Source organism: Janthinobacterium sp. FW305-128 (assembly GCF_020858135.1).
GTDB lineage: Bacteria > Pseudomonadota > Gammaproteobacteria > Burkholderiales > Burkholderiaceae_D > Janthinobacterium.
Window position 1 is genome coordinate 171,826 of record NZ_JACYMK010000010.1, and the last position, 57,671, is coordinate 229,496.

Annotated in this window: 40 protein-coding genes (1 of these 40 running past the window's edge); 19 read left to right on the plus strand and 21 right to left on the minus strand. The window is 67.4% G+C overall.

Going from position 1 to position 57,671, the window contains the following annotated elements:
* On the plus strand, positions 1–1,247 hold the 3' portion of the coding sequence (locus tag IGS60_RS20890; RefSeq protein WP_230506061.1) for a DUF445 domain-containing protein. It extends 40 nt beyond the left edge of the window; the window shows 1,247 of its 1,287 coding nt (coding positions 41–1,287); the start codon falls outside the window, past its left edge; its stop codon occupies positions 1,245–1,247.
* Positions 1,248–1,287: 40 nt separating this feature from the next.
* On the opposite strand, the gene IGS60_RS20895 is transcribed toward IGS60_RS20890, so the two are convergent.
* The gene (locus IGS60_RS20895; protein WP_230506062.1) at positions 1,288–2,946 is read right to left on the minus strand and encodes a PAS domain-containing methyl-accepting chemotaxis protein; all 1,659 of its coding nucleotides are present in this window, start codon (positions 2,944–2,946) and stop codon (positions 1,288–1,290) included.
* A gap of 472 nt (positions 2,947–3,418) precedes the next feature.
* Between IGS60_RS20895 and IGS60_RS20900 the strand changes: the two genes are divergently transcribed.
* From IGS60_RS20900 to IGS60_RS20935, 8 genes are all read left to right on the plus strand, one after another.
* Entirely contained in the window at positions 3,419–4,321 is a 903-nt protein-coding gene (locus IGS60_RS20900) for a sensor domain-containing diguanylate cyclase (protein WP_070288158.1), read from the plus strand.
* Positions 4,322–4,381: 60 nt separating this feature from the next.
* Complete coding sequence (locus tag IGS60_RS20905; RefSeq protein WP_070217875.1) at positions 4,382–4,885, plus strand: chemotaxis protein CheW; 504 nt, start codon at positions 4,382–4,384, stop codon at positions 4,883–4,885.
* A 49-nt stretch (positions 4,886–4,934) separates the two neighbouring features.
* Positions 4,935–5,993: an HD domain-containing phosphohydrolase gene (locus IGS60_RS20910; protein WP_230506063.1), complete on the plus strand. Its 1,059-nt coding sequence runs from the start codon at positions 4,935–4,937 to the stop codon at positions 5,991–5,993.
* 14 nt (positions 5,994–6,007) lie between these two features.
* Positions 6,008–7,150, plus strand: a complete 1,143-nt coding sequence (locus tag IGS60_RS20915) for an FIST signal transduction protein (RefSeq protein ID WP_230506064.1) — start codon at positions 6,008–6,010, stop codon at positions 7,148–7,150.
* A complete protein-coding gene (locus tag IGS60_RS20920; protein ID WP_230506065.1) occupies positions 7,147–10,641 on the plus strand; it encodes a PAS domain S-box protein in 3,495 nt (1,164 codons plus the stop codon). The genes IGS60_RS20915 and IGS60_RS20920 overlap by 4 nt, the downstream gene beginning before the upstream one ends.
* A 62-nt stretch (positions 10,642–10,703) precedes the next feature.
* Positions 10,704–12,509 (plus strand): alpha/beta hydrolase, encoded by a 1,806-nt coding sequence (locus IGS60_RS20925; RefSeq protein WP_230506066.1) that lies wholly within the window; start codon positions 10,704–10,706, stop codon positions 12,507–12,509.
* Between the two features lie 24 nt (positions 12,510–12,533).
* Positions 12,534–13,379, plus strand: a complete 846-nt coding sequence (locus tag IGS60_RS20930) for a universal stress protein (RefSeq protein WP_230506067.1) — start codon at positions 12,534–12,536, stop codon at positions 13,377–13,379.
* 71 nt (positions 13,380–13,450) lie between these two features.
* Positions 13,451–13,621, plus strand: coding sequence for a hypothetical protein (locus IGS60_RS20935; RefSeq protein WP_230506068.1), 171 nt, complete (start codon positions 13,451–13,453; stop codon positions 13,619–13,621).
* 214 nt (positions 13,622–13,835) lie between these two features.
* Here the strand turns inward: IGS60_RS20935 and corA are convergent, their stop codons facing one another.
* The 4 genes from corA to IGS60_RS20955 all read right to left on the minus strand — a co-directional run bounded on the left by corA (position 13,836) and on the right by IGS60_RS20955 (position 18,924).
* A complete protein-coding gene (gene corA, locus IGS60_RS20940) occupies positions 13,836–14,822 on the minus strand; it encodes a magnesium/cobalt transporter CorA (RefSeq protein ID WP_070313610.1) in 987 nt (328 codons plus the stop codon).
* A gap of 111 nt (positions 14,823–14,933) precedes the next feature.
* Complete coding sequence (locus IGS60_RS20945; protein ID WP_230506069.1) at positions 14,934–17,339, minus strand: TonB-dependent receptor; 2,406 nt, start codon at positions 17,337–17,339, stop codon at positions 14,934–14,936.
* 95 nt (positions 17,340–17,434) lie between these two features.
* Positions 17,435–18,409 (minus strand): DUF4880 domain-containing protein, encoded by a 975-nt coding sequence (locus IGS60_RS20950; protein WP_230506070.1) that lies wholly within the window; start codon positions 18,407–18,409, stop codon positions 17,435–17,437.
* On the minus strand, positions 18,406–18,924 hold the full coding sequence (locus tag IGS60_RS20955) for a sigma-70 family RNA polymerase sigma factor (RefSeq protein ID WP_070313604.1): 519 nt from the start codon (positions 18,922–18,924) through the stop codon (positions 18,406–18,408). The genes IGS60_RS20950 and IGS60_RS20955 overlap by 4 nt, the downstream gene beginning before the upstream one ends.
* Positions 18,925–19,090: 166 nt before the next feature.
* On the opposite strand from IGS60_RS20955, the gene IGS60_RS20960 reads away from it, so the two are divergent.
* Positions 19,091–19,705: a methyltransferase domain-containing protein gene (locus IGS60_RS20960; protein WP_230506071.1), complete on the plus strand. Its 615-nt coding sequence runs from the start codon at positions 19,091–19,093 to the stop codon at positions 19,703–19,705.
* 177 nt (positions 19,706–19,882) lie between these two features.
* Here IGS60_RS20960 and IGS60_RS20965 read toward each other — a convergent pair whose 3' ends face one another.
* From IGS60_RS20965 to IGS60_RS21015, 11 genes are all read right to left on the minus strand, one after another.
* Positions 19,883–22,399, minus strand: coding sequence for an ATP-binding protein (locus tag IGS60_RS20965; protein WP_230506072.1), 2,517 nt, complete (start codon positions 22,397–22,399; stop codon positions 19,883–19,885).
* A 10-nt stretch (positions 22,400–22,409) separates the two neighbouring features.
* Entirely contained in the window at positions 22,410–23,438 is a 1,029-nt protein-coding gene (locus tag IGS60_RS20970) for an ABC transporter substrate-binding protein (protein WP_230506144.1), read from the minus strand.
* Positions 23,435–25,072 carry a response regulator gene (locus IGS60_RS20975; RefSeq protein WP_230506073.1) on the minus strand — a complete coding sequence of 546 codons (1,638 nt, stop codon included), beginning with the start codon at positions 25,070–25,072 and terminating at the stop codon, positions 23,435–23,437. The genes IGS60_RS20970 and IGS60_RS20975 overlap by 4 nt, the downstream gene beginning before the upstream one ends.
* A gap of 125 nt (positions 25,073–25,197) precedes the next feature.
* On the minus strand, positions 25,198–27,396 hold the full coding sequence (paoC, locus tag IGS60_RS20980; RefSeq protein WP_230506074.1) for an aldehyde oxidoreductase molybdenum-binding subunit PaoC: 2,199 nt from the start codon (positions 27,394–27,396) through the stop codon (positions 25,198–25,200).
* Between the two features lie 4 nt (positions 27,397–27,400).
* The gene (locus IGS60_RS20985; RefSeq protein ID WP_230506075.1) at positions 27,401–28,360 is read right to left on the minus strand and encodes a xanthine dehydrogenase family protein subunit M; all 960 of its coding nucleotides are present in this window, start codon (positions 28,358–28,360) and stop codon (positions 27,401–27,403) included.
* Positions 28,357–29,013, minus strand: a complete 657-nt coding sequence (gene paoA / locus IGS60_RS20990; protein ID WP_230506076.1) for an aldehyde dehydrogenase iron-sulfur subunit PaoA — start codon at positions 29,011–29,013, stop codon at positions 28,357–28,359. Before paoA ends, IGS60_RS20985 begins: the two co-directional genes overlap by 4 nt.
* A gap of 76 nt (positions 29,014–29,089) precedes the next feature.
* On the minus strand, positions 29,090–29,815 hold the full coding sequence (locus IGS60_RS20995) for an RNA polymerase sigma factor (RefSeq protein WP_070224337.1): 726 nt from the start codon (positions 29,813–29,815) through the stop codon (positions 29,090–29,092).
* Positions 29,812–42,435, minus strand: a complete 12,624-nt coding sequence (locus tag IGS60_RS21000) for a filamentous haemagglutinin family protein (protein WP_230506077.1) — start codon at positions 42,433–42,435, stop codon at positions 29,812–29,814. Before IGS60_RS21000 ends, IGS60_RS20995 begins: the two co-directional genes overlap by 4 nt.
* Positions 42,436–42,588: 153 nt before the next feature.
* Entirely contained in the window at positions 42,589–43,563 is a 975-nt protein-coding gene (locus tag IGS60_RS21005; protein WP_230506078.1) for a FecR domain-containing protein, read from the minus strand.
* An 8-nt stretch (positions 43,564–43,571) separates the two neighbouring features.
* A complete protein-coding gene (locus tag IGS60_RS21010) occupies positions 43,572–44,147 on the minus strand; it encodes an RNA polymerase sigma factor (protein WP_230506079.1) in 576 nt (191 codons plus the stop codon).
* Positions 44,144–44,887: a hypothetical protein gene (locus tag IGS60_RS21015; RefSeq protein ID WP_230506080.1), complete on the minus strand. Its 744-nt coding sequence runs from the start codon at positions 44,885–44,887 to the stop codon at positions 44,144–44,146. The genes IGS60_RS21010 and IGS60_RS21015 overlap by 4 nt, the downstream gene beginning before the upstream one ends.
* Before the next feature lie 207 nt (positions 44,888–45,094).
* Here IGS60_RS21015 and IGS60_RS21020 point away from each other — a divergent pair, with 207 nt between their 5' ends.
* Genes IGS60_RS21020 through IGS60_RS21030 form a run of 3 tightly spaced genes read left to right on the plus strand, consistent with a single transcriptional unit; the run spans position 45,095 to position 47,945 of the window.
* Positions 45,095–46,111: a M14 family zinc carboxypeptidase gene (locus IGS60_RS21020; protein WP_230506081.1), complete on the plus strand. Its 1,017-nt coding sequence runs from the start codon at positions 45,095–45,097 to the stop codon at positions 46,109–46,111.
* Positions 46,108–46,908, plus strand: coding sequence for an alpha/beta fold hydrolase (locus tag IGS60_RS21025; protein WP_230506082.1), 801 nt, complete (start codon positions 46,108–46,110; stop codon positions 46,906–46,908). The genes IGS60_RS21020 and IGS60_RS21025 overlap by 4 nt, the downstream gene beginning before the upstream one ends.
* Positions 46,899–47,945 (plus strand): serine hydrolase, encoded by a 1,047-nt coding sequence (locus IGS60_RS21030; protein ID WP_230506083.1) that lies wholly within the window; start codon positions 46,899–46,901, stop codon positions 47,943–47,945. Before IGS60_RS21025 ends, IGS60_RS21030 begins: the two co-directional genes overlap by 10 nt.
* 3 nt (positions 47,946–47,948) lie before the next feature.
* Here IGS60_RS21030 and IGS60_RS21035 read toward each other — a convergent pair whose 3' ends face one another.
* A complete protein-coding gene (locus tag IGS60_RS21035) occupies positions 47,949–49,079 on the minus strand; it encodes a YbfB/YjiJ family MFS transporter (RefSeq protein ID WP_230506084.1) in 1,131 nt (376 codons plus the stop codon).
* Entirely contained in the window at positions 49,076–49,954 is an 879-nt protein-coding gene (locus tag IGS60_RS21040) for a LysR substrate-binding domain-containing protein (RefSeq protein ID WP_306798510.1), read from the minus strand. Before IGS60_RS21040 ends, IGS60_RS21035 begins: the two co-directional genes overlap by 4 nt.
* 84 nt (positions 49,955–50,038) lie before the next feature.
* Between IGS60_RS21040 and IGS60_RS21045 the strand changes: the two genes are divergently transcribed.
* Positions 50,039–51,100, plus strand: coding sequence for a nitronate monooxygenase family protein (locus tag IGS60_RS21045; RefSeq protein ID WP_230506085.1), 1,062 nt, complete (start codon positions 50,039–50,041; stop codon positions 51,098–51,100).
* Between the two features lie 42 nt (positions 51,101–51,142).
* Here the strand turns inward: IGS60_RS21045 and IGS60_RS21050 are convergent, their stop codons facing one another.
* Positions 51,143–52,543: a PLP-dependent aminotransferase family protein gene (locus IGS60_RS21050; protein WP_230506086.1), complete on the minus strand. Its 1,401-nt coding sequence runs from the start codon at positions 52,541–52,543 to the stop codon at positions 51,143–51,145.
* 68 nt (positions 52,544–52,611) lie between these two features.
* Between IGS60_RS21050 and IGS60_RS21055 the strand changes: the two genes are divergently transcribed.
* Positions 52,612–52,776 carry a hypothetical protein gene (locus tag IGS60_RS21055; protein ID WP_230506087.1) on the plus strand — a complete coding sequence of 55 codons (165 nt, stop codon included), beginning with the start codon at positions 52,612–52,614 and terminating at the stop codon, positions 52,774–52,776.
* 61 nt (positions 52,777–52,837) lie between these two features.
* On the plus strand, positions 52,838–53,083 hold the full coding sequence (locus IGS60_RS21060; RefSeq protein WP_070224327.1) for a hypothetical protein: 246 nt from the start codon (positions 52,838–52,840) through the stop codon (positions 53,081–53,083).
* Positions 53,084–53,210: 127 nt separating this feature from the next.
* Here IGS60_RS21060 and IGS60_RS21065 read toward each other — a convergent pair whose 3' ends face one another.
* Positions 53,211–53,669 carry a VOC family protein gene (locus IGS60_RS21065; protein ID WP_230506088.1) on the minus strand — a complete coding sequence of 153 codons (459 nt, stop codon included), beginning with the start codon at positions 53,667–53,669 and terminating at the stop codon, positions 53,211–53,213.
* Positions 53,670–53,717: 48 nt separating this feature from the next.
* Entirely contained in the window at positions 53,718–54,518 is an 801-nt protein-coding gene (locus IGS60_RS21070; RefSeq protein WP_230506089.1) for a hypothetical protein, read from the minus strand.
* Positions 54,519–54,836: 318 nt separating this feature from the next.
* Between IGS60_RS21070 and IGS60_RS21075 the strand changes: the two genes are divergently transcribed.
* The 3 genes from IGS60_RS21075 (at position 54,837) to IGS60_RS21085 (ending at position 57,531) form a co-directional block, all read left to right on the plus strand.
* A complete protein-coding gene (locus IGS60_RS21075) occupies positions 54,837–55,556 on the plus strand; it encodes an SDR family oxidoreductase (protein ID WP_230506090.1) in 720 nt (239 codons plus the stop codon).
* Positions 55,557–55,741: 185 nt separating this feature from the next.
* Positions 55,742–56,356 carry a glutathione transferase GstA gene (gene gstA, locus IGS60_RS21080; protein ID WP_070224322.1) on the plus strand — a complete coding sequence of 205 codons (615 nt, stop codon included), beginning with the start codon at positions 55,742–55,744 and terminating at the stop codon, positions 56,354–56,356.
* A 68-nt stretch (positions 56,357–56,424) separates the two neighbouring features.
* Positions 56,425–57,531, plus strand: coding sequence for an acyl-CoA dehydrogenase (locus IGS60_RS21085; protein ID WP_230506091.1), 1,107 nt, complete (start codon positions 56,425–56,427; stop codon positions 57,529–57,531).
* The last annotated feature ends 140 nt before the right edge of the window (positions 57,532–57,671 follow it).

Sequence of the window (57,671 nt, forward strand, 5' to 3'; positions counted from 1 at the left end):
GCACGGACCAGCTCAAGCGCGCGCGCCTGCGCAACATGCAGTGGCTGGCCGCCGGCCTGCTGCTGCTCGCCGCGCTGGTCTTCGCCGTGGCCCGCTCGCAACGGGGCGGCCATCCCGCATGGGGCTATGTGGAGGCATTCGCCGAAGCATCGATGGTGGGCGCGATCGCCGACTGGTTCGCCGTCGTCGCCCTGTTCCGCCACCCGCTGGGCATCCCCCTGTGGCATACGGCCATCATCCCCAACAGCAAGGCGGATATCGGGCGCAGCCTGGGCGCTTTCGTGGAAAACCATTTCATTACCGAGCAAGGCATCGCCGAGCGCATCGTGCAAGCCGATCCCGCTGCCCGCCTGGGCGCCTGGCTCAGTGACGAGGTCCATGCGCGGCAGCTGGGCATGGCCAGCGCCGGCGTGGTGAAACAGCTGCTGGCGATGGCCGACCACGACACGCTGGGCCGCCTGCTGCGCGAGCAGGCCAGCGCCTACCTCGGTCAATTGAATGTATCGGACGTGGCGGCCGACTGCATCGACGCGCTGATCGCCGACGGCAAGCCGCAGCAATTGCTGGACTTCCTGCTCGACCGGGGCGCTGCCTACCTGGACGACGAGGCGCACCACGCCGCCATCGGCGACTTCGTGCTGGGCGCCTTCCAGATCGAAAACACGCTGGTGAAAAAGGCCGTGAAGGCGTACGAGCCGCGCATGATCGCCTCGCTGCAAAAATTCGCGCTCGCCGTGCGCATCGACCCGGCCCACCCGCTGCGCCAGCGCATCGGCGGCTGGATCGCCGACAGCGCGCTGCACCTGAAGGCCGATCCGCAGTGGCAGGACACGGTGCGCCGCTACCAGCTGCAGCTGATCGCCAGCGATACGGTGCAAGCGATGCTAGGCGAGCTGTGGGACGCCATCCGCGCGCGCCTGCTGGCCGACCTGCACGCCGACGCGCCCGTGCTGGCGCAAGCCGTCGCCAGCCTGGCGCGCAACACGGGCCAGGTACTGGGCAAGGACGAGCATGCCCGGGCATGGCTGAATGGCGCCATCGTCGCCGGCAGCGGCGCGCTGGTACGGCGCTACCGGGGCGAGGTGGGCGCCTTCATCGCCGCCCGCCTGGACTTGTGGAGCAAGGAAGAAATGAGCGAGCGCATCGAACTGGCCATCGGGCGCGACCTGCAGTTCATCCGCATCAACGGCACCATCGTGGGCGGCCTGGCCGGCCTGCTGATCTACGCCGCCAGCCAGGCGGTGTAAGCGGGCTTTTCCAGCGCCAGCGCCAGCGCCTGGCGCGGCATCACGCCAGCTGCGGTTTCAGCAGGCTCGTCACTGATAACTGCTTGCGCGGCGCGGCAGCCCGGGCTGCCGGCCGGGCTGCCGCGCCGGCCGCCACACTGCGCACCAGCTGGAAGGAATCGACCAGCGTCGCCAGTTGCACGGCCTGCTGCTGCATGCCGGCCGCGGCGGCGGCGGCCTGCTCGACCAGGGCCGCATTTTGCTGCGTCACGTCGTCCATCTGCGTGATGGCCTGGTTGATTTGTTCGATACCCTCGCTCTGCTCCTGGCTGGCCGCCGTAATGTCCGCCATGTAGCCGGCCACCTGGCGCACCGACTGCTCGATATCGCCCATCGTCTTGCCGGCGTCCTGCACCAGCCGGCTGCCCGCCCCCACCTTGTCCACCGAATCGCCGATCAGCACCTTGATTTCCTTGGCCGCCTGCGCCGAGCGGTGCGCCAGGCTGCGCACCTCGGACGCCACCACGGCAAAGCCGCGCCCCTGTTCCCCGGCCCGCGCCGCCTCGACGGCCGCATTCAGCGCCAGGATATTCGTCTGGAAGGCGATGCCGTCGATCACGCCGATGATGTCGACGATCTTGCGCGAGCTGTCCTGGATCGAGCCCATGGTGGCAATCACCTGCGACATGGCTTGTTCGCCCTTGTGCGCGGTCTCGGAGGCGGTATTGACGAGGCGGTTCGCCTCGCGCGCATTGTCGGCATTCTGCCTGACCGTGCCGGTCAGTTCTTCCATGGACGACGCCGTCTCTTCCAGTGCGCTGGCCTGCGACTCCGTGCGCCGCGACAGGTTCGCATTGCCTGCGGCGATTTCCTCCGCGCCGCGGCCCACCACGCCCGTCGATTCCTTGATTTGCCCGACCAGCAGCTTGACGTTCGTCTGCAGGACGCGCAGCGCCTGCGCCACCGCCGTCAGTTCGTCGTTGCCGCTGGCGCTGATGTTGCCCGACAGGTCGCCCGCGCTCATGCGCTCGATATCGCCGCGCATGCGCTCCAGCGGCACCACGGCCGCGCGCTGCACGGTGTAGCCGCCGGCCGCGCACGACACCACGCCGCAGAGAGTGCTGAACAGCATCGGCATGCCGGCGTGTCCCGACGCCACATAGGAGATGGCCGGCGCGGCAACGAACAGCAGCGCCAGCGAGCCGAACACGAGGGACATCCGGGCGCGCAGCGTCAATTGCGCCAGCGGATTCAGGCGCCGCACGAGCGAGCGGTGCATGGCCACGCCTTCGCGCACTTCCAGCGTCGTGCTGCCTTGCTTGATGGCCTGGTATGCCTGCTCGGCGGCGGCCACCTGTTCCCGGCTGGGCTTGACGCGGATCGAGGTGTAGCCCACCATCTGGCCATTTTCCAGCATCGGCGCGGCATTCGCTTCCACCCAGTAGTAATCGCCATTCTTGCAGCGGTTCTTGACCATGCCCGTCCACGCCTTGCCGCTCTTGATGGTGCGCCAGAAGTCGGCGAAGGCCTCGGCCGGCATATCCGGATGGCGCACGATGTTTTGCGGCGCGCCGATCAGCTCCTCGGCCGAAAAGCCGCTGATATCGATGAAATCCTGGTTGACATAGGTGATGTTGCCCTTCAGGTCAGTCTTCGATACCACCGTCTGACCGTCATGAAGCACATATTCCTTGTTCGTTACCGGCATATTTGTACGCATTTCTGTCTCCCCTGTCCTACACAAGCGAATGGCGGCGCCACCCGAAAAGAAGCGGGCTCGCGCCCTGGCCTGAACAACACTGCTCTTTCCTGCACAGATCCTGACAAGTGACGAGAGGCGCCTTGCCAACAACTTGCCTCTATTTGCCATCTTTTTGACTTAGATCAAATTCATTTTGCTCCATGATTTAACCAATTACAACATTTAAATGAAAAATTTAAACGAATTTATCACTTTTGAAATGATGACAAATGGATAGATTTTCGCCTCAACAGAGGAAAAACACAGGGTCTCGAGGCAATATTGCAAACAAGACGGCAGTTGCACGGCAAACACAAATCATTAAAATCATGAAATTCATTGCATTCTATTTTATTTGAGGTATGATGATTGACATGGGGAAACGAAAACGATGCGATGACATCGTGCCTTTCGCCACTCGGGAAATCCGCACCAATGTAGGGAGATACGCATGAACAAAGTCCTGGCCTTGCGCTTGCTCGACGCCGCAGAAGACGCTGCCGTCATCATCGACACCGCTTCACGCATCCAGTATGCGAACGACGCCATGTATGCGCTGAGCGGCTATGCGCAGGGCAGCCTGGCGGGCCAGCAGATCGAGGCGCTGCTGCCGGATGCCGTGCGCGAGCAGCATGGCGCGCAGATCGGCGCCTATCTGGCCGGCGAAAAGAAGTCCAGGGTACTCGGGCACAAACGCCATTTCGCCATTCGCCACCACGACGGCTCCATGCTGCCCATCGTGCTCAAGGCCATGGACCTGGGCAAGCTCGGCGACGAAAACTACATGGGCGCCTTTTTCATCGACCAGCGCCGCGAACGCGCGCTCGAACAGCAGAATGCGGCCCGTTGGCAGCAGTTGCAGCGCATCGCCCTGAGCGACCCGCTGACCCATCTGCCCAACCGCCGCGCCTTCGAGGTCGAAGCCGTGCGCGCGGCCGCGCGTGCCAGACGCGCCCACACCCCACTGGCCATCGGCATCGCCGACATCGACTTCTTCAAACACGTCAACGATCAGCATGGCCATGCCGCCGGCGATGCCGTCCTGCAAACCATCGCCGCCGTGTTCCAGTTCCAGGCGCGGGCCTCGGACGTCGTCGCCCGCGTGGGAGGCGAGGAATTCGGTTTCCTGTTCCCGCATACGAACATGAGCATGGCCTGCCAGGTGGCCGAGCGCATACGCCGCGCCGTGGAAGAGACGCGTTTCGAGTTCGGCAAGCTGTCCATTCCGGTGACGATCAGCATCGGAATGGCGCCGCTGCCCGACAACGGCGACTGGAAGGCGGCCTTCATGCAAGCCGATGCCGCGCTGTACCAGGCCAAGAACAATGGCCGCAACCGCGTCGAGCAGGCTTGAATCCCGCCCGACACCCTTCGCAGTTTCATGCATCACGCAGCACCTGACAGGAGCAAGCACATGGAAACCATCACGACACATGCCGCAGCAGCGAGCCAGCTGGCGCAAGCGGATGCCCGGGAATTGCTGGTCTTCGGACTCGGCAAGGAGGAATATGCGATCGACATTGGCCTGGTGCAGGAAATCCGCGGCTACGGCGCCGTCACCCGCATCGCCAACGCACCCGCCTTCCTCAAGGGGTTCATCCACCTGCGCGGCAGCATCGTGCCGCTGGTCGACCTGCGCATCGCGCTGGGCCAGGCCGAACCCGCGTACGACGCCTCGACCGTGGTGATCATCCTGATCTTCGCGCATGGCGCCACCGGCATCGTGGTCGACCGCGTGGCCGACGTGGTGCCGCTGGCGCCGGCGCAGATCAAGCCGCCGCCGCAGCTGCACGGTTCAGCCATGGCCGGCCACGTGACGGCCATCGGCGCCCTCGACGAGCGCATGCTGATCGTGCTCGACATCGACAGCCTGCTGGCGGGCATGGGCATGCACGCCGGCGGAAAACTGGCGGCCTGAGCCAGCCACCAGCCACGCCACCACCCGAACCCGCCCCGCCGGAGACACCATGAGCATCCTGATCGTCGATGACAACGACACCAACCTGAGCCTGCTGGCGACCCTGGCGGGCAAGGCCAGCAGCATCGAACCCGTCTGCATGAACGATCCCGTCGATGCGCTGTACTGGTGCGAGTCGCATGTGCCGGACCTGGTCTTGCTCGACTACCGGATGCCCAGCCTGTCGGGCAACGAGTTCCTCAGCATTTTCCGCAAGATGCCGGGCATGGCCGACATCCCCATCATCATGGTGACCACCGAAAACGACCACGCCGTGCGCAAGCAGGCTTTTTCGCTGGGCGTGACGGAGTTTCTCACCAAGCCCGTCGACACCATCGAGTTCAGCCTGCGCGTGCGCAACCTGCTGGCCCTGCGCACGGCGCAAACCATGCTGGCCGACCGCGCCAAGCTGCTCGAACACGAAGTGGAACAGGCGATCGCCAACGTCACGGCCAGGGAGATGGAACTGGTCACGCGCCTGGCGCGGGCGGCCGAATTCCGCGACCCCGAAACGGGCGCCCACATCATGCGCATGGCGCGCTACTCGGCGCTGATCGCCAGGGAGCTGGGCCTCGACGCACAATGGCAGGACCTGCTGCTCAAGGCGGCGCCCATGCACGACGTGGGCAAGCTGGCCACGCCCGACCATATCCTGCTCAAGCCGGGGCGGCTGGACCCCGATGAGATGGCCATCATGCGCCAGCACGCGAAAATCGGCGGCCATATCCTTGCCGGCAGCGACTCGCCGCTGATCCGCCTGGCCGAGGAAATCGCCTGCGGCCACCACGAAAAATACGACGGCAGCGGCTATCCGGACGGCCTGACGGAGGAGCAGATACCGCTGTCGGCGCGCATCGTCGCCGTGGCCGACGTCTTCGACGCGCTGAGTTCGGAGCGCCCGTACAAGCCGGCCTGGCCGTTGGCTCAGGCGCGCCAGTACCTGGAGCAAAACAGGGGCAGCCATTTCTGCCCGCGTTGCCTCGACGCCTTCCTGGGCGCCTGGGACGAGGTGCTGGCCATCCGCGACAGCCTGCCCGACCCCGTCCCGCAACACGCCCACCCACTGTAAGCGAGGAGCCCGCCATGCGCGTGCAACAACTGATCCTGAAAAACCATGCGGACTTCGATGCCTCCCTGGCACCCCTGGCCGCCATGGCGCCCGACCTGGTGCTGGTGTTCGGCGCCTGCCCCTACTTTGCCACGCCCGGCCTGAACGCGGCGCTGCGCCGCCAGCTGCCCGGCGCCGTCATCGCCGGCTGCTCCACGGCCGGCGAGATCGCCGGCAAGCGCGTCTACGACGACAGCTGCGTCATCACCGCCATCCGCTTCGCCCGCACGACGGTGGCGATTGCCGACGCCATCATCTGCGACATGGCGGACTCGCACGAGGCGGGCGAGCGCCTGGCGCAGGCGCTGCCGCAGGACGGTCTGACGGCCGTCTTCATGCTGGGCACGGGCGTGGCCATCAACGGCAGCGCCCTCATCGCCGGCCTGCAGGCGAACCTGCCGCCGGGCGTGACGGTGTCGGGCGGGCTGGCGGCGGACGGCGGCGCCTTTCGCCAGACCTGGACCCTGGGTCCGCGCGGCGCGGCCGACAATACCATCGTCGCCGTCGGCCTGTACGGCGAGCATATCCGCCTCGGCTACGGCAGCCATGCGGGCTGGGAAGCGTTCGGCCCCGCGCGCAAGGTGACGCGCTGCGTCGACAACGTGCTGTATGGCCTCGATGGCGCGCGGGCGCTCGACATCTACAAGCTGTACCTGGGCGACCATGCGCGCGATCTGCCCGCGTCGGGCCTGCTGTTCCCGTTTGAAATGCTCACGGCCGCGCATGAAAAAAGCAATGTCTTCCGCACCATCCTCGCCGTCGACGAAGAACAGGGTTCGCTGACCCTGGCCGGCGACATCCTCGCCGACGGCTACCTGAAGCTCATGCATTCCAGTACCAACCGGCTGATCGACGGGGCCGAGACGGCCGCGCGCGGCGTCGTGCCCCATGCCGATGCGCAGGGCGACCAGCTGGCCCTGCTGGTCAGCTGCGTGGGCCGCAAGCTGGTGATGGGCGACCGGGCCGAGGAAGAGGTCGAAGCGGTGGCCGACCTGCTGGGCGGCGCGTCCTGTATCGCCGGTTTTTACTCCAACGGCGAAATCGGCATCGCCCAGCCGCATGGCAGCTGCCAGCTGCACAACCAGACGATGACCGTGACTGTGTTGAGCGAAGCATGAACCGCACCCTCGCCCGCCAATTGAACCGCGTCTGCGATATCGACTCGGAAAGCGCCTGCGCCGCCTTGCTGGAACAGGCACAGGCACTGTGCGGGAAAGCGGACACGCCGCGCGAACTGGCCGGTTTCCTGGCCGGCTTGCCAGCCTTGCTGCAGCGCATCGACGGCGCCTACGACCAGTCCGAACGCGACCTGGACTTGCGCTCGCGCAGCCTGGAACTGAGTTCGACGGAACTGAGCATGACCAACGACCTGCTGCGCACGGAACTGGCCAGCCGCAACCGCGTGATCCAGTCGCTGCGCGTGGCGGCCGTGCGCCTGCTCGACAACGACGAATCCGGCCTGCACCTGCCGCAGGAAGGCGATATCGAGGGCCTGTCGGTGCTGCTGGCCGAACTGGTGGCGCAGCAGGAGCTGCGCCGCATCGAACTGCAGAACCAGCGCTTTGCGATGGACCAGCACGCCATTATCAGCGTCACCGATACGGCCGGCGTCATCATCTACGTCAACGACAAATTCTGCGCCATCAGCGGCTTCGCGCGCGAAGAGCTGGTCGGCCAGACGCACCGCCTGATCAACTCGCACACGCATACGGACGCCTTCTTTGCGCAGATGTGGCAAACCATTACGGCCGGCCGGGTCTGGCATGGCGAAATCTGCAACCACGCCAAGGATGGCGGGCAATACTGGGTGGACGCCTCCATCGTGCCCTTCCTCGACGCGGCCGGCAAGCCATACCAGTACATCGCCATCCGCACGGAAATCAGCGACAGCAAGCGCATGGCCGAGACCATCGCGAAAAGCGAGCGCGAATACCGCAACGTCGTCAACAGCCTCAATGAGGTGGTCTTCCGCACGGATTTGCGCGGCGCCTGGACCTTCCTCAATCCCGCCTGGCACACCATCACCGGCTTCGACGCCGCCGACAGCCTGGGCAAGCATATCCTGCAATTCGTCGATGCGCGCGACCGCGAGCGCGCCGCGGCCGGCCTGGCCCAGCTGTTGGGCGGCCAGGTGGACAGCATGCGCCATGAAGCGCGCTATGTCACCCGCGACGGCGACGTGCGCTGGATCGACGTGTGCGCGCGCGCCGAACGCGATGGCCTGGGGCAGCTGGCCGGCATCACCGGCAGCCTGACGGACATCACGGAGCGGCGCCAGGCGGCGCGCGAGCTGCGGCACAACCTCAACTTCGTCGATGCGCTGATCGAGACCATTCCCATCCCCTTGTACCTGAAGGACGTGCACGGCCGCTACCTGCGCGCCAACCGCGCCTTTTGCGCCTTCTTCCATCTCGACCAGGCGCGCATCGCGGGCCTGACGGTGGCGGACATCCTGCCGCAGCAGCAGGCGCAGCAAGCGCGGCAGCACGACGTGGCGCTGCTGCAGGACCGGGGCAACCACACATATGAAGACCGGCTGATCGTCGGCACGCGGCAGGTCGATGTCCTGTGCAGCAAGGCGGCCCTGCTGAAGTCCGACGGCAGCCTGCACGGCCTGGTGGGCACCATCGTCGACATTTCCAGTCAGAAGGCGGCCGAGCGCGCGCTGCTGCTGGCCAAGGAAGTGGCCGAATCGGCCAGCCGCTCGAAGAGCGAATTTCTGGCCAACATGAGCCACGAGATCCGCACGCCGATGAACGGCATCCTGGGCATGACGGACCTGGTGCTCGATTCCGACCTCGATGCCCACCAGCGCAAGTACCTGGAAATCGTCAAGGCCTCGGCCGACGCCCTGCTGTGCATCATCAACGACATCCTCGATTTCTCGAAGATCGAGGCGGGCATGCTGACCCTGGAAAGCATCCCCTTCGACCTGCACCGGTTGATGCAGGAAACCATGCGCGCCCACGCCATGCGGGCGCAGGCCAGCGGCCTGGAACTGGTGCTCGACGTCGATCCCGCGCTGCCGCACACCCTGCTCGGCGACCCGGGCCGGCTGCGCCAGGTACTGACCAACCTGGCGGGCAACGCCATCAAGTTCACGCCGCAGGGCGAAGTGGTCGTCAGCGCCCGGCTGCGCGCCAGCGGCGACGGCATGGCCCGCCTGCGCCTGTGCGTGCGCGACACCGGCATCGGCATCGCCGCCGACATGCAGGAGGCCGTCTTCGACGCCTTCCAGCAGGAAGACGGTTCGACCACGCGGCGCTTCGGCGGCACGGGCCTGGGCCTGTCGATCACGCGCCGCCTGGTGACGATGATGGGAGGCCGCATCGGCCTGTCGAGCGAACTGGGCAAGGGCAGCTGCTTCACCGTGGACCTGGCCTTGCCCATCGGCGAACAGCAGCCCTTGCCGTCGCCCGGTGCCTCGCTGGCGGGACGCGCCATCCTGCTGGTCGACGACAATCCCAGCAGCCTGACCATCCTGCGCCGGATCTTCGAGCACAGCGGCGCCATGGTCACGGCCTGCGAGTCCGGCGAGGCGGCGCTGGAGCACTGCCGCGGCGCCTTGCCGGCGGACTGCATCATCATGGACTTCGCCATGCCCGGCATGAATGGCTTCGACACGGCATCGGCGCTGTCCGCCCTGCCCCACTGGAGCCAGGTCCCCGTCGTCGTGCTGTCGTCCTGCGGCAGCCTGGGCGACGCGGCGCGCTGCCGCGAACTGGGCATCGACGGCTACCTGCTCAAGCCTGCCAGTCCCGAGGAATTGCTGGCCATCACCATGAGCGTGCTGGGCACCTGCCGCGGCATGCCCAGCGCCGAGCCCGTGGCGACGCGCCAGACCGTAAGCGAAGGCACGCCCGGCCTGGACATCCTGCTCGTCGAGGACAACGCCATGAATCGCGAACTGGCCACCGTGCTGCTGTCGAACGCGGGCCACCGCGTCACGCATGCGGCCAACGGCCGCATCGCCCTCGATTGCCAGGCCGCCGGCCATTTCGACATGATCCTGATGGACCTGCAAATGCCGGAAATGGGCGGTTTCGAAGCCACCGCGCAGATACGCGCGCGCGAAGCGCAAGGCATGCCGAGAAGCGTCATCATCGCCATGACGGCCAGCGCCTTCGAAGGCGACCGCGAACGCTGCATCGCCGGCGGCATGGATGACTACCTGTCCAAGCCGTTCCGCGCGGCCGCCTTCCACAGTCTGATCGAGCAGCATGTGCTGAAAATAAACAAGCACACGCCGCGCTTCGGCTACGGCGCCGCGCTGGCCGAGGCCGACGCCGACGTGATCGACATCATCGGCGCATCGTTCCTGACCGCCCTGCCGGCGCAGCTGGCGGCCTTGCGGGCGGCCATGCAGGAAGGCGACCGGGCCACCGTGAGCCGGCAAGCCCACACCCTGGCCGGCCTGCTGGCCAACTTCCGCGCCGCGCCGGCCGTCGCCATCGCCGCCGCCATCGAGCGCGAAGCAGCCAAGGCGCCGCAGGACGCGTTGCTGGCGCGCCTCGATGCGCTGGAAGAGCAGTTGCGCCTGTTCGTGCAGGAAACGGAGGCGGCCATCCAGGCGGCAAGCCATATGCTGCACGCATCCGGCCAAACTTGATGTAGATCATAATTTTTTAAACAAGCTCTTGCTATCCTGTAAAAAAATGACAGGAGCCGTGGATGAGCAAGACGCAGCCGAGCGATGCGCAGCACAACGTGGAACATGAGCGCCTGGGCAGCGCCTGGCAAGGCGTACCGGCGCCCGACTACCCGGAAAGCGCGCCGGAAGGCGCCACCCTGGACCTGCTGCTGAATGCCTGGCTCGGCAAGTTTACGGGCGGTATTTCGCCGGCCGCGCTGGGCAACGCCTATGCCGACTGGCTCAGCCATCTGGCGCTGGCGCCATCGAAACAGCAGGCGCTGCTGCAGGAAGCGTGGAAGAAGATCGGCCGCTGGCAACAGTACGCCATGCAATCGGCCATCGCTGGCGGCGCCGCCGAGCCGCCGTGCATCGCGCCGCTGCCGCAGGACCGGCGCTTCGAAGACCCGGCCTGGCGGCGCTGGCCCTACAACCTGGTCTACCAGGGCTTCCTGCTGCAGCAGCAATGGTGGCACCGCGCCACCACGGGCGTGCGCGGCGTCGCGCCGCACCACGAGGATGTCGTCACGTTCACCGTGCGCCAGTGGCTCGACATGCTGGCGCCGTCGAACTTCCTGCTGACCAATCCCGTGGTGCAGCAAGCGACCCTGGCAAGCGGCGGCGCCAACCTGACGCGCGGCATGATCCACGCGGCCGAGGACTGCCAGCGCGCCGCCATGGGTGCGCATGCGCCCGACCGGCGCACGTATAAAGTGGGCGTGAACGTGGCCGTCACGCCGGGCAAGGTGGTCTACCGCAACGACTTGATCGAATTGATCCAATACGCGCCCGCGACCGCCCGGGTGCATGCGACGCCCCTGCTGTTCGTGCCGGCGTGGATCATGAAGTTCTATATTCTCGACCTGTCGCCGCACAATTCGCTGGTGCGCTACCTGGTGGGCCAGGGCCACACGGTGTTCATGATTTCCTGGAAAAATCCGCTGGAAGAAGACCGCGAGCTGTCGCTGGAAGACTACCGTCAGCTGGGCGTGATGGAGGCGCTCGACGCCGTCATCCGCATCACGGGCGCGCCGCAGGTGCACGCGGCCGGCTATTGCCTGGGCGGCACCCTGCTGGCGATCGCCGCCGCGACAATGGCGCGCGACGGCGATATGCGCCTGGCCAGCCTGACCATGCTGGCCTCGCAAGTGGACTTCAAGGAACCGGGCGAACTGTCGCTGTTCATCGACGAGAGCCAGGTCAGTTTCCTGGAAGCGGCCATGTGGAAGCAGGGTTATCTCGATACGAAACAGATGGCGGGCGCCTTCCAGCTGCTGCGCTCGAACGACCTGATCTGGTCGCGCCAGCTGCGCCATTATCTGCTTGGCCTCGACGAACAGGACAGTGACCTGATGGCCTGGAATGCGGATGCCACGCGCATGCCCTGCCGCATGCACTCGGAATACCTGCGCCGTCTGTTCCTGCACAACGACCTGGCCGAAGGGCGCTACCGCACGGCGGGCCGCCACATCGCCCTGCCCGACATCAAGGCGCCCATCTTCGCCGTCGGCACCCTGACGGACCACGTGGCGCCGTGGCGCTCCGTGTACAAACTGCAGCTGCTGACCGACACGGACGTCACTTTTTTGCTCACCTCGGGCGGCCACAATGCGGGCGTGGTCTCGCCGCCGGGCCAGCCGCACCGCAGCTACCAGCTGGCCACGCACCGCCACGACGCGCCCTACATCGACGCGGACAGCTGGCAGCGCGAGGTGCCGCACCATGACGGTTCGTGGTGGCCCGCCTGGCAAGCCTGGCTGGCAGAACGCCCGGGCGCGCAAGCGGCGCCGCCGGCCATGGGACCCGACCTGGGCGATGCGCCGGGCAGCTACGTGCTGCAGACCTGACAACCAACAACCGAGGAAAACGCCATGCCCTACACCACCCTGCTGGTCCACGTCGACAATTCCCGCCATTGCGCCCAGCGCATCCGCCTGGCCGTGCGCCTGGCCGTTGCCGAAGGCGCGCACCTGATCGGCTCGGCCATGAGCGGCATTTCGCGCTACGCATATGGCGGCGGCGTCAACGCGCTGCAGTTTGCACCGGCGCAGATGCAGGCGCTGCGCACCCAGGCCAGCGAGGCATTGCACGACTTCGAGCGCATCGCCCGCGAGGAAGGCCTGGGCACCTACGAAACGCGCTTCGTCGACGACGACGCGCAAGGCGCGCTGCTGCTGCAGGCGCGCTATTGCGACCTGCTGATCCTGGGCCAGACGGATGCGCAGGATACGCCGTCGCGCGTCATCGCCGGCACGGCCGAATACCTGATGCTCCATTGCGGCCGGCCCGTGCTGATGGTGCCGCACGCGCCTTGCGCCGCGCCAGCGGGCATCGCGCAGCATCCGCTGCTGGCCTGGAACGGCAGCGCCGAAGCGCTGCGCGCCATCACCGACGCGCTACCGCTGCTGCAGCGGGCCCGGCAAGTGACCCTGGCCGTCATCAATTCGCACGCCCAACCGGCCGCGCACGGCGAGCAGCCGGGCGCCGACCTGGCCTTGTACCTGGCGCGCCACGGCGTCAACGTCGAGGTGCTGCAGCACGACACGCCGCCGGGCCAGGACGTGGGCACGGCCCTGCTGGCCATGGCGGCCCAGCGGCACTGCGACCTGGTCGTGATGGGCTGCTACGGCCACATGCGCCTGCGCGAGGCGCTGCTGGGCGGCGTCACGCGCACGGTGCTGCAAGAGATGACGTTACCGGTGCTGGTGTCGCACTAGCGCGCCCGGCAGGCCATCGGCCTTTCTTCACGGGATTACGGCATGAGCAGCGCATCGGCCGCCAGCACGCATTGCCACGCCCGCCGCCTGCTGTTGCCGGGCACAGCCGCATTGGCGGGCCTTCTGCCTTCGGCGACCCGGACCGCAAGCATAAACCCAGCAGCCACGCCTCGCTGGCCTCGCGTCCCGTGGAGGTGGCCGCGCTGATCCTCGAGGCGGCTGCGGCGGTGCTGGTGAAATAGGCAAAAAAAGAAGGCTCCCGGGTTACAGGAGCCTTGTGGCGCCGGACAGGCAATGTGGTCCGCACCGGCAGCTCTGGGGTACAGCGCCGGCCGGACCGCTATCCACGCCAAGGAGGTTCAGCCACCTGCCGTCAACCGCATTGCCATGCCACTTCATCGTAGCAGCTGATTGCGCGGCAAAACTCTCCAATATTTGCATGCCGGCCATCTGCCGCTACAGCCACCCTTCGCGCTTCAGGCGCCGGTGCAGCCAGTAGCAGCCGGCGATGATGACGACGATCACGGCCGGATAGCTGCCGCGCCACTTCAGTTCCGGCATGAATTCGAAGTTCATGCCGTACAGGCTGAAGACCATGGTGGGCACGGCCAGGATGGCGGCCCAGGCGGCCAGGCGCTTGACGACCTCGTTCTGACGGATCGAAATCTGCCCCAGCGCCACCTGCATGGCCGAATTGACCAGTTCGCGCATCTGCCCCGCCGTGTGCGTGACGCGTTTGACGTGGTCGAGGATGTCGCGGTAATAGATGCGGTTTTCCTTGGGCACGATGTCGCCATGGAAACGGATCAGCTGGGTGCAGATGTCGTGCAGGGGATTGACGGCAGCATCGAGCTTGAGCAGCTCCGTCTTGAGCTGGTAGAAATCCTGCAGCTTGTCTTCGCTCAGGCTGGGCTTGAACAGCTGCAATTCATAGTGCTGGAAACGGGCCTGCAAATGGTCGATGCACGGCTGGTACTGGTCGACGATGAAATCGATGATGGAATACAGCACGTAGCCGGGGCCGCTGGCCAGCTTCTCGGGCACGCTTTCCTTGCGCTCGCGCAGCTTCGCATAGCCGGCCGAAGGGCCGTGGCGCACCGTGATGATGAAGCGGGGGCCGAGAAAGACGTGGGTTTCGCCGTAGACGATGGCGTCGCCGTCCAGCGTGGCCGTGTGCATCACCATGAACAGCGTGTCGCCGTACTCTTCCAGCTTGGGCCGCTCATGCGCGCCCTGCGCATCCTCGACGGCCAGTTCATGCAAGCCAAAGGCCGATTGCAGCGCCTGCATGGCCGTGGCGTCGGGGCTGGCCATGCCGATCCAGACGAAACAATCGGGGTCGCCAAGAAAGTCGCCCACCTTGTCGATGTCGAAGTGGGCGATCTTCCTGCCGTCGCGATACGCTTCGCAATTGACGACGGCGGCGTGGGTACTGAGGTCCATGGTGATTTTCGGCTGGTGGCGGCAATATTATTGGGGGGCCAGTATAGCGGAAAGACCATATTCACTGTTCCGCCAGGCGGGCCAGTGCCAGGCTAACGGGCCCGTCCGGCATCAATAGCGGTAATTCAGGCTCAGCATGGCATTGCGCGGATCGCCGTAACTGACTCTGCGGCCCGTGCTGATGCCGTAGTAAGCGCGATCGGTCAGGTTGTTGAGGTTGAACGACAGGGCAAGCCGGCCGGAGAGCTGGTAGCGCACCATGGCGTCGAACACGGCATACGAGCCCTGGTGCACGGTGGTCAAGCCGCCGCGCACGGCCCGGGTCTGCTGCCAGGTATGCGATTGCCAGCGGGCGCCGCCGCCCACGGTCAGGCGCGGCATCGGCTGCCAGGTGCTGTACAGGCTCAGCTGGTCTTCGGGCGCCAGGGTATTGACCTTGCCGCCCGCATCGCGCGCCACCTTGTGCGTGTAGCCGGCCTGCAGCTGCCAGCCCGGCATCAGCTGGCCCGCCACTTCCAGTTCCACGCCGCGCGAACGCACGCCGTCGATGGCGCGGTAGGCGTCCATACCCGTCACCTTGTTGACCGCATCGACGGACTCGGCGAAGTTGTCCTGCCGCACCTCGAAGGCGGCCGCGCTGGCGTTCAGGCGGCCGTTGAGGAACACGCCCTTTACGCCCGCCTCGATATTCTTGCCCAGCACGGGGTCCAGGGTCCTGTTGTCGACATCGCGGCTGTTTTGCGGACTGAAGATGTCGCTATAGCTGGCAAACGCCGTCAAATTCGGCGCGAAGTCCCACGTCAGGCCCGCATACGGCGTGAAGATGGACGACTCGTCGATGTCGGCCGTGGGGTTGACGTAGGACGACAGGCGGCCGCCCAGAATCACGTGCACGCCTTGCGGCAGCGAAAAGCGGCCCGTCGCGTACACGGCCTTCTGGCGGATGACTTCGCGCGCCGTGTCCAGTACCCACTGCGGCTCCGGCACCTCGCCACGGTAAGTATAGATATTGTCGACCTTGATGAAGGAATACGGGCTGAAGACGTCGTCCGACTGCTTGCGGTAGGCGTTCGCGCCCACCACCAGTTCATGCGTGCGGCCCAGCAGGGAAAACGGGCCCTTGGCGTACACGTCCAGGCCATTGCTGGTGGCGTCGCTGTTGTACTGGCGCGCCGTGACGGCCGTGCCGCTGCCGTCCGCCTTCGGAAAACCGTCAAGGTAGGCGACGGGCGCATACAGGGCGTTGGCCTGGTGGATCAGGCGCAAATTGGCCAGCCAGCCATTGTCGAAGGTGTGCTCGAGCGAAGCGAAGACGGATTTGGCCTCCGTCTGCTGCGTGCTCCAGGTGGGCGCGCCGTTGAACGAGCGGGGCATGGTGAAACGCTTGCCGTCCGCGTCGAACAGCGGTGCGCCGCCCCAGTCGCTATTGCGCGGCACCGTGTGCTGGTAGTCGGCGCCCACGGTCAGCAAGGTGCGCGGCGACAGATCCGCCTCCAGCGTGCCGTACGCCAGTTCGGAGCGACGCTGGTAGCGGTCGACGAACGAGTGCTTGTCCTGGTAGGACGCGACGGCGCGCGCGCGCACGCTGCCGCTGGCGTTCAGGGGACCGCCCACGTCCGCCATGGCGCGGTAATTGCTCCACGATCCGGCCGACAGGTCGGCCAGCGCGCGCAATTCGCGCGTGGGTTTCTTGCGGATCAGGTTGACGGTGGCGCCCGGCGTGCCGGCACCGCTCATCAGCGCATTCGCGCCCTTCAGCACCTCGACCCGGTCGTACAGATCCATATTGGCCAGCGATTCGCCCAGGTTCAGCGAGGCGTCGCGCGTCCACGGCAAGCCGTCGTAGCTGAAATTGTCGAGCGAAAAGCCGCGCGCATAATAAATCGTGCGCTCGCTGTCGATGTGCTGCACATACACGCCCGGCGTGTGATTGAGCACCTCGCTCAGCTGCACCAGGCCGAAATCATCCATCTGCTGGCGCGTCACCACGCTGACCGCGTGCGGCGTCTCGCGCGGCGACAGCACCAGGCGGTTCGCCGTGCTGACGGCGCCCGTCGTGTAGGAACCCGTGTCCTCCGTCACCTGGCCCAGGTAATTGGTGGTGATGACCACTTCCGGCATGGTCGCCTCAAGCTGGGCGGCGGCCTGCGGCGCGGCTTGCGCGGCGCTTTGCACGGTGCTTTGTACGGCGCTTTGTACGGTATACACGCCGCTGTCCGTCTTCAGCAGGGCCAGCCGCGTGCCCTGCAAGGCGCGGCGCAAGGCTTGCTCCGCCGTGAAATCGCCCTGCACGGCCGCCCCGCTGGCGCCGCGCGCCAGGTCCGCATCGATGGAAATGCGCACGCCGCCACGGCTGGCAATGGCGATCAGGCTGGCATTGAGGGGCTGCGCCGGCACATCGTAGCGCATGGTGGCCGACGCGACGTGGGCCGGTGGCGTCTGCGCCAGGACGGTGGGCGCGGCGCAGGAAAGTAACATTACAGCCAGGGGAATCTGGCGCATCAACAATGGTGGCATGCTGGGACTCTATCTTGATGGTGAAGGAAAAGTGGGGCTACACCAGGTATGAGTCGCGGCGCGCCGAAAGTGACAGTGCCGGCGCAAAAAATATGTCAGCTTGTCTTCAGGTCGAGTCCCGTCCACCAGCCGCCAGGGCCCTGGCGCAAGGTCAGGGGCAGGGTTTCGGCCAGGGCCCGCAGGGTGGCGCCGCTGTCGTCGAGCGAATAATTGCCGGACACGCGCAGCGCCGCCGCCTGCGCCGTGATGTCGATGTAGCCGTGGCGGTACGGGCGCAAGGCGGCCACCACGTCGCCCAGCCGCTCATCGACGGCCACCAGCATGCCCTGCTCCCACGCCGTCGCCTGCCCTGCCGCCATGCCGGGCAGCAGGGTCAATCGATCCTCGTCAAACCGCGCCGCCTGGCCCTGGCGCAGCACGCGCGCCAGGCCTTTGCCGGCCGGACGCACGTCGAGATCGCCCCGCACGGCCAGCGCCACGGTGCCGCGCGCTTCGCGCCGCAGCATCAGCTCGCCGCCCAGCGTCGTCACCGCGCCATGCGCGCTGCGCAGCACGAAGGGCGCGTTGGCGCCAGGCGCCACGCGCGCCAGCAACTGGCCCTGGCGCAAGGCGACTTGCCGGTGTTCATGACGGACATCCGTATCGGCCGAGGAGCGGGCGTCGAGGGTCAGCACGCTGCCATCGGCCAGCGTGTAGCGGCCCCGCCGGGCCGTGGCCGTGTGCAGGTCCGCGCTCCAGTCCGGCAAAAACGGGCTGCCGCGCAGCAGCCAGGCGCCGCCGAACGCCGCGCCCGCCAGGCACAGGACGCCCTGCAGCCATTGGCGCCGATGGTCATCGTGCCGGGCGGCGCGCGCCAGGGTGTGCCCGACGGCCGCCGCCCCGCCCGCTGCCTGCAGCGGGCCGACGCTGTGCTCGACAGCCTGCCCCAACGTACGCCAAGCGGCCGCATGGCGCGCATCGGCGGCCAGCCAGCGGGCGAAGGCCTGGCGTTGTCCTTCGTCCGCTTCGCCCGAGCTGAGTTCGACCAGCCAGCCGATGGCGGCATCCTGGACGGACGTAGCAACGCTCATGCCGCGTCCGCCACCGCCAGGCAGCAGCGCAAGCCCTGCGCCATGTACTGGCGCACCATGCTGGCCGACACGCCCAGGCGGGCGGCGATCTGCGCATACGTCAAGCCGTCGAGCTGACTCATCAGAAAAGCGCTGCGGGCCTTGGCGGACAGGGTATCGAGCGCGCGCGACAGGCGTTCCAGCGCTTCGAGCAGCACGGCGCGTTCCTCCGGCGACGGCTGGACGGCATCGGGCAGCAGCGCCAGGGTCTCCAGATACGCCTGCTCGATATCGCGCCGCCGCCACTGCTGCAGCAAGATGCTTTTCGCTACCGTCGTCAGGTAGGCGCGCGGCTCGCGGATGGCGGACAATCTTCCCGCATGCAGCACGCGCACAAAGGTTTCCGACACCACATCCTCGGCTTCCGCCCGATTACGCAAGCGCAACAGCAAGCGCTGCAGCAGCCAGCCCTGGTGGCCCGTAAAGAGGCTGGCGGCCAAGGCGGCGTCATTCGGGGGAAAAGAAAAGGCAGACAAGAGCGGATCCGGCGATATAAATGATAATGATTCTCATTATATGGCAGGGACTGGAAGATGTCGCGCAATTTTGCTAAAGTTGTCCTACGCAGGCAACACCACCGATCGCACGCGCCGCGCGCAGGGTGTTGATTTGACCTCCATCCCATTGGACACTCGCCATCGCATGCATGCATCCCCAGTCCCGGGCACCGAAGGATATGCCGACAATGCCGGACAGCTGATCACCCGGTATGCCGGCGTGATCGCCGCTGATAAATACAAAGTGGTCAGCCACCTGCTGCCACGCCGGGCAGGCGCCGTGCTCGACATCGGTGCCGGCACAGGCGCCGATTCGGCGTGGCTGGCGAGCCTGGGGCACAAGGTGGTGGCAGTGGAGCCCGTCGCCGCGTTCCGGGAAGCGGGCATGCAGGCGCATGCGTCGCCCGATATCGAGTGGGTGGACGACAGCCTGCCCGCGCTGTCAGTGATGACGGCGCGCGAAACCAGGTTCGACCTGGTTGTACTCGCCGCCGTCTGGATGCATCTTGCAGCGGAAGAAAGAAGCGCGGCGATGGAAAACATCGGCCAGTTGCTCAAGCCTGGCGCGCTGCTCGTCATGTCGCTCAGGCATGGCCCCGCCCCGGAGAACCGGCGCATCTTTGACGTCTCTGCCAGTGAAACGATAGACCTTGCGGCACGCCACCATCTCGCAGTCGTTCTGAGTGCGCAGGCGCCGTCCGTTCAGCAGCAGAACCGCCACGCGGGAGTCAGCTGGTCCTGGCTGGTTTTTCAGCGATGAGAGATGCCGCAGCAGGCTAAGAGCCTATCCCAGTAGATGAATACATCCCCTGCTGGCGCCCCTCGGAAGCGGGGACTGCGTTGATCGTCGTCGCGTGGCTCGCCACGCGTCCTCCTCACGCCTTGTCCGCACTCCTGATGAACTGCCAGCAGAAGACGCTCCCTACTGGGATAGGCTCTACCCCGTCGACATGACCGCATTCAGGGCGCGCCGCAATTCCTTCAGCCGGGGCGGCTTGCCCAGCACGCAGTTGACGTGCTCGGGATAGTCGCTGTCGGCCGCCAGGCGCTGGCCCCAGCCCGTGAGCATGATGATGGGCGTGGCCGGCGAACAGCGGCGCACGGCGCTGGCCACCTTGCGCCCGTCCACGTGAGGCATGCCCAGGTCCGTGATGACCACGGCGAAGTATTCGTGCCGCTCGTATGCGGCGCGGAAGCAGTCGATGCCGGCCTGGCCGCCGTCGGCCGACACCACGTCGTGGCCATCGATTTCCAGGATGTCGCGCAGGGACTTGAGCACCATCGGGTCGTCGTCCACCACGAGGATGCGCAGGCGCGGCGGCACAAGGTAGGCCGTGTCGGGCGCTTCATTTTCCTCGTGCGCCGCGCAGGCGGGAAAAACCAGGCGCACCGCCGTGCCCTGCCCCGGCGCCGTGACGATGTCGATGCTGGCGCCATGGCGCTCCATCATGCCGTACACCATGGCCAGGCCCAGACCCGTGCCACGCTCGCCCTTGGTGGTAAAAAACGGTTCCAGGCAGCGGCGGCGCGTATTGTCGTCCATGCCGATGCCCGTGTCGGCTACTTCTATCCGCACCTGCCGCGCCGCCTCGCCCGCTACGTCGGCGCAGCTGGTGCGCACGCTCAGGGTGCCGCCCTCCGGCATGGCGTCGACGGCGTTGAAGACCAGGTTCGTCAGCGCTTCGCGCAGCTCGCCCGCGCTGCCGGGCAGCATGGGCAGGCCGTGCGCCAGCTCCGTGTGCAGGGAGATGACGATGCCGCGCTGCTGCGGCATGTCGCTCCAGCGCGCGCGGGTCAGGTCCAGCACCTGCTGCACCACCAGGTTCGCGTCGATGGGCGAGAGCGCCAGTTGCGGTTCGCGCTGGCGGTAGAATTCGCGCATGCGCGCCACGGTAGCGGCCACGTCGTCGATGGCGCGTTCGATCACTTCCAGGCAGTGCCGGCCCTGCGGACTGAGATTGGTTTCCGTCTCCAGCAGCGATTCCGTGTACAGGGCCACGGGGGAAATGGCGTTATTGATATCGTGCGCGATGCCGCTGGCCATCTGCCCCAGCGCGCGCAGGCGCTCCTGCTGCATTACCGACTGCTGCGTCTGGCGCAAATCGTCATACGCGCGCTGCAGCGCGCCGTAGAGCCGCGCCTGGTTGGCGGCCAGCGCCACGTGTTCGCTCAGCTGGCTGAGGAATTCGCACTCGCCGCTGGTAAAGCTGTGCGCGGCGCGGCGCGCCACGATGAGGATGCCGAAGACCGTGTTTTCGGCCGGCAGCGGGGCCATGACGAGGGCGCGCAGCCCCCCTTGCGCCAGGCGCTGCGGAAACGGGAACGCCACGTCGGCGATGTCGGCTTCATACACGAGCTTGCCGCGCACGCAGCTCGACAGGCCATTCTCGTCGATGGGAATGTGCGCGTGTTCACCCATCATGAACGATAGCGCCAGCGCCTCGCTGCGCACGCCCACGCACATCACCTGCAGCGCGTGTTCGGACGGTTCGTACAGGCAAATGCAGCTGAAATCGATGGGCAGCTGCTCTTCCAGGCTGCGCACCACCACCTGGAAAATGCTGCGCAAATCCTGCCGCTCGCCGATCGAGCGCGTGATCTGCTGCAGCAGATTCAGGCGCTCAAGCTGTTCATGCACCTTGCGCTCGGCCAGCTGACGTTCCTGTATCTGCGTTTCCAGGGCCGCATTCGCCTGCGCCAGTTCGTCGCGCGAGACGGTGGTGCGGCGCAGCTTTTCCGTCATGCCGTCGAAGGCGCGTGCGAGGTCGCCGATTTCATTCCTGGTATGCACGCCGAGCGCAAAATCGAGCTTGCCTTCGCCGACGATCAGGGTGCCCTGGCGCAGCTTCTCCAGCGGCCCCGTGACGCTGGTCATGGTGAAATAGATCAAACCGGCCACCAGCACGATGATCATGCCGCCGAACAATATCACGGCCACGTTGGCCTGCTGCTGGGCGTCCAGCACGCCTTGCCGGCTCAATGCGGACAGCCGCATCGCATCGGCGATCATGCCCTGCACCTTGCCCATGATCTGGCCGGACAGGCGCGACTCCAGCTCGCCCAGCACCTCGCGCCGCTGCGGGTCCTGACCCAGCTCGCGGTGATTGGCGACAAACAGCTCGAACAGGCCGTCCACGCTTGCCAGGTCGCGCCGCAATTCCCGCAGCAGCGCGCGCTCCTCGCCGGCGGCGAAGGCCGGCGTGGCCAGCAAGCCGGTGGACAGCGACTCGCTGCGCAGCTGCCACTGTGCCCGCGTGCGCGCACCATGGTGCAGCGCATATTCGATCGACAGGTAGCGCAGCGACGTGACGGCTTGCAGGATATCGGCCGCCGCCTTGTTCTTCGCCAGTTCGCGCTGCATCGCCATGCTGGTGGAGAACAGCACGGCGACGATGATGGCCACGAGCAGCACGCAAAACAGTTCTGCCAGCTTGAAGCGCGTGACGATTTTCACGGTGGCCTTCTCAATGGATGACCGTCACGGCCGACGGCGCCACGGCTTCCAGGCCGTCCAGGTAGACGGCATCGAGGAAGTTCGGCATCTCGCCGTTCCCGGCCAGGCGGTTCTTGATGGCCCAGCGCGCCTCGTCTTCCAGCGCCAGCAGCAAGCGCTGGTCGAGCACGATGCCGAACTGATAACCGTGCCAGGCCGCCTGCAGGCGCTGCGCCTCGCTGGCCGACGCCTTGGCAAACAGCGCCCGCGCGGCATCGGGCTCGTCCCGGCAAAAGCGCGCGCCGGCGATCAGTGCGCGCAGCACCTTGCGCATCGTCGCCGGGTGGCTGCGCACATAGCCGCCCGTGCCTGCCACGTTGAACAGGCCCGCATACACGTCTTCGCCATAGAAGATGGCCGCATTGCCGGCAATGGCGTGCGTCATGCCCGTCAGGAACGGTTCCCAGCCTGCCGCCGCATCGACCTCGCCCCGCGCCAGCGCCCCGGCCAGCTGCTCGGGCGCGTAGTTGCGCACGCTGACTTCGGCGGGCAGCAGCTTCTGGCGGTTCAAAAAGGCTTCGAGCGTGAACTGGCCGGATGTGCCCGACGTGACGCCGATGCGCTTGCCCTTCAGGCTCGCGGGCGTGGACACGCCGCGGTCCAGGCGCCCCACGATGCCGTGGTCGCGCTCGGCCTCGAAGATGCTGGCGATGATGACGACGGACTGGTTCTGCAGGCTGGCCAGCACCACGGGAATATCGGACACCGTGCTCAGGTCGGCCTTGCCCTGCAGCACGGCTTCCAGCGAGGCCTTGCCCGACGAATACGGCTGCACCAGCGCGTCGATGCCTTCGCGCGCGAAATCGCCCTGCGCGTGGGCGGCCAGCACGGGGCAGCTGCCCACGTACTCCGCATTCACGGCCAGGCGCAGCACTTCCACGGGGCCGGGCGGCGGCGCGGGACGGGCAGCGAGCCGCCAGACGGCCACGGCGGCCAGCGCCAGCAGCGGCAGTGCGGCCGCCAGCCAGACCGTCCGCCGCGCCGGCGCCGGGCCGTTCATGCGTTGCACTGCGCCGTGGCCGACTCCAGCGCGCTGTTGACGGCCTCGGAAAACGCCGCCACGTCGATCGGCTTGGTCAGATAGCGGAAAAAGCCCGCCGCCAGCCCCTGGCGGATATCGCCGGGTCCGGCCACGGCCGTCAGCGCGATGACGGGGATGTGCGCGGTGCGGGCATCGGCACGCAGCAGCTGCATGACTTGCGTGCCGCTGATGTCGGGCAAGTCACAATCCATCAGTATCAGCTGCGGCAGGTGGCGGCGCGCCATGTCCAGACCCGTCTGCCCGTCGCCGGCAGACAGCAGGTCGAGATCGGGGCGAAAATGCACCAAGCCCGCCACCAGGGTCACGTTCAAGGGATTGTCTTCCACATACAGCAGCGTCTTGCGCTCCGGCAGGGGCATCGATTCAGCGGGCCGGGCAAGGGCCGACAGGCGCGGGCTTTCCTGCAGCGGGTAGCGCGCGGGGCAACTGTCGATATCGAGCCAGAAAGTGCTGCCGCGCCCGGGCGTGCTGGACACGCCTATGGTCGCCTGCATGGCTTCGGCCAGGCGCTTGCTGACCACCAGTCCCAGGCCCGTGCCCTCCTCGTCGCGCCCATCGCGTCCCAGGCGGTTGAAGGGCTGGAACAGCACCTCCAGCTGCGCGGCGCTCAGCCCGCCGCCCGTGTCGCGCACGGACAGGCGCAGCTGCCGTGCATCGACGGGCTGGCAATCGACGTGGATCTCGCCCTGATCGCGGTTGTACTTGACGGCGTTCGACAGCAGGTTGAGCAGCACCTGCTTGAGGCGCGTGCGGTCGGCCAGCACGTGCACGCTGCCCGCTTCGACGAACGTCAAGGTGATGCCGCGCTTGCGCGCCAGCGGCTCCATCATTTGCCAGCATTCGTGGTAAATGCCGGCCAGGCCCACGGACTCCATCGACAGCGCCATATTGCCCGACTCGATTTTGGCGATGTCGAGGATATCGTTGATCAAGGTCAGCAAATGCCGGCCGGCGCCGAAGATGTGCGAGGCAAAGGTTTTCTTTTCCTGCGCCGTCGAGGGGATGGAGTCGGACGTGAGCATCTGCGAAAAGCCGAGGATGGCGTTGAGCGGCGTGCGCAGCTCGTGGCTCATGCTGGCCAGGAAATTGGTCTTTTCCTCGTTCGCCCGCTCGGCCACTTCGCGCGCCAGCCGCAAATCCCGGTTCATGGCGTCGAGTTCGGCCGTGTGCTGGCGCAGCAGCAGTTCCAGGCGCGCATTGGCGATGCGCAGCTGGCGCGTCTCCAGCGCCCGCGCCAGTATCAGCAGGATGCCCGACACCTTGAACGGCTTGACGACGTAATCGAGCGCGCCCGCCTTCATCGCTTGCACGGCCGAGGCGATCGTGCCTTCGCCCGTCATGATGATGCAGGCCAGGTCCGGATCGATCTTGCGCGCCGCTTCCACCACGGCGATGCCGTTCATGCCCGGCATCATCAGGTCGACCAGCAGCAGGTCGAACGATTCGACGGCCAGCAGGGCCAGCGCCGCCTCGCCCGAAGCGAGCCCCGTCGTGTCGTACGCCTGGCCGCGCAAGGTGTCGCACAGGGCGCGCACGTGCGCCAGCTCGTCATCGACGATCAGTATCCGGGGCGGCATTGATGATCTGTTCATGCATTCTCCTGGCGGCATGGCCTTGCGGAGAGGGAACTTGCCCCGCAGCATGCGTTCCGAGCATAGCATCTGGAAATTACCAAAAATACACGCTTTGTCACGCGCGCGCCGGCGCCGGGCAAATGTCAGCTCATGACGGGCAGTCCGCGCAGCAACTTGTCGAGGGTCAGCGGATAGTCGCGCACGCGCACGCCCGTCGCGTTGTAGACGGCGTTGGCGACGGCCGCCGCCACGCCGCAGATGCCCAGCTCGCCCACGCCCTTGGCTTTCATGGGCGAGGACATGGGATCGGTTTCATCAAGGAAGATCACGTCCTGGTGCGGGATGTCGGCGTGCACGGGCACTTCGTAGCCGGCCAGGTCGTGGCTGACGAAGAAGCCGCGGCGCTGGTCGACCACCAGTTCCTCCATCAGGGCCGCGCCCACGCCCATGGTCATGGCGCCGATCACCTGGCTGCGCGCCGCTTTCGGGTTCAGGATGCGGCCGGCCGCGCACACGGCCAGCATGCGGCGCACGCGCACTTCGCCCGTGTCGCTGTCCACGCCCACTTCGACGAAATGCGCGCCGAACGTCGATTGCTGGAATTTTTTATCGAGCTCGCCGTATTCCATATAGTCTTCCGCGACGACGTCGCCATGCAAGGCGGCGGCGGCGAGCGGCACGCTGCGCTCGCCCTGGCTGACTTGGCCATCGGAAAAGCGCGCCTCTTTCTCGTCGAAGCCCAGCTTGCCGGCGATGGCCTGGCGCAGGCGCACGCAGGCCGCGTACACGCCGGCCGTCGAGCTGTTGCCGCCCCACTGCCCGCCCGAACCGGCCGAGACGGGAAAATCCGAGTCGCCCAGACGCACGACGACCCGGTTCAAGGTTACGCCCAGCATTTCCGCCGCCGTCTGCGCGATGATGGTATAGCTGCCCGTGCCGATATCCGTCATGTCGGTCTCGACGGTCACGAGGCCGTTGCCGTCCAGGCGTACCCTGGCGGCGGACTGCATGACGAGGTTGTTGCGGAAAGCGGCCGCCACGCCCATGCCCACGAGCCAGCGGCCGTCGCGCCGCATGCCCGGCTGCGCTGTTCTCTCTTTCCAGCCGAATTCCACGGCGCCCGTGCGCAGGCAGTCGATCAGGCGGCGCTGGGAAAACGGTCTGCCCGGTTTTTCCGGGTCCACCTTGGTGTCGTTCAGGATGCGCAGGACGATGGGGTCCATGTTCAATTTCTCCGCCAGCTCGTCCATGGCGATTTCCAGCGCCATCAGCCCAGGCGCCTCGCCCGGCGCGCGCATGGCGTTGCCTTCTGGCAAGTCGAGCACGGCCAGGCGCATGGCCGTCATGCGGTTCGGCCCCGCGTACAGCAGGCGCGTCTGCATCACGGCCGTTTCCGGCTGACCGCCCTTCAGGTCGCCCGACCACGATTCATGGCCGATGGCCGTGATCTTGCCGTCGCGCGTGGCGCCGAGGCGCAGGCGCTGGATGGTGGCGGGCCGGTGCGTCGTGTTGTTGATCATCATGGGCCGCGTCAGGGCAACCTTGACGGGACGCTGCGCCGCCCGGGCCCCCAGGGCCGCCAGCAGCGCTTCGGCGCGCACGAACAGCTTGCCGCCGAAACCGCCGCCGATATACGGCGAGACGATGCGCAGCTTGTCCTTCGGCATTCCCAGAGTGCGGGCCAAGTCGCCCCGGCCCCAGTCCACCATCTGGTTCGCCGTCCACACCGTCAATTGATCCCCCTCCCAGGCGGCAATCGAGGCGTGCGGCTCCATCATGGCGTGCGACTGGTCAGGCGTCGTGTAGGTAGCGTCCAGGCGCACTGGCGCATGGGCAAAGGCGCCGGCGAAGTTGCCCGTCTTGCTGTCGGGCTTGCCGTCCTTCGGCTTGGCCGCCGTGCCCTTTGCTTTGGCCAAATCGAAGGCGCCCGGCTGCTCGATATACTTGACATCGAGCAACTGCGCGGCCGAACGCGCTTGCTCGAACGTTTCCGCCACCACCAGCGCGATGGCCTGGTGGTAATGCTTGATGTCCGGCCCGCCCAGCAGCTTCGCCGTGTTCATCTTGCCTTTGCCCAGCTTGCCCGCCGATTCCGCCGTCACCACGGCCAGCACGCCGGGCGCGCGGCGCGCGGCGCTGGTGTCGATCGAAGCGATGCGCCCCTTGGCAATCGCCGCGCCGACGACGTGGCCGTAGGCGGCATGCGGCGCGGCCTTGTTCTGCTCATACGCGTACGGCGCCGTACCCGTGGTTTTCAGGGGGCCGTCGATGCGGTCCGTAGGGCGCCCCACGACCTTCAGCTGGTCGATGGGATTGGTGGTCGCAGGTGTCGTGAATTTCATCGCTCTAGCCTTTCTTCGCTGGTGCTTGCGCCAGGACGGACGCCACGGTGCGCTGCGCCAGGATCAGCTTGAAGCCGTTATCGGCCGTCGGCCTGGCGCCGGCCAGCAGGCGTTCGCTCACGGCGGCCGCGCCAGCGGGCATGGCCTGCTCGGCGGCGGCAAGCCGCCACGGCTGCGGCGCGACGCCGCCCAGGGCCAGCCTGCCGGTGCCATCGGGCAAGATGATCGCCGCGACAGACACCAGCGCGAACGCATACGAGGCGCGGTCGCGCACCTTGCGGTAGACGTGCGTGCCGCCGATAGGCCGGGGCAAGGTCACGCTGGTGATCAATTCGCCCGGCTGCAGCACCGTTTCCAGCTGCGGCGTACTGCCCGGCAAGCGGTAAAAGTCGGCGATGGGGATGCTGCGCGTGCTGCCGTCGGCCCGCACCGTGTCGATGCCGGCGTCGAGCACGCGCATGGCGACGGCCATGTCGCTCGGGTGCGTGGCGATGCACGCCTCGCTGCCGCCCAGGATGGCCAGCGGCCGGCTGAAGCCGGCTATGGCCGAGCAGCCGCTGCCCGGCACGCGCTTGTTGCAGGCCTGGTTCGTGTCATAGAAATACGGGCAGCGCGTGCGCTGCAGCAGGTTGCCGGCCGTCGTCGCCTTATTGCGCAATTGCGCCGAGGCCCCGGCCAGCAAGGCACGCGACAGCACGGCATAGTCGCACCGCACCGTGGCGTGCGCGGCCAGGGCCGTGTTGCGCACGAGGGCGCCGATGCGCAAGCCGCCGTCCTTCGTCGTCTCCACCTTGTCCAGCGCGAGGCCATTGACGTCGATCAAATGCGCGGGCGTTTCGATCTCCAGCTTCATCAGATCGAGCAGATTCGTGCCGCCCGCGATGAAACGGGCGCCCGGCGTAGTCAAGGCGGCCGCCGCCGCTTCGGCCGGCGTGGCGGGCTTTTGATAGCTGAACACTCTCATGCCGCCCCCCCCGCCACCTCGGTGATGGCTTCGATGATGTTGGAATAGGCGCCACAGCGGCACAGGTTGCCGCTCATGCGTTCGCGCAATTCTTCGGGCGTCACCGAGGGGGCCGCGTTCAGGTCCGCGCTGACGTGGCTGGGGATGCCCTGGCGGATCTCGCCCAGCGCGGCGACGGCCGAACAGATCTGCCCCGGGGTGCAGTAGCCGCATTGATAACCGTCATGCGCGATGAAGGCGGCCTGCATCGGATGCAGTTTCTCCGGCGTGCCCAGCCCTTCGATGGTGGTGACCCTGGCGCCGTCATGCATCACGGCCAGGGTCAGACAGGCATTGATGCGCTGGCCGTCGAGCATGACGGTGCAGGCGCCGCACTGGCCATGGTCGCAGCCCTTTTTGGTTCCCGTCAGGTGCAAATGTTCGCGCAAGGCGTCGAGCAAGGTGGTGCGCGTGTCGAGTTCCAGGCTGTGGCGCCGGCCGTTGACGTTCAGGCCGACTTTCATCAGGACGGGCGGCGCCTGTCCGGATTGGGCCGCGCCATGGGCCGCTTCGGCTGCCCCCGTCACGCCGGGCACGGCCACCGCCGTGGCCGACAGCGCACCGGCGATCAGCAAGCCGCGCCTGCCGGCATTGATGTGATTACAGTCTGTCATCTCGCGCTTCCTCCTGGCTGTGGACTGGCTGGGTGGGCGCATGCAGGCCCGAAGCAGCAGTCTGACGGCCGGATGCCTAAGCGTCTGTACGCGAACGAACGTTCAGCCTCAAGCTGCGCCGGGTCGTGCCGACGCCGCCCTGCGCCGCGTAGCCCGTGTGGCGGGCGCAATGGTCGAGCGCCTGGCGCAAGGCCGTATCGACGTTGCGCAGCGACATGTCGTGCCGCTCGGCCACTTCCTGGCGGGTCAGCTCATCCACGCGCAGCGCTTCGAGCACCTGCCGGTGGCGCCGCGGCAGCAAGTCGACGGCTTGCGCCAGCCGCCGCACGTCGGCATGCAGCTCGGCCAGGCGCTCCGGTCCCGCCGCCGTATCGGCGAGGAAATCGACGAGGCCGGCGACGCCATCCTCCTCGTCCGCATACAGCCAGGCGCGATTGCGCCGCAGACTGTCCATGGCCGCGTTACACGCCACGCGAAACACATAGGCGACGGGGCTGTGCGCCAGCGCCGCACCGTCCCCGGCCGTCAGCGCGCCCAGGCGCAGCCATGCGTCGTGCAGGCTGTCGCTGGCCAGCTCGGCGCAGCCCAGGTGGCGCGCCAGGCGCCGGTGCAGGGCCGCGTAATTGCTTTCCAACACCGCCTGCAGCCTTGCGCCCTGCCCCGGCGCCGGCGTTGGCACGGGCGCCATATCGTTGGCCGCCTGCATGCGGGGCCGGATGGCAGGCCGGTACCAGGCCATGCCTGCCTGCCGCATGGCACCTGTCATGCGCAAGGGCAAGGCGCCAGCCATGCCGGCCATCATGGCGACAACCTGCTGCGCTCTTGCGCCGTCAGCTGGCGCGTGGCCGATTCCGGCAGCGTGCCCAGACCCAGCACGCGCACGGCGCTGCGCGGGTTGTAGTCGGCCGCCTCGGTGCGTGCGCCATCCTGCGGCGCCGCTTGCGCGCTGTCGGGCGGTGCGTCGTTGCCAAAGCCCAGCACGCGCACCGTGAACACGGACGGCTGCGCGGCACGCGTGGCGGCGCGCTCGCGCTGCACCACGTCCTGCGCGGCGGCCGTGGCCTGCGTGGCGGCCGCGCTGGCGTTCGTCATGGCGGCCACGTTGACGGACGCCACCGTCGGCATGCCCTTCGCTTCGCCCTTGACCTGGATGTTCGCCGCGTTCACTACCGTCAGCGCGGCCAGGTTGACGCTGCCCGAGACGCGGATGCCCGCCTCGCCCGCGTCGATGGTGCCCAGCGGCGCCAGCAAGTCGACGTCGCCGGCCGGCACTTCCGCGATCGGCGCCAGGGTGGCGATGCCGGCGCCCGTGCTCGGCACGTCGGACGACAGGGTCACGTTGCCCCAGTTGTCATACACGCGCTTGGGCGGCGTGTAGACGATGGTCGACTTCGAGCCGCGCCCCGCGTTGATGTCGCCCTCCGACGACCAGCCCAGGATATCGCCGCCAAACGTCGTCATGACGCGGCTCTGGCCCAGCAGGATGCTGCCGTGCGAGAACAACTCGATGTTGCCGCCGCCCTTGGTGATGACGCCCGAGGTCGACGGCGGCGCCTCGCCTTCGATGCCGAACACCTGCTTGCCGCCCGGCGTGAGCAATTGAATGCCGCCGCCGAAGTTGGTGTGCACGTAGCCGCTGCGGGGGAAATAGTCCCAGCGCTGCTCGCCGTCGTTCCGCTTGGCGTAGAGCCCGCGGTACATGACGATGTCGCCCGCATAATCGATGGCCTTGCCGCTGGCGTCCTTGGCCGGCGCCAGGGCCGCGATGGCATTGCGGCTGCGCAGGAAGCTGCCGTAGCGGGCGCTGTCCGCATCGTTGAACTCGCGCCCGCCCGCCTTCAGTTCCGCGAAATACACCTGGCGGGCAAAGACGCGCTGCTGCGGCTCGGGCAAGGCCAGATAAAAGGCCTGCGCCTCGGCAGCCGTGCCCTTGAAGCCGTAGCGTTCATTCAGCCAGGTCGTCAATTCGGTCGCGTACGACTTCACCACCTTGCCGGCCTGCTCGGCCAGCGGCACGCCCGTCTGCGCCACGTTGGCCGGGTCAAGATACGGCTTGACGAAGCGCAGGTAGTCGAGACCGGCCGCGCCCACGCCCGCCTGCATCGCGATGCCGGCGCCCGGGCGTTTATCTCCGGCGACGACGGGACCGAGGCTGACGACGCTGCCCTTGTCCTGCATCAATATATTGCGTCCCGCGCTGATGTCGAGCGTGCCGGGGCCGGCCACGTTGAAGGAGCTGTTCAGGATATCGCGCCCGGCCGAGACCACCGAGACGTCAAACGCATTGTTGTGCACGAACAGGTTGCTGTAATTCCTGAATATCATGCCGCTCGTGTTCTCGCTACCGTCTATACCCTCAAGCAATGCCGTGCCGCTGCTGACGATATCGCGGCCCGCCTTCATCCACACCGGTTGCGCCCCCTCATACCAGGTGGTGCCCGCATGCCTGGCGTCGTAGAACGCGACCATGCGGCCGCTATTGACGCCGATCAAATCGCCCTTCACGGCATAGATGCGGGCCGCTTGCGTGCCGCTGTTGGCGGGCCCGGCGGCGGAATCGGGGCCGAAGGCGAACAGCGGGAAGTTCGAGCGCGTCGCCGGCGCGCCCGTGCTGGAAATGTTGCCCGTCACGGGATTAGCATCGGCCGCATTCGCGCTCCAGCCCACGAAGGCTGGCTTGAACGGCGTCGCCATGCTGTCCGCGCCGGCGCCGGACTGGCTGACGGCATAGCCGCCCGCATAGATGGAATCGCCAGCCAGCCACTCCAGCTGGGCATTCGGCGATGGCGCCAGCACCAGCGGCTCGGCATAGCTGTTGGCGCTATTCCAGCTGGCGGTTGCCTTGCCGTAGTACAAACTGCCATTCGGCGCCGCGACGCGCACGATGGACGGGTAAACGATGGCCAGGTCGGTGGCCGTGCCGACCGGTGCCGTCAACGGCGTCATATTGCCGCCGGCGGAGAACAGGTCGAGCGCCGTGCGCGGCGTCCACAGGCTGAACCAGCTGTAGCCGACGCCCGCCTCGCCCGCGGCGCTGGTGAACGGGGATGCGCTGAGCAAAGGCACGCGGCCGGGGTCGGCCACGTCCTGCAACACCTGGTCGCCCAGGGTCGCCACCGTGAAGGTGGCGTCGCCCGGCACCAGGGTCATGCCGCCCTTCGGCGCGGCGCGCGTCGCGGTGAAGGCATCGTAGGCGCGCGTTTCCAGCGGCACGTGCTGGGTAGGCTGCGAGCCGTATTCCAGCGCCACGCTGCCCAGTTGCGTGGCCGACGTGGCCGCGTGGCCGCGCACATCGACCAGCGCGCCATTCATGTGGTTGAGGCCTGCCGTGCCGGCCGGATTGAGGGCGCCGCCAACGCGCAGATCGAGGTCGCCGCCGCCCGTCAGCAGCAGGCTGCCATCGGCCTGCACGCGGCCCGTGCCGCCCACGGCCAACAGCAGGCCCTGCGAACGGGTATTGATATTGTTGTCAAAACTGCTGCCGGACAGCAGCGCCTGCACGCCCGCGTCGCCGGCCACGTCGGCGCGCACGTTGCCGCCGCCCAGGGTACCGAAGCCCGTAAAGCCCAGCAGCTTGTCGGCGCCCTTGTTGCCGCTGGCATCGCCCACATAGCTGCCGAAGTTGATCCACCACGCCGCCGGCTGCGCCTGGCCACCCGTGGCGACCGCGCCGCTGCCCTGGCGCCACAGCCAGTTGCCGACGGCCGCGCTGTCGTGGCCGCTGTCCGAACCGACGGGACGCAGATTGATCGCGCTGCTGCCCGTCATCAGCGAGCCCGTCAGGTTGCCCGCCACGTTCAGCAGCAGGTTGCCGCCCTGGTCCGGGTACCAGGCGCGGTACACGCTGTCGGCGCCGCCGTCGACCAGGTGTTCGTGCGCACCGTCAGGATTGCTCAGCACCTTCCCGTCGGCATTGCGGCCGCGCGCCTGGTTGTACGGATCGCCGGCCGACGTCGCCACGGACGACATGCCTGCCGTGTACACGCCATACAGGCTGTCCATGCGCAGGTCGCCGCCGCTGACCAGGTCCAGGTCGCCCGTGCCCGTGCGCAGCACGCTGTGGCGCAGGCTCGAGGCCTTGTAGTCGAACGTGGGGTTGGCCGTGCCGCACCAGGTGGGCTTTTCCTCGCAAACCGTCGGCCACTTGAGCGCCACGGGGTCGAGCAGGTCGCCCGCCTTCACGTTGTCATCCGCAAACTCTTCCGCGCCGGCCTTGGTCCACACGTAGGCCACCTTCAGCACGCACAGGGACGGGTCGCTGGCGCAGAGCTCCGCCACAGTCTGGCCGAACTGGCTGGTGAATTCCTCGGTGATGACTTCGCCCGCCACGATGCCTTCGACGCCCAGTTCCGCAGCCGCTTCGCTCCAGTACTGCACGCCCTTCGGCGGCACGAGGATGCCATACATGCCGTAATGGCTGTCGGCCAGGCGCAGGGTGCCGTGGCTTGGGTGCGCCTGTACGCTGCGCGTGTCAGCCGCATCGAGGTCGGCACCGGCCACCAGGCGCATGCCCCACGCTTGCGAGCCTTCGGCCAGCATGGGCGCGATGGCCCACAGCTTGCCCTGGCTGCCCGCCACTTCCGGGCGCAGCTGAATCGACTTCACATCGGGCATCAGCTTGACGTCGGTGCCGGACGGGATCAATGCGCCCACGGCCAGCGCCAGGTTGCCATCAAGTACGAAAACGCTGCGTTCGCCAGCCACGCCCGGCAGCGGCACGCCCTTGGGCCAGCTCATGGCGCGCACCTTGACCGCTTGCGCCAGCACGCTGCCCGCATCGAGGCGCATGCCGGGCGTAAACACTTGTTGCGTCGTCAGCAAGGTGCCGGCCGCGTGGACGATATTGCCGTCGCTGTCGCGCACGGCGGCGGCCAGCACGGTGCCGGCCCGCACCGTCATGGCCTGGTCCAGCACGACGGCCACGGGCAGGCGCGTATTGGCCAGCAGATTGAAACCCTTGACGGGCACGTCGTAATTGAGCGCGATCCCGCCCGGGAACAAGGTGCCGTCGGCCAGGGTCACGCCCTGGCCCGGGACGATGACGTCGCTGCCATTGATGTCGCGCCCCGGCAGCAAGACCCAGCCGCCGTCATCCTTGGTGGCGGGCGGCGGCGCGAAACCGTCGTTGATGCTGCCGTAGATGCTCAAGTCGCCGCCGGCGCGCAGCAGCAGGTTGCCCACCTCGCCCGACCCGCGCACATTTGTTGCCTGAAAGCGCGGATTGAGGCTGGCGTAGCGCATGCCCGACAGATCCAGGTCGCCCTGCACCACCAGGTCGCCGTCCGGCGTCTTGCTGACGATATCGACGCCGGGACGCAGATGCAGCGCATCGGCATACGCGGCCGTGGCCAGGCCCGCCAGCTTGCCGTTGCGCAAGTTCGTGTTGGCCAGCGCCGCATCGATGAAAGCCGTGCTGTCCGCATGCTTGCTGTCGAGATATGCCTGGTTGATCACTTGGTAGGGGCGGCCGCTGGCCGACAGGTCCGCGGCGTAGGCCGCATCGTCGTAGCGCTGCATGGCGTTGACGGCGATCGATTTCGCGCCGCGTATCGTCAAACCGCCGCCGGCCGCAATGGCGATGTCGCCGAAGGTGGCCGCGTCCGCATCCGTGCGGGAACCGCCGCTGCCCAGGCGCGGCGCGCTCAGTTCCACCGTGCCGCGCGCGGCGCCGTCGTATTCGCCCTTGCCCTTGCCGGCCACGGCTGCCGTGGCATGGCGCACGTCGATCTGCGCGCCGCCGGCCAGGCTCAATACGCCTTCGCCCGCGTTCAGTTCGACCATGGCCCGGTTCGGGCTGTCGATGATCTTGCCGTAGCTGTCAACGCGCAACAGCGTGCCATGCGCGTCGAGCACGGCGTTGCCGGCCAGGGTGAGACCATGCTTGCCGGCCAGGCGGATGCTGCCCACGCGCTCGCCGCTGGCGTCGATCGTGCCGGCCACCGTCAGGCGGCCGTTGTCGAGCGATACCTGCACTTCGCCCGCCTTGAGTTCATTGCCGATGGTCAAGTCGCCCTGCTTCAGCTGGAAGCTGCGTGCACCCGTCACGCCGCCTTCGTTCAGGCGCGTGTTCAGCGATGCGAACTGGCTGTCCGGCGCGCCGCCTGCGCCCAGGGTTTGCGCGCGCACGTCCACGCTGCCCTTCTTGTACGGGACCATGGCGCCGCCCGCGTCGTAGCTGCCGCTGGCGCCGCCCAGTATCTTGCCCTGCAAATCCACCATGCCGGCCGCGCCATCGAGGGCCACGGCCTTCAGGCTGCCGGCGCGGTTGTTCTCGGCCGACAGGTCGATCACGCTGCCCGCGCCCTGGCCGATATCGCCGGCGCGGCTGTCCAGGATCACGTCACCGCCCCAGCTGTATTTGTCCACGTCGAAGAAGGTGCTCTTGCGACCCGCCATGTCGATGCGCGCGCCGTCGGCCACGGCGATGTCGTGCTGCGCGTTGATGGTCAGCTTGCCGCTCGGCAGCACCACGGCCGTCGCCACGCTCACGCTGTCGCCGTTCAGCGCCAGCTGCGCGCCCAGCGCAGCGTTATTCTTGACGGGAGCCGCTGGCGCCGTACCGGCCGGCGCCGCTACCTTCAGCGCGCCGCCCGACGTGTAGCTGTGCGCGGAACCCGCCTCGCCCGTCAGCAGCGGCGTGCTGATATTGAGGTTGCCGCCGCTGTACTGGAAACCCTTGCCCGTTTCATATGCGCCCTGCGCCTGGTAGACGGACAGGCTGCCCTTGTGGTTGGCCGTCACCTGGCCCGACGCCTTCAGGTTGACGTTGGCAAAACCCAGCGCCAGCCGGTCGAACGAGGCGACGCCGGCCGGCTGCGTGAACGGGCCGAAGCCGAAATCGATGCGTTCCGCTTCCAGGTTCAGGGTGCCGCTGCCCGTGCCGGCGCCATGCGTGATGACATTGCCGGCCGGCGACAGGGCACCGCCCCAGATCAGGTTGGCAGTGCGGATGGTCGCCACGGTGTCGGCGCCGCCCTGGCCATACATGGCCGGCGTGGTCAGCACCAGGCGGTCCAAGGTGGATTTGCCCGTGCCCTTGTCGTAGGTGTCGAGCACCACGTCGCCATAGAAATTGACGCTGTCGGCCGCGTTCAGCATCAGCGCCTGCAGGGCTGGCGCGCCGGTGCTGGTGTCGCCGCGCAGCAGGCGGTCCAGCACGCCCTGGTTCATGGCCAGGCCGCTCGAGCGCGTGCCGTTGGCCTGGGCCGCCGCCAGCGCCTCGCTGCTGCCCATGTTGATGGCGCCCACGGCCAGGCTCAGGTTGCGCGTGCCGTAGCGGGCCGTGTCGTCCAGTGCGAAATTGCCGTTCGTCGACAACAGCAAGGTGCCTTCCGAGTACAGGCTCGCTGTTCCTTTGTCGGTGCAGGTGTCGCCGCACACGCCGATGCGGATGCCGCCGCGCGCCGTGCCGCTGACGGGTGCCACGTTGAGCAAGCCGTTCGAGGCGGCCAGCATGTGCACGTCCGCGCGCCCCTTTTGATAGATGAAGCCGTCGTTGGCGTCGTACGCGGCCTTGCCGCGCCCCACAGTGCTGATGCCGGCGCCGGGCGCGATATCGATCAAGCCGTCGCCCAGCTGGTCATTGCCCGGGTCCTGGGCGACGAGGAACACTTCCGGCGCCGACAGGATGGCGCCTGCGCGCAGGTAGATGGCACGCGCCGAGTTGAAACCGAAGTTCACGTAGTTGCCGCCCTGGCCATATTCCACGGACGGTGCATTGCCCACCACAATACGGGCCGCGCCGATATTGTTCAGGCTTGAAGCACGCACGCTGAGCTGCCCGGCGACGCTGGTGGCCGGCGCGCCGTCGGCGAGGATTTCAATGTCGCCGTCGGTGACATTGCTCGACGCCAGCACCACGGTGCCGCCGTAGCCGCCCTCGGCCGTGGAGAATTTGCCCGTGCCCTTGAACTGGAACGTGTCCGGGCCGCCGCCTTGCGCCAGGGTCAGCTTGAGCGTTTTCGCGTCGGCAGGCAGCAGTGCGCGGGGAATGCCGCGCGTTTTCGCATCGGCCAGCGCGAACGCCGCATAGCCGGTTTCGTTGTATTGCGAATACGTGCGCAAGACCTTGGCCGGCGTGAGTATCAGCTGGCTGGCCAGCGGCGCGCGGATGTCCGTGCCGGCGATCGACAGGGTGCCGGGCGCGGCCCAGGAACCGTTGCGCAGCGGCTGCGCCAGCGAGCCGGCGCTGCCTTGCCCCGCCAGGCCGTTCAGTTCCACGCGGAAGGCGCCCGGCAGCAAGGCATAGGTCGACGGCATCAGGGTGTAGGTGCCGGCGGGCAGACCCGGCACGCCGCTGCCTATCGTCACCTGCCGGCCGATGGCCGCATCGGAGGCGCCCTTGTCGCCGCCCGACGGCGCCTGCGGCGCTTGCGCGCCCGGCACGATGGCGTACACGGGGTTGGTTGCCAGGCCCGGCAGGATGAAGCCGCCATTCGCGCCTACCTGCACCAGCGGATGGGTGCGCGCGTCGGTGGAGCCGCCGCGCCCGGAAATGAAACCTGCACCCGTCAGTTCGCCGCCGCCCGACAGGTCGAGCAGCGCGCCCGGCCGCACGTCCACGGCCACGCCGGCGATGTCCACGCCGATGCGCAGGCCGCCCTGCACATTGATGCCGCCCACGCCCATCAGGGTGACCGGCTTGCCGTTGACGTTCCAGGTCTGGCCATCGACGGTGCCGCCATACGGCATGACCAGGCCGGCGCCGCTGACGGAGGTGATACTACCTGGCAACAAGTTAACGGTCAGGCTCCTGTCGTTCTCATAGCCGGCCGCGCCGATGGCCAGGCGCCCCAGCGGCGCGCGCACGACGCCGCCCTGCTCGATGTGCGCGGCGGCCAGTTCCAGCGAGCCGAAAGCGGAATACGGCATGAGCGGCACGTCAGCCGTGCTGCGGGCGATGTTCAGGCTGTGGGCCGGATCGTAGCCAATCTTGCCGTTGACGATACCATAGCCGGCCCGCACGGCGGCGCCGGCGCCCGTTTCCGGGTACAGCTGGGCCGCGCTGAGGGTCATGTCGCCCGGCGTGGACAGCACCGTCGTCGGCTGGTTGCCGTCCCAGCCCAGCGGCGACAGCAGAAAGCGCACGTCGCCGCGGCTCGTCAGGCGCACGTCGTCCGCCCGAATGTCGACCAGGCCGCGCACGTCGATCAGGTCGCCAGCTATGCTGACCTGGCCGGCCATCGGCGCCTGGCCCGCCGTACCCGGCGTGACATAGAAATCGCGTCCCGCCGGCTTGACGCTAGCCAGGCGCACGTACGGTGCCGCGATGCCGACCTTCGCGCCGGGCTTGCTGCCTGGCGCCAGCACGGGCGCGCCATACAACTGGAAGCTTTGCTGCAGCGTCAGCGACACGTCGCCATCGAAGGAGGCGGCGCCCAGCAGGGCCAGGTTGCCGAAGCCGCCCGCCTCCACTTGCTCGACCGAGTAACGGCCATGGCCGTACTGGAGCGCCTGCTGGCCGTCCTGCGCACCGATGCCTGCGACCAGGTCGCTGGCAAGCTGGCGCTGCGAGAGGATCAGCTGGCGCCCCTGCAGCACCTTGTCCGTCGCCAGCGTTTTCAGGTAGACCGGGGTGCCCGTGGCCACGGACAGGCTGCCGCCCGCCGCGCCCGCACCGCCCGCCTTGGCCAGCAGCTGGCCATCGAGGTACAAGCCGTTGTTCGACGCCAGCGCGATGCTGCCGCCCGCGCTGGCCACGTCGACAGCCGCGCCATTGACGTCCAGCACCGCATGCGCGCCGGACGCGTCGAGCACGGCGCCGTCGCGCACGACGACGAACAGGCTGGCCGCCGACGTGCTGCCCTGCGCGTGGTCGATTTCGCCGCCGACGACGATGCTGCCGCCGTCCGCCACCTTGCCGTAGCGCCGGCCCTGTGCATCGGTGGCCGTGACGGCGCGCGACGCGACGTCGAGCACAGCGTTCTCGCCGATCCACAGGGAACGGCCATGGCCGGCCGCTTCCACCGCTTCGGACACGTTCACGTCCACGCCCACGCCGCCCAGGCTGATCTTGCCGCCCCACGCGTTCAGGCGCCCGTCCACCGTCAGCTGGCCCACGCTGGCCAGCTTGATGGACTGGCCCGCATCGACGCTCACCACGGCGCCCTTGCCTATCAGCAATTCAGCGCTGGCCATGTCAGCCGCGCCGGACAGGATATCGCCCACCTGCAGGGCCAGGCTGGCGCCCTTGCGCTGGGTCAAGGTGCCCTTGAGCGGGTTTTCCGTGACCTGTTCCGGCGTCCACAGGGCCAGTTTTTCATTGTCCACTACGCGCAGCACGGGCATGCGCACGTCCACCTGCGTGCCGTCCGCGACCGTCAAGCCCTGCTTGCCGAGCAGGCTGTAGCTGGAAAAGCCCTGCTCAAAAAAGTCGCCGCCCAAGTGCAGGGTGCCGGCCTCGGTTTTTTCAGTTTTGCCGATCAAAATCTTGTTTGCCTGTAATTCCAGCTTGCCGCCGCCGGCAACGCCATGGCCGCGCACTTGCGCGCCTTCGCCCAGCACCAGGTCCGATGTCGTTCCGTAGCTGGCCAGGCTCACGTTGCCGCCCTTGCCACCCTGCTGTTTCGCCTGCGACAGGATGGCCGCGCCAGAGCCGGCGTCGATCAGGCTGCCGCTGCCGATGCGCACGTCGCCGTTCGCCCGCAGCGACACACTGCCGCCATTGATATACGGCAGGCCGGCGGCGGCCAGCGGGTCGCGCAACACATTGCTGAGCAGGCCGCTGGTGTCGAGCGTGACGCCGTCGGCCAGCACCAGTTGGCCCGCTGGCCCGCCCGGGTTGACGACCGTGTCCAACATGCCCAGCGCGCCGAGCTGGTTCAGCACATTGCCGGCCGCAATGCTGCCGCCATGGCTGCGCAGGCAGGCGTTGATGGCCACGTCCTTGCCGAACAGGGTGATGTTGCCGCCGTCGGCCACCTGCAGCGCGCTGTCGACGGTGATCGCGCCTTTCGCGGCGAGGCGGATGGCGCCCAGTTGCTGGCTGTTGAGCAAGTTGGTATCGAGCAGCAGCTTGCCTTGGCGCTCTGACGCGAGCACGTCGGCCACGTCGAGGCCGGCGGCGATGCCGTCCTGCACGCGCGTCAGGCGCACCTCGTCCATGACGGCCGACAGCGCATGCTGCAGCACGCCCGTGCGCTTGTCGAACATCGGCTGGTACTGGCCGACGATCAGCTGCCCCCGCTGCGCGGCGGCGAACTGCGACTGCTGGTAGCCGTCGAGCAGCGCCTGCGGCGCCTGGGTCTGGCGCTCGCCCTGGAAGACCTCGCCCGCGATGCCCCCTTCCAGCACGGCCGAACCGGTGGCGACCACCAGCTTGCCGGCGTCGCGGCCCACCGTGTAGCCGTTTTCCAGGCGCTGTTGCGCGGCGATCAATGGATTGGCGTAGAACGCGCTGGCATCCTTGCCCCAGCGCGCATGTTCTTCCTCATAACCCTTGTATACGCCCGCGTACGGCAAGTCGGCCGGCGCGCCGCCCGCCTCATGCAACTTGCCGTCCAGGCCTTTGAGCCAGGTCTGGCGCACCGCGCCCGTCTGCACGTCCAGGGTGCCGCCCGACAGGTTGATGGCGGAGCCAAGCTGCGTGACGACATCCTTGCCGCCGAAGCTGACGGTGCCGCCCTGCGCCATCCACTCGCTGACGGAATGGCCCTGCGTGCCCAGGTAGCCGGCCACTTCCAGCAAGCCGCCGGCCGTGTACCAGCGGTCGCTGTCGTAGCCGTTCGTGCCTTTCGGTACGAACACCAGCTTGCGGCGGTCGACCCAGATACTGCTGTTGAGCAAGGCCTTGCCGTCGCGGTTGACGGGCGCGTCGCGCTGCTCGTTGCCCTGCACGTTGATCTCGACATTGTTCGCCTCCATGGCCACCTTCACGCCCACGGCGCCGGAGACGTCGAGCTGGGCGCCGTCGCGCAGCAGGCTGCGGCTGGCCGCGTTGACGGCGATCTGGCCGCCCGTGGCCAGGGTCAGCGAGTCGCCGAGGAATTCCACCGTGCCGGCGCTGCCGATCTCGATGCGCGACTGGTCGCGGCGGTCGCTGACGGCAACGATGTTTTCCGTGGACGTCGCGGCCGGGCCGCGCATGGCGTCGCGCTGGCTGTCGAGCGCCGTCGTCTTGCCGTCGTCCTCGATGACGATGGCCGTGGTGGCGCCCCGTCCCACGGTGACGGCCGCTTCGCTGCCCAGCGCGTTGAGGTGCACGGTGCCGCGCGTGGCGGCCGTGGTGGAGGCGAGCACGACGCCTTCCTGGCGCACGTCGCGCCCCGCCAGCGTGACGTCGCCTTCGCGCGCCTGGATCAGGCCCGTGTTGACGACCTTGCCCGCCGTACTGCCGGCCGCGAACTGCGGCGTGACTTCGCTGCCGCGCGTGGTCGACAGCGGATTGCCATCCGTGCCCACGCCTTTTTTAATGGTAAAACTGTCGCCGGCGGCCAGCAGGGCCTGGCCCTTGGGCGTGGCGATCTCGCCCGACTGGTGCACTTCCTTGCCCAGCAGCATCACGTAACCGCCGCCTTCCGTGCTGCCCTTGGGCGCATTGCTGGCCAGGCGCGCGCCCGCCTGTACCTGTACCTTGCCGGCCGCATCGGTCAACGTCGCGGCACCGGCCGTGCCGGCGCTGTAGATGCCGTTTTTCTGGAATTGCGTATCGCTGATGCGGGCTGCGGCCGCCACCAGGCTGCGCGTGTCGACCTGGCTCGTGCCGGTAAACACGATGCCGTTGCGGTTGACGAGCAGCACCGTGCCGTCGGCCTTGATCTGCCCCTGGATCTGGCTGGGACGCGCTTGCGGATCGTTGACCCGGTTCAGCACGGCCCAGTCCTTCTGCTGCTGGAACGTCAATGTCGTGTCCTTGCCCACATTAAATGTTTCCCAGTTCAGGATGGCCTTGTCCGCCGTCTGCTGCACCACCACGGCCGTCTTGCCGTTCGCCACCGTCTGCACGGGCGCCTGGGCATGGAGCCAGCCGGCCGTCAGGCTGTTGGTGTCGACCTGCAAGCCGCCCTGCGCCAGGCCGTTCGGCGCGCTGGCGCCGCCGGCGGCACTCTGGCGCGCCTGCGCCTGGGCCGCTTGCTGCGCGGCGATGGCGCGCGCGGCCAGGTTCAGGTTGTTGAGCGAGCGTTGCAACTGCTGATTGGCCTGCTGTTGCTGGCCCTCGGGCCGGCTGCCCAGGGGCAGCGGCTGGCCATTCGGCAATCGGCCCGAGGTGGCAGCCGTATTCTGCGCCGCCCCCTTGGCCGCGAACCAGCCGCCGCTGAACGCCTGCTGCGCCCGCGCCGGCGTGCTGAAGGCGCCCGCCATCAGCATGGTGGTCAGTGCGTAAGCAAGCGGCGTGAGCCGCAGGCGGCTGCCCAGCGTGGAAGTACGCTGCGCGCCCGTGTCAACGGTTGGGACTGGGCGCTGGGCAGTGTGAAGCTTGGTCATGGCAATGGTTTCCTGGCTAGTGGGATGGGAACGGAGCCTGGCGTTAGCGCAAGCGTCCATGCCTCCATGACGTAGCTGGGCGGCGGAAGGGATAATGTTTTTTGAAAAATATTTTGATACGCGTGCCGCCGGGGCATCCGGCATCCGCCGAGATCAGCTCAGCAAGACGATGCCGCCCGGCAAACTGATCATTTCTGCTCCCGTCAAGTCGCGTATCATCGCCAGCGCGCCATCCATCTGGCGGATGGAAAAGCGCATGCGCACGAGGCGGCGGCCCAGTTCGGGATTGCGCAGCAGCACGCGGCCGGGCCGGTAGCGGTTGATTTCATCGACGACCTGGGACAGCGGCTGGCCGGCAAACGACAACGCACCCGTGCGCCAGGCGCTCGCTTCGCCCTTTGGTGCGGCCGTGGCCGCCTGCGCGCCCCCGTCGTCGTACACCAGTTGCTGTCCTGCATCAAGAGTCTGGCGTCGCTGCTGCCAGACCACCTCGACGGCGCCCGCCAGGCAAGTCACGCAGACGGCGTCGCCCGTGTGGCGCACATTGAAGCGGGCCGACTGCGCCAATAAACGCCCCGCGCCCGCCACCACCGACACGGGCTGGCGCGCGCCGCTGGCGAGGATTTCCGCCTCGCCGCCCAGCAGTTCGATCGACTCGGGCGCCCGCACATCGATGCGCGTCTGCGTATTCATCTGCACCGTCATCTGCTGCGACAGGGCCAGTTGCCGCTGCTCGCCCGTGCCCGTGCGGTAGTCGGCGCCAAGCTCCTGCAGCGACGGCCAGGCGCCCAGCGGCGGGCGCAGGGCCAGCACGGCCACGCCGGCCGCCAGCGCGCCGCCGAGAAAAGCGCGCCGTCCGGGACGGAGCGGGAACGCCAGCACGTTCGCCTGCGGCGGCGCGGCGGCGGCGCGGGTCAAGGCGGGATCGAGCGCCTGCCACACCTGCCTGAGTTCGCGCCAGGCGCGCGCATGCGCGGGGCTGCGCGCGCACCAGGCGCGCAAGGCGTCGGCGTCGGCCTGCGTGAAATCGTCGGCACGCAGGCGTGCCCACCAGGCGGCGGCTTCCCGGCCGATGGCAGTGTCGTCATGTTCAACAAGGTCGCGTGGATCGCGGTCGGAAGCGGTCATGGGATTCATCAATATTTACGGCGGCCCGACACATCGCTGCGCTGGGCCGCATCGGCGTCGGCCATGCACGTTTTACAGTGTTGCATGGCGGCCTGCAATTCTTTCTTGACCATCGCCACGGAAATGCCGAAGCGCTCGGCGATCTCCGCATTGAGCATGCCGTCGATGCGCGCCGCCGTCAGGATGGCGCGGCGGCGCGGCGACAGGCCCGCCAAGGCCGCGTCCAGCGCCTGCACGTCGAGCCGCGCCGAGACGATGCGCGCCGGGTCGCTGATGTCGTCGCCGGGTTCGTCGGCCATGTGCATCAGCTCCTCGCGTTCGCGCTCGGTGACGATGATGCGGTCGCGGCGGTAGGCATCGGTGGCGATATTGGCCGCCATGCGCAGCAGGTAGGCGTCGGGATTATGGACGGGCGCGGCGGCGGGACCGGGCGCCACCATCGCCTCGAGGCGCAGCCAGGTTTCCTGCAGCGCATCGGCCGCATGGTGCTTGCAGCCGACCACGCGTTCGAGGCGCCAGCGCAGCACGGCGTAGCGCGCACTGAGGTGGCCTTTGAGCCTGGTGCGCAGGTCGGGCAGGCTCATGGCGCGGAGATTCCTTGCGCGCCAGCGGCGCAATCGACTTCGCTGCCCGGCCCTTGCGGCAGCAGCAGGATGGAGACGGGCTGCGGCATCGACGGCAGCGGCGCCGCGCCAACGCGCATGCCCAGCACCACGCGCGCAATCGCCGTGTCGCGCGCGCGCAAGCCCGTGCTGTCGAGCAGGTGCACGCGGTCGACGACGCCGGCGCGGTTCAGATACAGCTGCAGCGCCAGGCGGTAGCCGCCGGGGCGCGTCTGCGCGGCGCGGCACAGCAGACCCAGCAACACGTGCTGCAGGCGGCTGACATAGGCCAGGTGGTCGCCGCCGCCCTGCGCGGCGCCCGGGATGTCGGCGGCGGCCACGACGGCGGCCGGCGGCTGGTCCGCTGCGGCTAGCGCCGAAGCTGCGGCCGGGGCATACACGATGACGGCTTGCGCGTCGGACAGGCGCGATTGCAGCCCCGTGCCCTCCAGCAAGACTTGCAGGGCCGCTCCCGCCGCATAGGGGCCGCGCACGGCGGCCGACTGGCGCTGCGCGTAACGCTGGTCGATCAGCACGGCGATGCCCGTGCGGCGGCTGTATATATCCAGCGCATCGCCGAGGTGTTGCGCGGCGATATCGAACTGCAAGACGGCGCCGTCGGCCGGCTGCGCCCGCACGGGCCCCACCGCGGCCAGGAAACCCAGCAGTACCAGGTATCCGGCCAGCGCAAGCACATGAACGGATGCCGGGCTGCCTGTCATATCGCTATCGTGTCGCTATCGTGTGAGGAGTAAAGCGGACGCCTGGGGTGTTTACAATGAACAATCCTTGCGTCAACTGCAACAGACTACACAGCAAACATGACGGCTTCGTGACATGCTTATCACCAATAAATTTCGCCATGCGGGACGTCGGACGCGGCAATGATTTCGGCTACACTGGCTGCTACTTTCCCTTTCAGACGCCTGATGATCGAAAAGAATCTGCCCGAGCTGGTCATGCTGAAGCGCCTCATCGACGAGGGCGGCAGTCACCTGGAAGTGGCCGCGCCCTGCAGCATCGCCATCGATGGACGCGCATTTCCCGTGTATTCGATCGCCATGGGCAATCCCAGCCCCGACGTGCCCGTGCTGGGCTTTTTCGGCGGCATCCACGGCCTCGAACGCATCGGCACGCAAGTGCTGCTGTCCTTTTTGGAAAGCCTGGTTGCGCGCCTGCGCTGGGACGCCACCTTGCACCAGCAACTGGAAACCATGCGGCTCGTGTTCATGCCGCTGGTCAATCCGGGCGGCATGTGGCAAGCGACGCGCAGCAATCCGCGCGGCGTGGACCTCATGCGCAACGCGCCATTGAGTGCGCGCGAAAAAGTGCCGTTCATGCTGGGCGGCCAGCGCTACAGCCCCCGCCTGCCCTGGTACCGGGGCGCGGCCGGAGGGCCGATGGAGGCGGAAAGCCAGGCCGTGTGCGACCTCGTCGAACGCGAACTGCTGTCGCGCCAGTTCAGCATCGCCCTCGATTGCCATTCCGGCTTCGGCTTGCGCGACCGCATCTGGTTTCCGCACGCCCACACCAAGGTGCCGATCGAACACCTGGCCGAGATCGGCGCGCTGGAAGAGCTGTTCAGCCAGAGCTACCCCAACCACAACTATGTGTTCGAGCCGCAAAGCCGGCAATACCGCACGCATGGCGACCTGTGGGACTATCTCTACCTGAACGGCACCAGCTACACGGGCCGCGTGTTCCTGCCCCTGACCCTGGAAATGGGCTCGTGGCTGTGGGTCAAGAAAAATCCGCGCCAGCTGTTCAACCGGGTCAGCATCTTCAACCCCACGGCCGCGCACCGCCTGCAGCGCGTGCTGCGGCGGCACCTGGTGTGGTTCGATTTCCTCATGCGCGCCGCCAGCAGCCACGGCCGCTGGATGCCGGAAGGCTTGCTGCGCAAGGCGCAGCGCCGGCGCGCCCTGGCGCAATGGTACGAATCATGAGCGGATCGCCTACCTGGGTCTTGCTGCGCGGCCTGATGCGCGAACAGCGCCACTGGGGCAGCTTCCCCGCCACCCTGGCGCGCGCCCTGCCCGGCGCCCGCATCGTCACGCCCGACCTGCCCGGCAACGGCACGCGCCACGACGAAGACAGCGCCACCCGCGTGGCCGCCATGCTGGAAGACTGCCGCCAGCACTTGCTGGCGCGCGGCATCCCCGCGCCATACCACTTGCTGGCGCTGTCCCTGGGCGGCATGGTGGCCGTCGAATGGGCAAGCCGCTATCCGCAGGAAATCGCACGCTGCGTGCTCGTCAACACGAGCATGCGGCCCTATAGCCCGTTTTACCGGCGCCTGCGCTGGCAAAACTACGGCGCCCTGCTGCGCCAGTTGCTGGCCGGCGATGCACGCAGCCAGGAAGCGCTGATCCTGCGCCTGACGAGCCGCAGGCACGCCCATGGCACCCCTGCGCTGCTGGCCGACTGGCTCAGCTACCAGCAGGAATATCCGGTCAGCCGGTGCAATGCACTGCGCCAGCTGCTGTCGGCCGCCCGCTACCGCGCCCCGGCGATTCCCCCGGCGATGCCCGTGCTGGTGATGGCCGGCGCGCAAGATCAATTGGTCGACCACCGCTGCTCGCAGCGCCTGGCGCGCGCCTGGCAAGCCGATTGCCTGATCCATGGCGACGCGGGCCACGACTTGCCGCTCGATGAGGGCGAATGGCTGGCGCAATCGGTGGCGCGCTGGCTGGGGGAAGAAATGACAGACCACGGCAGGACGGCACAATCATCATGCAGATAACAAGCAGCAGTACGGAGCAACTGGCGGCGCTGGCGGAGGCCGGAGTGCAGGAGCGGATTTTCCCGGGTGCGGCCTGGGCCGTGGGCACCGTCGACGACGGCGTGGCAGGCGCGGCCGGGCGGCTCACGCCCGATTCCGCCAGTGCCGCGATGCAGGTCGACACTTTGTTCGACATCGCTTCCTTGACCAAGATCATCAGCGTCTGGTCGCTGACGGGCCGGCTGCTGAAGCAGGAACGCCTGGGCTTGGACACGCGGCTGGCCGACGTGCTGCCCGACACGCACGGCTATGCGCTGGCGCCCGTCACGATTTTCCAGCTGCTCACGCATACGGCCGGCCTGCCGCTGCGCGCCCGCCTGCGGGCCAGCTATGGCGAGGTGTACGACGATATCGTGCGCGGCGTGCTGCGCGAACCGCTGGAAGGCATACCAGGCCAGGCGGTCGACTACACGGACCGCGCGGCCCTGATCCTCGGCCTGGTCATCGAGCGGCTGCTGGGCATGCCCCTGGACCAGGCCCTGGAAGAACATGTGCTGCGGTCGCTGGGCATGGCCGCCACGCGCTTTGGCCCGCTGCCGGCTGCGCATGGCAAGCTGGTCGCGCCGACCGAGTATTGCGAGCAGGCGGGCGCGCACCTTGCCGGCGTGACGCATGATTTTTCGACGCGGCTGCTGGGCGGCGTATGCGGCATTTCCGGGCTGTTTTCGAATGTGCCGGACCTGCAGCGCTTCCTGCAGGCGATGCTGGCGCCGGACCGCCATGACGAGGTGTTCGACGCCGGCTGGGTGCGTGATTCGCTGACGGTGCAGACGGGTTCCTTGAGCCCGTCGCGCGGCCTGTTCTGGCACCCGGCGGCAGGCAGCGGGCCGCAGGACGACATCTGGTGCCACCAGGGTTTCACGGGCACGGCCCTGTGGATCAGTCCCCGGCGCGGCCGCTATGCGGTGCTGCTGACCAATAAACTGTACTACACGCGCGATTCCGCCCGGGTCAACGCGCTGCGGCACGCTTTCATGCGCTGCGCCTTCGGTCTTTGAACTTTATAGCCGCAAGCTCACGATGATGGCCAGCAGCAGCGCGCCGGCGGCCGCCAGCAGCGAACTATTAAAACTGTGCGACTGCGCATACAGGCTGCCGGCCAGCATGGGGCCGATGATCTGACCCACGCCATACACCACCGTCATGATGGCCATCATGCTGGTGCCCGCCTTGACGGCGGCCCGCTGCGCGGCCGGCATGGCGATCGTGACCGTGCCGACGAACGTGCCGCCGACGAGGATGGCGCTGAGCAGGTACCCGGCGGCCGAGGGCGCCAGCACGGGCAAGGCCACGCCCAGCGCCTGCAGCAGCAAGTTCAGCCTGAGCGCCTGGCGCGTGCCCAGGCGCTCGTGCAGCCGGTGCCACAGGAAGCACGAGGGCGCCGCCCCGAGGCCGAACACGGCCCACACGTGGGCGGAATTCAAGCCGGGCAAGGCCGCGCCAACCAGCACGGGCAAGTAGGTGGCCGTGACGATGTAGCCGAGTCCCGCCAAGCCGTAGATCAGCACCAGCGGCCACGGTGCCACGGACGCCAGCGCGGATACGGCAGGTTTCTCCATCTCATCCAGGCTCGCTTCCCCACTCACGGCAATGGCCGGTGCGGCCGCCAGCCCCGCCAGCGCGGCGACGCCGGCCAGCAGCAGCCACATGCCCGCGCTGTGCCAGCCCAGCTGCGATGCCAGCACCAGCAATTCGGCCGAGACGGCGATGCCCACGCCCACGCCCGCGTACAGCAGCGGCGCGCCGCGGCCATGCCGGCGCTGTTCCAGCAGCCACAAGGAGGCGGCCACCATGGCCAGGGCGCTGAAGACGCCCGCCCCGCCCCGCACCGCCACGATGAGCCAGACGGGCATCGGCAAGGCCAGCACGCCCAGGCACAGCGCCGTGCCGGCCGCCGACCACAGGCACAGCCGGTGCGCGCTGCGGGCCCGCGCGCGCATGGCCAGGATGGCGCCCAGCAGGTAACCGGCATAATTGGCCGAGGCGGCCAGGCTGCCTTCGCGCAAGCTCAAGACGCCTTCCTCGACCATATGCGGATAGATGGCCGTGAAGGCGAAGCGGCCAAAGCCCATGCCGATGGCGAGAATGACCGCCGCGGCGATGGCCGCACGCAGCCTGGCCGCCCCGCTCACGGCGCCGCCTCGCCGAGCAGCGCCAGCAAATGCTGAAAGGCGGGCACGTCGAATCCGACTCTCCACACGAGCACCGTGTCGGCTTGCCCGGCGGACAGCGTTGTCAAGGTGGCCGGCGCATCGGACAACGCCAGCACGCTGGCCGGCAGCACGGTCACGCAGGCGCCGGCCGCCACGCAGGCGATCATGGTGTGATACGAACTCAGCTCCTGCACGCGCCAATCGGTCGAACCTGCAACGCCCAGCAGCTCTTCGGCGATGCCGCGGTAGGTGCAGCCCTGCGGAAAGGCCGCCAGCGAGCGCGTGCGCACGTCCGCGGCACGGCGTGCCTGCCCTTCGCTGGCCGGCAGCAACAGACACAGTTCCTCGCGCCACACGGCGGTCGATGCCAGCCCCAGCTCTTCCAGCGCGGCGGCGCCGCCGAACGCTGGCGGCAAGGCGACGAAAGCGCAGTCGAGCAAACCCGTGCGCACTTGCTCGATCAGGGGGCGCGACGGCCCCGTGCTCAGCGCCAGGCGCGTGTCCGGATAGCGGGCGTGATACGCGGCCAGCAGCGCCGGCAGGCGGCTGGCCGCCGTGCTTTCCATGCTGCCCAAGCGCAGGGTGCCGCCGTCGCGCCCGCCCGTGACGACATGCCGCGCTTCTTCCGCCAGCGCCAGCAAACGCTGCGCATACTCGAGAAAGCGCTCGCCCGCCGCCGTCAGGGCCATGCGTTTATTGGCGCGCACGAACAATTCCGCGCCCATGTCGGCTTCCAGCTGCTGGATGCGCGTGGTGACGCTGGACGGCGCGCGGCCCAGCCTGGCTGCGGCCTGGGTGACGCTCAGTTCACTGGCCACGGCGCAAAAAATCGTCAGGGATTCCATGTCCATCATGTTCTCAATTCAAGAATTATCATGCTATTATATTCTTCAAATAAGAATATTGCACAATATCCTCAATTTCATGAAGGAAACATCATGAGCACGTCCCAGCGCTTCCTCGACCGTCTCGGCTTGCAGCACCCCATCATCCAGGCGCCGATGGCGGGCGTCTCCACGCCGCGCATGGCGGCCGCCGTCTCGAACGCGGGCGGCCTCGGTTCGCTGGCCATCGGCGCCGGCACCGTGGCGCAGGCGCGCCAGATGATCGCCGACACCCGCGCGCTGACGGACCGCCCCTTCAACGTGAATGTGTTCTGCCATGCGCCGGCGGTACGCGATGCGCGGCGCGAAGCGGCCTGGCTGGCCCATCTGGCGCCCCTGTTCGCGGAACTGGGCGCGGCCGTGCCTACGGAACTCGACGAGATATATCAAACCTTTCTCGGCAATGAGGCAGCGTTCGCCCTGCTGCTGGAGCTGCGCCCCGCCGTCGTCAGCTTCCATTTCGGCTTGCCGGCGCAGCAGCAGATCGCCGCCCTGCGCCAGGCCGGCGTCTACACGATGGCCACGGCCACCAATCTGCGCGAGGCGGCGCTGATCGAACAGGCCGGCGTCGACGCCATCGTGGCGCAAGGCGTGGAAGCTGGCGGACATCGGGGCGCGTTCGACCCGCAAGCGCCGGACGAGCGCCACAGTACCAGCGTGCTGCTGCGCCTGCTGGCCGGCCGCACTGCTCTCCCCCTGATCGCGGCCGGCGGCATCATGGATGGACAAGGCGTCCGCGCCGCGCTGGACCTGGGCGCCGCAGCGGCCCAGCTGGGCACGGCGTTCGTGCTGTGCCCGGAATCATCGGCCAATGCGGGCTACCGCGCCAACCTGCAAAGCGAACGGGCCGCAAGCACGCGCCTGACCAGCGTGCTCTCGGGCCGTCTGGCGCGCGGCATGGTGAACCGGCTGATCGAACATGGCGAAGCGCCGGGCAGCCCGCCCCCAGCCGACTATCCCGTTGCCTACGATGCCGCCAAACAATTGAACGCCTTGGCCAGCCGGCACGGCGACAGCGACTTCGCCGCGCAATGGGCCGGCCAGGGCGCGCCGCTGGCGCGGGAAATGGGGGCGGAGGAACTGGTGTCGGCACTGGCAAGGGAAATGGCGGCCTGATGCCGGGATGCTTCTGGCAATACGGAGGCCCATTCCGGCCAGTCAGACCACGGCAGCGCTGAATGACTCGGGCCGCCGCGCAAGCAGGTGAGACAGCCGCTGAAGACCGGCCTGCAAGCGTCCACGGTCCTTGATGCTGCCCAAAGAGATGCGAATGGCGTTCACCGATGCGCTGCCCGTTGCGAATGCCTCCGCCGGCGTGACGGCGATGCCGTAGCTGGCGGCTGCGAGCGCAAGCTGCGAGGAGTTCCAATACGCGGGCAACTCGAGCCATACATGCAGACCGTCTCCGGCGCCGCTGTAGCGTCCCGCCAGCACATCGCGCGCCATCCGGTGGCGCAGGCGCGCCTCCTTGCGTACGCCTTCCATCAATCTGTCAGCCGAGCCGTCGAGTATCCACTGCGTGGCCAGGGCGGCCGTCAGAGGAGCGACCATCAGCGCAAATGATCTTAGCGCGACCAGGAAACGCTCGCGCTCTGCCGGGTCGCGTATCAGCACGAAGGCGACACGCAAGCCTGGCGTCAGGCATTTCGACAGCGTCGAGATGTAGAGCACCTGTGCCGGGGCAAACGCGGCAACGGGCGGCGGCGGCGCATCGGCAAGAAGCCAGTAGGGATCGTCCTCGACGATGCGTACATCGCAGCGCTGCGCAATGCCGGCCAGCTCCCTGCGCCGGCGTTCCGGCATGGTGATGGCGGTCGGGTTCTGCAATGTCGGATTGAGGTAGACCAGCGCGGGCTGGTGCTGGCGGCACGCTTCCTCTAGCAGCTCAGGCAGCATCCCTTGCTTGTCCGCGCCCACCGCGATGACGTGCCGGCCGAACTGGGCCGCTGCGGCACGCAAGCCAGGATAACTCGTCGGCTCCGCCAGGATCACATCGCCAGGCTCCGTCAGCGCAAGGATCAATGCGGCGATCGCCGCTTGCGCACCGGGACAGACAACCACCTGCCTTGAATCCAGAGGTCCGAACATCGGTTCCAGCCATCTTGCTCCGGCCTTGCGGTCGGAGTCGCTTCCCCCGCCCAAGTGATAGGTCATCAGCAACTCATTATCGGCGCGCATCAGTACTTGAGACAAGCCTTGTCGCAACATGTCGTCGAAGTCCACGCCCTCCGGCGGTGGCGGCGTATTCATGCTCAGGTCGAGGATAGCGGTCAATTCGACTTTCGGCGCCGCGACATACGTGCCGCGCGCGCCGCGCCCCTCCAGCAAGTTGCGGCGTCTGGCTTCGTCGTAGGCGCGCGTGATCGTCGTCAGGTCGACGCCCAGCTGTGCCGCCAACTGGCGCTGCGTCGGCAGACGGTCGCCCGCTGTCAGCGAGCCGTCTGCCACCGCCACCTGCAAGGCATCCGCAATTTGCAAAAAACGGGGCCCCTTGTTCCCGGCCAATCGCGGCAACCAGCCCGTCAAATTTTCATCTTGTATGGTTTTTAACTGGGACATTTTGTCTCAATGTATGGAGATTGTTTTAAGGTAGTATGCCTCATAACGTGCAGCAACACCATCCTTGCATGGCAGTCGCAGACGTTTTTTCCTCACTCATCCGCATGCGGCGCATCGCTGCGCTCGATACCGTCGTTATTTCAGAGCTGGCTATAATGAAAGAGTCAAACAGGATGCCTTGGGGAATAGTGGAAGAAAAAGTTGGAACAGAAGCTGCTGAAGCAGCAATTTGAGGCAGTGCGCCTCACGACAGATAGTGTCAAGTAATCAAGTAATAGACTGGAAATACGCAAAATGATCGATTGGACCCCTATAGTCTTCGTGACATTCAAGGCACTCGTGCTCGCCACCGGCATGTTCTTCGCCATCAAGTGGCATTACGATCAAGGCAAGAAGGATAAGGACAAGGCGAAGCAGAATCGCGCGGTGCTGCGCGCGAGCGGCAAGGTGGTCGCCATCTTCGCGCTATTGCTCCTGGCACTCGGGATCGTCACCTTCTTCGTCGTCAGCATGGTCGGTCTGGACATGACCATGCCCTGATGACAGAAAGGCGCCGGCCGATATGCGGCGATGCGGCAGCAATTTCCCGCCGCGGCGTTTCGCGCAGGCCTGCCTCAGCAAGCGATTGGACGGCGAGCCTTTGGCTTTCTACGTCCGGCGGCTTCCCTCAGGACGTCTGCTGCGGGAGCTGTTCGGCAAGTCCGATGAGGATGCCTTCGGGACCACGGATGTAGCAGAGCCGATACATGTGCTCGTACCGGACGACTTCGCCGACCAGCTTCGCGCCGCGTTGGACGAGCCGGACGAGCCGGACGAGCGTATCGTCGATATCCTCGACGGTAAACATGACACGCAGGTAACCGAGAGCGTTCACTGGGGCGTCGCGGTGATCGGCGACCACGGCCGGCGCGAGGAAACGGGATAACTCGAGACGGCTGTGACCGTCCGGCGTACGCATCATGGCAATCTCCACGCGCATGCCGCGCAGACCGGTGACGCCATCGGCCCAGTCGCCTTCAATTGGGGCGCGCCCTTCGAGAACGAGACCAAGTTCGGTGAAGAACGCAATGGCGGCATCGATGTCTTCCACGACGATGCCGACGTTGTCCATGCGCTTGACTGTCATATTGCCTCCTGGGTGTCTAAGGCTAGCCTGCCATCAGGGAAAGCCCCGCTACGGCAACCTGTGCCGGAACGTCGGCTCGATATTGCGCGCATGCAGCCAGCGCACGATGTCCTCCAGTGTAGCGTCCTGCAGCAGCAAGCCTGGCTGCGTAACGGGCTTTACCGCCGGTAATGGCGCGGCGACGGGCGCGAGAACGGGCACGGCATCAGCCAGCCCCGCATGTCCCTGCAGCTTCGCCAGCGCCTGCGCGAATTGTGCCGGAGTGATGCTGCGCAAGCTTTCCAGGAAACCCAGCTGGGCGGCGGGCGGCGGCGGCATGTCCAGGCCCGCCTCGTCGACGAAGGCGGCGCCCATGCTGGGATGAATGAAGGCGGCCCACTTGCCCGACGGCTGCAAGGCGGGCGGCAGCGCCACCTGCGCTACGTAGTCTGGCGGCGCGACGGCGAGGATGTCGGTCGATGCAGGCAAAAAGGTCGAACGCAACAGCTGCACGAACTGGCGCGCCTGGGCAACGGGCACGGGCGTGGCCAGAGACAGCCATAACTGGAACGCCGTGCCCGAGATGCTGACGGCGGGCGCCGGCAAGTCCAGCTCGTGCTGCACGGCATTGGCGATCATGCACAGCGCGCTCCAGTGTGCCTCGCCGCCGCCCTTGCCGCCAAACTCCAGCACCAGCGCGCGCGCCAGGCCGCTCTCGGTCACGAGTTGCACGGCCACCGTCTGCTCGCCCGACAGGTGGCGCGCCAGCACGGCCGGCGTCAACGGCTGGACGCCGCCCTGCGCATCGACGTAGTGCTGCTGTTCCTCGAACAGATACAGGCGGGTGAGTTCGGAAATCAGTTTATGCATGGGCGGCCTCGTAATGACGTTGAGCAACACTTGCCAACGTGCCCCGATTATAGCCTTCCCGCCCTTGACGCACCTTCCCTCCCGGCGCCAAACACCAGCCAGCTGGTCGCGGCGAACAGGCAGGCGGCCATGCCGCCGTACAGCATCACGGCACCAAAGCCTTGCGCGAGCGCAAGCTGGGCCACGCCGGCGCCACGGCGGCCGCCGAAGCGTTCGGGCAATTGCTGCGCGAATGGTCAGCCGCTGCGGCGACGTGACCTTGCAAAAAAGTGTAGCCTTCGCAGGTGTGCATTGTCAGGCCAAAGGACCTCCTCTCCCATGCAAACTCGTACTTTCCTCGTTACCGGCGCGACACGCGGCATCGGCCATGCCATCTGCACCCTGCTGCATCAGCAAGGCCATCGGGTGATCGGCATCGCGCGGCACGTTGCGGGCGTCGACTTTCCGGGCACCTTGGTGGCCTGCGATCTGGCCGATCTGGCGCAGACGGCGCAGGTTCTCAAGGCGCTGGAAAAACAGTTTGATATCGATGGCATCGTCAACAATGCGGGCATTGCCTCGCCCCAGCCGCTGGGTCAAATCGACTTTGCCACCTTGCAGAGCGTGTTCGACCTGAACGTGCGCGCCGCCATCCAGGTGACACAGCAGTTCGTGGATGCGATGAAGCAGCGCCGCTATGGCCGCATCGTGAATATCTGCAGCCGCGCAGTCTACGGCAGCGTGGACCGCACCGCCTATTCCGCCGCCAAAAGCGCCCTGGTCGGCTGCACGAGAACCTGGGCGCTGGAGTTGGCCCAGCACGGCGTGACGGTCAATGCGATCGCCCCAGGCCCCGTGGAAACGGCACTGTTCCGCAAGGCGCGCCCCGTCGGCAGCGAAATGGAACGCCAGGTGCTTGCCACGATACCGATGCGGCGGCTGGGACAGCCGGATGAAGTCGCTGCCGCCGCCGGCTTCCTGCTATCGGAGCAAGCCAGTTACGTGACAGGCCAGGTCTTGGCAGTGGATGGCGGAGGCAGCCTCGGCGGGCGCGCGTGAGCCATCCGCACCAGCAGCATGGCGTGCGCGTTTTTCTTGCTGCTTGCCCCCTTGCGCTATCCCGGGCTTTGAGCCAGCGCAATCGTTCGCCGGGCGTGACCAGCCACCGCACGAACACGCATTTACCGGCGGCTCCCGCAGGACTATAGTGGCGTCTTCCCAACCTGTTCGAGGATAGGATCGCCATGAAACTCTTTTACTCGCCGGGCGCCTGCTCGCAAGCACCGCACATTATTTTGCGCGAAACGGGCATGCCATTCACCCTGGCCAAGGTCGACCTGGGCCAGCACCGCACGCAGGAAGGCGGCAATTACTATGAACTCAACCCGAAAGGCCAGGTGCCGCTGCTGGCGCTCGACGATGGGACGACCTTGAGCGAAGGCCCCGTCATCGCCCAGTACATCGCCGAACAGGCCGGCAGGCAGGACCTGCTGCCGCCCGTGGGCAGCCTGGCCCGCTACCAGGTGCTGGAATGGCAGAACTACATCACGTCCGAGCTGCACAAATCGTTCAGTCCCCTGTTCGATCCCCGCTTCGATGCCGCCACCAAGGCCTTGTTCATCGAGCAATTGGGCAAAAAATTCAAGTGGGTGGACAGCCGCCTGGAAGGCCGGTCCTATCTGACCGGCGCCACGTTCACGGTAGCCGACGCCTACCTGTTCGTCATCACGGGCTGGGCGCCGAACGTGGGCGTGGACTTGTCCGCGCTGGCAAATCTGCAAGCCTTCCTGGGCCGAGTGTCCCAGCGCGACAGCGTCAAGGCTGCTTGGGAAGCGGAAGGATTGAGCAAGGCCGCTTGAACGGCCGTGTCGCGGCACGCCCGGCTCTGTGCGAAAATGCCCGCCTTCGCCATTGCCGGACTTTGCCCATGCCGCACGCTGCCTTCGCTACCCTTGCTGCCCTTTCCGGGCGCGACGCCCGGCGCATCGCGCGCCACGCCCAGGCGGCCGATACCGCCCGCTTGCTGCATCCAGTGCAGCAAGCCTTGCTGCACCGGCGCGGCTGGCTGACGATGCTGGCGCCGCGCAGCGCGGGCGGCGCCGAACTGCCCCTGCCACACGTGGTGCGCCTGGAAGAAGCCGTGGCCGCCGTCGACGGCAGCATGGGCTGGGTGCTGACCCTGTGCGCGGGCGCCGGCTGGTTCGCGGGCTTTCTGGCGCCGGACATGGCGCGCGCCATCATCGGCACGCCGCGCGCCTGCCTGGGCGGCAGCGGCGCGGCCACCGGGGACGCGGAGGAAGAAGGCGACGGCTACCGCATCACGGGCAGCTGGGACTACGCCAGCGGCGCGCCCATGGCCACCCACTTCACCCTGAACGCCCGGCTGCGGCGCGCTGGCCAGCCCCTGCTCGACGAACAAGGCCAGCCGCGCATCCGCGCCTTTCTCGTGCCCGCCGCGCTGGTGCGGCTGGTGCCCTCGTGGAACTGCATCGGCATGCGCGCCAGCGCCTCGCACAGCTACCGCATCGACGGCCAGTGGCTCGGCAAGGAACACGGTTTCACCATCAGTCCCGCAGCCGCGACGGCCGACGGCCCCCTGTACCGCTACCCGTTTTATTCGCTCGCCTACGTGACCCTGGCCGCCAACGTGGCCGGCATGGCCGCGCATTTCATGGAATTGGCCGAAGAATGCATGCGCCACCGCCGCCACGCGCGCGCCGGCCTGCCGCTGCTGGAGGTGCCGGAAGTAATATCCATGTTGCAAGACAAGCAAGACGCATTCATCGCCGCCCGCGCGCGCTTTTATGCCGTGCTCGATGACAGCTGGGCAACGGTGGCTGCCGGCGCGGCGCTCGACGCGGACGCCATGCAGGCCGTGCAAGAGCGTGCGCTGGCCCTGGTCGCCGCCTGCCGCGCGGCAGTCGACGGCCTGTATCCATACTGCGGCCTGTACGCGGCCCGCGAAGACAGCGCCATCAACCGCGTGTGGCGCGATTTCCATACGGCCAGCCAGCACTCCTTGCTGCTGCCATAAGGCGCTGGAACGCAGCTCCCGATGGCGGGCATGGCCGGTTGGGCATGCGAACGCCATGCCAGCCGGATTGCCTGATAATATGGGGACATTGCTACTTCTCGCTCCCTCTTATCCATGCACGTCAACACGCTCAGCAGCCT

Bases quoted from the DNA above. Each gene is read 5' to 3' on its own strand.
- IGS60_RS20895 (WP_230506062.1), bottom strand. From the start codon at position 2,946: ATGCGTACAAATATGCCGGTAACGAACAAGGAATATGTGCTTCATGAC.
- IGS60_RS20900 (WP_070288158.1), top strand. From the start codon at position 3,419: ATGAACAAAGTCCTGGCCTTGCGCTTGCTCGACGCCGCAGAAGACGCT.
- IGS60_RS20905 (WP_070217875.1), top strand. From the start codon at position 4,382: ATGGAAACCATCACGACACATGCCGCAGCAGCGAGCCAGCTGGCGCAA.
- IGS60_RS20910 (WP_230506063.1), top strand. From the start codon at position 4,935: ATGAGCATCCTGATCGTCGATGACAACGACACCAACCTGAGCCTGCTG.
- IGS60_RS20915 (WP_230506064.1), top strand. From the start codon at position 6,008: ATGCGCGTGCAACAACTGATCCTGAAAAACCATGCGGACTTCGATGCC.
- IGS60_RS20920 (WP_230506065.1), top strand. From the start codon at position 7,147: ATGAACCGCACCCTCGCCCGCCAATTGAACCGCGTCTGCGATATCGAC.
- IGS60_RS20925 (WP_230506066.1), top strand. From the start codon at position 10,704: ATGAGCAAGACGCAGCCGAGCGATGCGCAGCACAACGTGGAACATGAG.
- IGS60_RS20930 (WP_230506067.1), top strand. From the start codon at position 12,534: ATGCCCTACACCACCCTGCTGGTCCACGTCGACAATTCCCGCCATTGC.
- corA (WP_070313610.1), bottom strand. From the start codon at position 14,822: ATGGACCTCAGTACCCACGCCGCCGTCGTCAATTGCGAAGCGTATCGC.
- IGS60_RS20945 (WP_230506069.1), bottom strand. From the start codon at position 17,339: ATGCCACCATTGTTGATGCGCCAGATTCCCCTGGCTGTAATGTTACTT.
- IGS60_RS20950 (WP_230506070.1), bottom strand. From the start codon at position 18,409: ATGAGCGTTGCTACGTCCGTCCAGGATGCCGCCATCGGCTGGCTGGTC.
- IGS60_RS20960 (WP_230506071.1), top strand. From the start codon at position 19,091: ATGCATGCATCCCCAGTCCCGGGCACCGAAGGATATGCCGACAATGCC.
- IGS60_RS20970 (WP_230506144.1), bottom strand. From the start codon at position 23,438: ATGAACGGCCCGGCGCCGGCGCGGCGGACGGTCTGGCTGGCGGCCGCA.
- IGS60_RS20975 (WP_230506073.1), bottom strand. From the start codon at position 25,072: ATGAACAGATCATCAATGCCGCCCCGGATACTGATCGTCGATGACGAG.
- paoC (WP_230506074.1), bottom strand. From the start codon at position 27,396: ATGAAATTCACGACACCTGCGACCACCAATCCCATCGACCAGCTGAAG.
- IGS60_RS20985 (WP_230506075.1), bottom strand. From the start codon at position 28,360: ATGAGAGTGTTCAGCTATCAAAAGCCCGCCACGCCGGCCGAAGCGGCG.
- paoA (WP_230506076.1), bottom strand. From the start codon at position 29,013: ATGACAGACTGTAATCACATCAATGCCGGCAGGCGCGGCTTGCTGATC.
- IGS60_RS20995 (WP_070224337.1), bottom strand. From the start codon at position 29,815: ATGATGGCCGGCATGGCTGGCGCCTTGCCCTTGCGCATGACAGGTGCC.
- IGS60_RS21000 (WP_230506077.1), bottom strand. From the start codon at position 42,435: ATGACCAAGCTTCACACTGCCCAGCGCCCAGTCCCAACCGTTGACACG.
- IGS60_RS21005 (WP_230506078.1), bottom strand. From the start codon at position 43,563: ATGACCGCTTCCGACCGCGATCCACGCGACCTTGTTGAACATGACGAC.
- IGS60_RS21010 (WP_230506079.1), bottom strand. From the start codon at position 44,147: ATGAGCCTGCCCGACCTGCGCACCAGGCTCAAAGGCCACCTCAGTGCG.
- IGS60_RS21015 (WP_230506080.1), bottom strand. From the start codon at position 44,887: ATGACAGGCAGCCCGGCATCCGTTCATGTGCTTGCGCTGGCCGGATAC.
- IGS60_RS21020 (WP_230506081.1), top strand. From the start codon at position 45,095: ATGATCGAAAAGAATCTGCCCGAGCTGGTCATGCTGAAGCGCCTCATC.
- IGS60_RS21025 (WP_230506082.1), top strand. From the start codon at position 46,108: ATGAGCGGATCGCCTACCTGGGTCTTGCTGCGCGGCCTGATGCGCGAA.
- IGS60_RS21030 (WP_230506083.1), top strand. From the start codon at position 46,899: ATGCAGATAACAAGCAGCAGTACGGAGCAACTGGCGGCGCTGGCGGAG.
- IGS60_RS21040 (WP_306798510.1), bottom strand. From the start codon at position 49,954: ATGATGGACATGGAATCCCTGACGATTTTTTGCGCCGTGGCCAGTGAA.
- IGS60_RS21045 (WP_230506085.1), top strand. From the start codon at position 50,039: ATGAGCACGTCCCAGCGCTTCCTCGACCGTCTCGGCTTGCAGCACCCC.
- IGS60_RS21050 (WP_230506086.1), bottom strand. From the start codon at position 52,543: ATGTCCCAGTTAAAAACCATACAAGATGAAAATTTGACGGGCTGGTTG.
- IGS60_RS21055 (WP_230506087.1), top strand. From the start codon at position 52,612: ATGGCAGTCGCAGACGTTTTTTCCTCACTCATCCGCATGCGGCGCATC.
- IGS60_RS21060 (WP_070224327.1), top strand. From the start codon at position 52,838: ATGATCGATTGGACCCCTATAGTCTTCGTGACATTCAAGGCACTCGTG.
- IGS60_RS21065 (WP_230506088.1), bottom strand. From the start codon at position 53,669: ATGACAGTCAAGCGCATGGACAACGTCGGCATCGTCGTGGAAGACATC.
- IGS60_RS21070 (WP_230506089.1), bottom strand. From the start codon at position 54,518: ATGCATAAACTGATTTCCGAACTCACCCGCCTGTATCTGTTCGAGGAA.
- IGS60_RS21075 (WP_230506090.1), top strand. From the start codon at position 54,837: ATGCAAACTCGTACTTTCCTCGTTACCGGCGCGACACGCGGCATCGGC.
- gstA (WP_070224322.1), top strand. From the start codon at position 55,742: ATGAAACTCTTTTACTCGCCGGGCGCCTGCTCGCAAGCACCGCACATT.
- IGS60_RS21085 (WP_230506091.1), top strand. From the start codon at position 56,425: ATGCCGCACGCTGCCTTCGCTACCCTTGCTGCCCTTTCCGGGCGCGAC.